This window comes from Pseudomonas sp. TNT2022 ID642 (assembly GCF_028656995.1).
Taxonomy (GTDB): Bacteria; Pseudomonadota; Gammaproteobacteria; order Pseudomonadales; family Pseudomonadaceae; genus Aquipseudomonas.
Genome location: NZ_JAMDGW010000043.1, coordinates 1 through 50,097 on the forward strand (window position 1 = coordinate 1; position 50,097 = coordinate 50,097).

Sequence of the window (50,097 nt, forward strand, 5' to 3'; positions counted from 1 at the left end):
CGCGAGGACGCCCTGAAAACTTGATGTTCCATTCGGATCAGGGTTGTCATTACAGCAGCAAAATGTTCCGTGAAACGCTGGCGGACATGCGCATAAAACAAAGTATGAGTCGACGAGGAAACTGCTGGGATAACGCCCCGATGGAGCGTTTCTTTGGCAGTTTGAAATCTGAATGGATACCCAAGGCTGGCTACCGAAACGAAGACGAGGCCAGTACCGATGTGTTGCGCTACCTGACCCATTATTACAATCGGATCAGGCTGCACAGTCACAATGGCTACCGAACTCCGGTGGAAATGGAAGCCCTGGCGGCATGAAAAAGGGTAAAACCCTATAACCGTGTCCAGTATCGTTTGACCAGATCAACGGGAGGGCTAGGGTGAGGGGCTTTTGATCTGTTTCAGAATCTGAGCTCGACTCGGTATGTCACGTCGGCGTACCTCGCCCATACACCCCGGTCAGTCCCCTCTCCCTCTGGGAGAGGGCTAGGGTGAGGGGCACTTGATCTGGCTTGTGATCTTGCTTTGGCTTCGGCTTTTGATTTTTTGCCCCTTCGGCAGGCCGAGCGGAGGTGTTCATCCGGGGGTAGGCGCGCAGCGCCGTGCGGCGCAGCCGCATTCATCGAGAGGAGGTGCAGCGAAGCAAACCGTAGGCGATGCCCCCGGATGGACACCGTAGCGAGGGAACACTGAGCCTCAGCGAAGTGCCGTACGCCGGGGCAAAGCCTTTTGGGTTACCTTTTCGGCGTTTGGAAAAGGTGACTCGCTGTAAGAGCGAAACCGCCAGTGGCAACACCCGCAGCAACGGATATGCCCCCAATCCCAATCCCAATCCCAAACAAAATCAAAATCAAAATCAAAAGATCGCAGCCTGCGGCAGCTCCTACACTGGGTATTACGGCTTGCCCTTCAAGCCCCAGACAACCCCCACCCAAGGAGTCTGTCCCATGCCCGATAGAAAATGCGATTGTCCCAACTGCAAATGCACCATCAAGGAAGGCGATCATGCCTACGCCGTCCACGGCAAACACTATTGCTGCGAAGCCTGCGCCCACCATCACAAGGATGACAAAGCGTGTTCCAGCAAAGGTTGCAACTGCGGGGATTCGAAATAACAGCACCCATAAAAAAGTGGAGCCTAATCAGGCTCCACTTCCAGTTTCAGGCTCTCATCATCCAGCCGCTCTGCATGCCTTACCGTACCTTGCAGCCTTCGCCCTTCAACCCTGACCACCACGGTTTTCGCCTGGTCGAGGTCTTCCGGCAGCGGTGCCGGCACTCGCAAGGCAAAGCAAAACGGATCATCCGCGACCGCCTCCAGCCCAACGCGACAGTCCACGCTTTTGGTGATACGCCCGAACAACGTATCCAGTCCGTAGTCCAGATGCGCCGGGCTGATGATGTTGCTCATGGTGCATTCCCCCGAATGATGCCGATCGCCAGGCAGAGCTTAGCTGGTCGGTCGCCACACGACGTTTTCCACGCCGAATTTTTCCGCCATCGGTTTGCTGGTCTTCTGCACCTTCTCACGGCCAAAACGCGGGATGCGGCCGACCCCGGCGTCGCAGCTCGCCCAGTGCCACGCCTCGGTGTTGTCCATTTTGTCCGAGCGGATAATGAACGACTTGGGCGTGCCGTGAAGGGTGTATTCGATGACATAGAGTTTTGCGTTGTTCATAAAGCCCGTATTCCTCCCTGTGGTAATAGAGGGATCGCGGCGCACCGGGAAAATTCACTCGGATTGTCGGACGGTATCTATCGTTGGCGACGCCGTTTCGCACTGGTTACCATGGCGCTTCCACCAAGCCCAATGAATGCTCGCCATGGCCCTTGCCGCACCGCCCGATCTCAGCGATACCGATGTGCCCGTGCAACCGCTGGCACGCACGTACCCGCGTGGGCTGTTTATCGAGCCGCACGAGCATGTCTGGGGGCAACTGCTGTATGCGATGAGCGGGGTGATGTGGGTCGAAACCCCGCACGAAGCGCTGGTGGTACCGCCGCAGCGTGCGGTGTGGTTGCCGCCGGGTGTGCCGCACGGGATTCGCGTGGTGTCGGATCTGCAGATGCGCAATATCTACCTGCGTCCGGCGCTGGCGGCGACGCTGGATCAGACGGTGCAGGTGATCGAGGTCGGTGGTTTGCTGCGCGAGTTGATCGTCGGGCTGGTGGAGCAGGGTGATAGCGGGGATCCGGCGTATTACGAGGCACTCGTCGGGTTGGCGTTGCTGGAGCTGAAACGCGCAAGGCGTTCGCAGTTGAAGATCCCGATGCCGGATGACTCCGACCGGCGCCTGATGAATTTGTGTCAGGCGGTAATGGCGGCGCCGTCGCTGGAGATTCCATTCGAGCAGCATGCAGAAAATGCCGGGGCCAGCGTGCGCACCTTGGCGCGGTTGTTCAAGGACAGCCTCGGCATGGGCTTCGCCGAGTGGCGGCGGCAGGTGCAACTGGCGACGGCGGTGGCGGAGTTGATTCAGGGGGGGGCGGTGAGTGTGATTGCCCGGGAGCTGGGGTATTCACCCAGTAGCTTCAGTGACATGTTCCGCCGCGAATTGGGTGTCGCCCCTTCGCAATTCACTCTGTAACGACGCTATATCCTGAACCTACACAGAACCTTGTGGGAGCTGGCTTGCCAGCGATAGCGGTGTGTCAGCCGATGAGGATGTCGGATGTACAGGCCTCATCGCTGGCAAGCCAGCTCCCACAGGGTTTTGTGGTGACTGTGGTTGGTTTGTCCGAAATTCAGAAGTCCTTGGCCGATGCCAACCTCGCCGACTCCCTAAACTTTGCCCATTCCTTTCCACGGGCGGAGTTCCTCCCCATGAATTACCTGATTTCGCTGGCCATTGGTCTGGGCGTCGGCCTGCTGTACGGCGCGCTGGATTTCCGTTCTCCGGCGCCACCGGCCATCGCGCTGGTCGGCTTGCTCGGCATGCTGGCCGGTGAGCAGCTGTGGCCGATGGGCCGGCAACTGGTGTCTGGCTGGTTGTCCTGAATTCCCTTTTCTCCTTCGGTGGATGTGTTCATGAAAGCTCTGCAATTCGATAAAACCGGCGACCTGTCTTCCCTGCGCTTCGTCGAGGTGCCGACCCCTGTTCCTGGCGCAAACGAAGTGCTGGTGCAGATCAAAGCGGCAGGTCTGAATCCGAGCGACGTGAAGAACGTGCTCGGGCGTTTTCCCTACACCACGCTGCCACGGATTCCCGGTCGGGATTTCGCCGGTGTCGTCGTCGAAGGCCCGCAGGCCTTGATCGGTCAGGAAGTGTGGGGCACCGGGCGTGAGCTGGGTTTTTTTGCCGATGGTTCTCACGCAGAGTTCGTCAAACTGCCGGCCAACGGCGTGGCGCATAAACCGTCGCACCTGAGTTTCACCCAGGCCGCCAGCCTCGGCGTCCCTTACACCACGGCTTGGGATGCTTTGGAACGTAGCCTCGTAACGGCCGAGACGCGTTTGCTGGTGATCGGCGGCGGAGCGGTGGCGACCGCTGCTTTGGCGCTGGCGAAGGTGCGTGGCGCGCAGTTGCTGGCGGCGGCGCGGCGCCCGCAGCAGGTGGCGGAACTGCAAGCGCAGGGTTATCAGACGATTCAACTGGATAAACCCGAAGAACTTGGTGCGCAGGTCAACGCGGTGTATCGCGGTGGTGCCGATGTGATTTTCGACACCACTGGTTTCTGGCTGCCGGCGTCGGTGGCGGCATTGGCCACGTTCGGACGGATCGCGATCATTGCCGCACCGGTGGACGGGCATGTGCAACTGCCGGCACTGGCGCTGTATCGCAAGGGCGGTTCGGTGGTCGGGATCAATTCGTTGTTGTATGGCGTTGAAGCGTGTGCAGCGATGCTCGAGCAGTTTGGTCGGTTCTTCGATGAAGGCTCGCTGCCTTTGCCGCAAGGGTTGGTCGAGGCGCCGTTGGCCGAGGGCCTCGCGCGCTACGCCGATGTGAATCAGGGCAGCGGTGACAAGATCATCCTTATCCCCTGATACACCTTAGATCTCCTTGACACCTAGCCAACTGTGGGAGCTGGCTTGCCAGCGATAGCGTCAGTTCAGGCAACTTCTTCTTTGCCTGTTCCGCCGCCATCGCTGGCAAGCCAGCTCCCACAGGGATTTTCGGTGTTCTTAAGAGGCGGGGACGCCGTTTTCCCAGGCTGACCAGTTTTTCAGGATGTCCTGCACCAACGGATTACCCGTGCGATAGAGGTTTTCCAGGGCCGGCACGAAGCCGCCCTGATCGGCGTATTTGAGCAGGTTGTCCACTTCACTGCCGCCCGGCTCAGGGCGGTCGAAGTCGGAGCCGGCGCGCACCACGGCAAGGCGTTGCACGTCGACCAGACCCTCGCGACTGGCACGCAGCAAGGCTTCATAGGTCGAGTTGTCTTCCTGTTGCGTCGTGCAATATTCGCCTTTGTTATCGGTCAACAATTGGGTCCAGACCTCGGCCCGTTCGCTCAGGCGCGTGCCGGAAAACCAGGTGTTGCCGGCCAGTGTGTCGCAGCGCGTCACCACCGGTGGTTGATTGGCCGGCGCCGACGGATATTTCAGGCGCCACGCGGCGGACTCCTTGCTCTCGCTCAGCTCGACCTTGTGGCTCAGGGCGAACGCCTTGGCCTGCAGTGTCGGGTTGAGTTCAAAGACTTCGGTCTTGTAGTCCAGCGGCGGTTTTTCGTTCGGACTCTTGGTGTTGATGCCCAGGTAGCCGGTCGGCCAAGTCGACGGCGCATCACGCGAATCGATCTCCCATTGCGTGCCGAACTCCACCAGATAGTGCGCCCATGCAGCGGTGCCAATGGTTCCGTGTTTCGGGCTGATCCCGGCAATGCCGGCGATCAGGAAGTAACTTTTGCGCAGGTCGAATTTCGGCGACAGCGCCAACGCCAATGTCGAGGCGGCGGCGTTGGTCTGGCCCATGCCGGTGGTCAACAGGCAGACCTGTTGTGCATTGCAGCGGATGCTCGGGTACTCGGCGGACAGGCCCGGCACGCGGATTTCCTGTTTCAGCTCCAGGCGGTCGATCCAATGCTGCGCCTCGGGAGCGAACATGGTGATCAGCATGACTTTCGGTTGTATCGGTGCCTCGGCCGCCCACGCGGTAGAGGAGAGCAGGGCCGCACCGGTCAGGGTCAAACGCATCATTGCTTGCATGGAAAACTCCTTGATTCAGAACTGATAACCGACGCCGGCGTAGTAACCCCAGCCGTTGGAACGGGCGCGAAAATTGCCGTCGCCAAAATTCAGCTCGCTGCCGTCCTCCCAGTTGCCGCCGTTGTGGAAGTAACGGCCGACCAGGGTGAAGCGCAAGTGAGTGAACGAGTAGAGCAGGACGTTGGTCGCCACCGTCGCATTGGCCGTGCGCGCAGGGTTGTCCTTGTGGATGTCCGAGCCGAAATCGAAGTTGGTGAAACCGATGTAGGTCAGCGAGGCGCCGTTGCTGAATTTGTCGATCGGCACGATGTACTTGAGCTGCGCGCGATAGCCGTCCCAGGAATATTCATTGCTGGCGCCGTAGTTTTCCCACTGATAGCGACCGTAGAGGTTGGCCGACAGGTTGACCCGCGAATGGGTGTCGATGTCGGTGCCGAAACCGCTGTACAGGGTGTTGGCACGGTTTTCTTTGCGGCTGCCGTGATCGTAGATCCAGTCGAACGCTACATACCATTCCTTGAACGGACCGATGGCCAGGCTGCGGCCGGCGAGGTAGTCGATGGAGATGCGCGGTTCGTGCTCCATGAACACCGGCGAGCCGTGATCCCACACGCCTTTATCGTGGCTGTTGCCGATGTTGAAGATCTTCGGGATGTCGACGTAGCCGTACAGTTCGAACGGGCCTTTGCGGCCGAAGTACTCGTATTCCAGATAGATGTCGTCGGCCGGTTGCGGGCCGAAGCTGATGTCCTTGCTGCCAATCAACATCAAGTCCTGGTTGTACCAGTCCGACAGATACTCACCTTTTTTCGGCGGGCTGGCTTCGGGGCTGAGCGCTTCGCCCTGGGCGGATTCTTCCTTGGCGGCCGGTTGCGCCACAGCGCTGTGGCTGAGAAGTCCGGTAACGCCGGTCAGTAGCAAGGAAACAGCAAACGTGCACGAGAAAGGTGCGCGAAAAGGGCATGCAATGGCCATTCAAAGTCCTTTTTTGCGGATCGAGGCCCGTGTTCCGTGGGCTTGTACGGTTTTGTTACGAAAACGTTGGGATTGACGTTACGCAAACGTTTGCACAAGGCGTACCAGTTTTCTCAATGCGCTGAAATTTCTAAGGTTTCACAGCATTTGCTGATGGGGCGGTCAGGTACGGTTTTGCGCGCTCGAAGTTCCCTGTGGGAGCGAGCCTGCTCGCGAAGGCTGGATGTCAGAAAAGCAGTTCTCAACTGACCCACCGCATTCGCGAGCAGGCTCGCTCCCACAGGTTTTGTATCGCCCTCAGACCAGTGCTTGCGGGCTGAAACGCCGATTCCAGACCCCTCTAGTATTAAAGTATTAACACCATTTAATCCGTGCCCCATTGCCGGGCGTCTACTAGCGTTGTCCCCAATCAACGGTTTTGTGATGACCGTCGCAGTCTTGATTCGCGTGTGGAATAAGCACGGCTCTGCGCGCCCTCAAGGAAGAAATTGGCCACGACAAGGAGTAGCCCGTGGAAGCAAGGTTTGGTGTCGCCCTCGTTTCGCGCTTTTCCCCTCTTTCCCTTGCTGTGCACTTGAGCGTTGCCGGGTTGTTGTTCGGCGGCGTCAGCGCACCTGCGTTGGCCACCTGCTCCACGGCGGGTTCAATCGTGACGTGTACAGGGGTGCCGCCACTGCCACTGGTTCCCAACGACTTCGCCAGTGCCTCTGACAACCTGACGGTCAACGTCAACAGCGGCGCGCAGATGAATGCGACCCTTGGCGGGCATGTCATGGACCTGACGGGGGTCAACATTACCCTGAACAACTCCGGCATCATGGATCCGGCAGTGCTCGGTCTGGTGTCGGTTTTGAGTGGCGGGGCATTCATCGGCAGCGGCGCTACCAGCACGGTCAGCGTGCTCAACAATGCTGGCGCGATCATGCGGGGCACCGGGATGGTGCTGGGGCTGAACCTGACGAGCATCGACGGCTTGGCCCTTTCGGTTAATAACGCAGCAGCGGGCACCACCAGCATCACCAACAACGGCACCATCACCTCATCCGGAATCTCGATCGGCACCACGTTGGCGGATACCCCGGTGATCGGCGTCTACGGTGGTTCGCAGGTCAACATGACCAACAGCAACACCGGCGTCATCAACGGTCGGATCGCGTTCGAGACCTCGGCGGCGGGCAACACCTTCACCAACGCCGGTGCGATTTCCGGCGGCGTGTCGATGGGCGCGGCGAGCACCAACACCTTCACGGCGGTGACCGGCTCCAGCGTCAACGTCGGTGACGGTGTACAGATCAGCGTCGGCCTCGGCGGTTTGATCGGCATCAACCTGACCTTCGCCCCGACCGGCACGGTCGATGGCGGCGCGGGCGGCACCAACAGCCTGATCCTGCAAAACCCGGCTGGCGTCGGCGGCGGTATCACCGGGACTGGCACGGCATCGAGCGCCACCTACGTCAACTTCAACAACCTGACCCTCAACAGCGGCACCTGGACCTTGCAGGGGCCATTGGTCAGCGGCGCGACCACGCTCAATGGCGGTATCGCCCAGTTCAACAACAACGCCACCTTCGGCAGCGGCGTAATCACCTCCAATGGCGGGATTCTGCAGGCCAGCAATGCCGGGTTGAACATCAGCAATCTGATCTCCCTCGGCGCCGGCGGCGTGACGGTGCAAGGCACTAACGCGACCACGCTGAGCGGGGTGATTTCCGGCAGCGGTGGCCTGACCAAACTCGACGCCAGCCAGTTGAACCTCAGCGCTGCCAACACCTATCTGGGCAACACCACGCTCAATGGCGGTACCGTGCAGGTGAGCAACAATCAGGCGTTCAGCACCGGCACCCTCAACGTCACCGGCGCGACAACCCTGAGCGCGCCGGGCACGATCAGTCTCGCCAACGCCATCAGCCTCGGCGGCACCCTGACCGCCGGCGGTACTGGCGCGCTGACCCTTGGCGGTTTGATCAGCGGCAGCAGCGGCCTGACCAAGACCGGCACTGGCAGCCTGACCGTCAGTGGCGCCAACAGCGGTTTCACCGGCACCACTACCCTGAGCGCCGGCAGCCTGCTGGTGACCAATAACGACTCGCTGGGCAGCGGTGCGTTGAACACCGCCGCCGGTACCAGTCTCGACAGCACCACCAACGTGACGCTGGCCAATAACATTGGCATGACCGGCGCGCTCAACGTGCTCGGCAGCAATGCGCTGACCCTCGGTGGCGTGTTGTCCGGCACCGGCGGCATCACCAAATCCGGCAGTGCCAGCCTGACGTTGACCGGCAACAACACCAACAGCGGCAACACGCTGCTCAATGGCGGCAGCCTGTTCGTTGGCAGCAACACCGCGCTGGGGACTGGCGCGTTGAGCGCGGCAGCGGGCACTACGCTGGATGCGACTGCCGCAGTGACATTGGCCAACGCCGTTGCGCTGGCGGGCGGGGTGACCATCGGCGGTACGCAGGCGCTGGGTTTGAGCGGCGTCATCAGCGGTGCCGGCAGCCTGATCAAGAATGGCACGGCGGATCTGACCCTCAGCGGCAACAACACCTTCGCCGGCGGCACTGCGCTCAATGCCGGCACGCTGATTGTCGGCTCCAACACGGCGCTGGGTACCGGTGCCTTGGCCACAGCGGCAGGTACCAAAATCGACGCCAGCACCACGGCCGCGTTGACCAATGCGGTGACCCTTGGCGGTGATCTGGAAGTGCGTGGCAGCGCTGACCTGACCCTCGGTGGTGTGATCAGCGGCAGTGGCGGGTTGACCAAGCGCGGTTTTGCCAACCTGACTCTCAACGGTGCCAACACTTATCTCGGCGGTACCACGCTGGCCGCCGGCACGCTCACTGTGGGCAACGCGGCCGCGTTGGGCAGCGGTGCATTGAACGTCATCGATGTCTCAGCGCTGGACAGCAACACCGCTGTCAACCTGAGCAACAACATCAACCTCAACAGCAGTGCCCTGACCCTCGGCGGCAGCAGCGGTCTGACCCTCTCCGGTGTCATCAACGGCGCCGGTCAACTGATCAAGAACGGCGCCGCCAACCTGACCCTCGATGGAGTGAACACGTTCGCTGGCGGGACCACGTTGAACGCCGGCAGCTTGACTGTCGGTAACGCCGCAGCGCTGGGCACTGGCGCACTGACTGTCGCCGGGGCCAGTACCCTCAACAGCAGCACGGCGGTTACCCTGAACAACGCAATCACCCTCAACGCCAACCTCACCGCCGGCGGCGCCAACGCGCTGACCCTTGGCGGGGTGATCAGTGGCGCCAATGGTTTAATCAAGACCGGCGCATCCAGCCTGACCCTCAACGGCAACAACACCTACTCCGGCACCACCGCCCTGAACGCCGGTTCGCTGGTGGTCGGCTCCAACACAGCACTCGGCACCGGCACACTCAACGCCTCGAACGGCACCACCCTCGATGCCAGTACCGCCGCGACGCTGGCCAACAACGTCAACCTCGCCGGCACCCTGACTGTGGGCGGGACCAATGCGCTGACCCTCGGCGGCGTGGTCGCCGGTATCGGTGGGCTGACCAAGAATGGCGCTGCCGACCTGACCCTCAACGGCGCCAACAGTTATTTTGGCAACACCCTGTTGAACACCGGCAAACTGACCGTCGGCAGCAACACCGCGTTGGGTTCCGGCACGTTGAACGCGGCGGCCAACACCACGCTGGACGCCAACACGGCCGTCAGCCTGAACAATGCCGTGGCGCTCGCCGGTGCCTTGAACATCGGCGGCACGGCGAATATGACCCTGACCGGTCTGGTCAGCGGCGCCGGCAGTCTGGTGAAAGACGGCGCGGCCAATCTGATTCTCAACGCCGCCAACAACTACCTCGGTGGCACCACGCTGAACGCTGGCACACTGACCGTCGGCAACAGTTCTGCATTGGGTTCCGGTGCGCTGACTGTCGCTGGCGCGGCAACGCTGGACAGCAATTCGCCGCTGGTCAGCCTCAACAACGCCGTCGCCCTCAATGCGGCGCTGACCGTTGGCGGTACGCAAAACCTCACCCTCGGCGGCGTCACCAGCGGCACTGGCCAGTTGATCAAAAACGGCGCAGCCAACCTGACCCTCAACGGCAGCAACAGCTTCAGCGGCGGCACCACGCTCAACGCCGGCACGCTCACCTTGGGCAATGCCAACAGTCTGGGCAGTGGCGCATTGATCGTCGGCGGTGCGGCGACGCTGGATAACAGTGCATCGTTCGGCATCGGCAACGCGATCACTTTGAACGCCGGGCTGACGGTTGCCGGCAACAACGATTTGAGCTTTAACGGCATCATCGACGGTGCCGGCAACCTGACCAAAAACGGTCTGTCGGATCTGACCCTCGCGGGCAGCAACACCTTTACCGGCGCGCTGAATATCGTTTCCGGCAGCGTCACCACCCTCAACAGCAACGCGCTGGGCAGCACCGCCGGCGTCAACATCAGCGCCGGCGCCGGGCTGAATCTGGGCAGCAACGCCAGCCTCGGTGCGCTGACCGGCAGCGGCAGTGTGCAACTGACCGGCAGCAACCTGCTGACCGTCGGCAGCGGCAACGTCACCAGCACCTTCGACGGCGATCTCAGCGGCAGCGGCGGCCTGGTCAAAGTCGGCACCGGCACCTTGAACCTCACTGGCATCAACGGCATTACCGGCAATACCGCGATCGATGGCGGTATCGTGAATCTCAGTGGTTCGCTGGGCAGTGCGCAAGTCAACGTCAATACCGGTGGCACGCTGACCGGTACCGGTTCGGCGCTCGGCGCGGTCAACATCAACAACGGTGGGCATCTGGCGTTGTCGTCGGGCAACACCTTGTCGGCGAGTGCTCTGACTCTTGGCGCCGGCAGCAACGTTGATGTAGCACTGGGCACACCGTCGACCGCGTCGCTGATGAATGTCGGTGGCAACCTCACCCTCGACGGCAATCTTAATGTCAGCGATGCCGGCGGTTTCGGCGTCGGCGTGTATCGCCTGTTCAACTACACCGGCGCCCTGACCAACCTCGGTCTGGACGTGGCCAGCGTGCCGGTCGGTTACGGCCTCGGCGATCTGCTGGTGCAAACCGGCGTGGCCAATCAGATCAACATTCAAGTCTCCGCGCCGAACAGCAACATCCGTTACTGGGACGGCAGCCAGACCATCGCCAACGGTGTGGTCGATGGCGGCAGCGGCACGTGGAACGCGGTCGGCACCAACTGGACCGACGCCAACGGTTTGGTCAATCAACCGTGGGCCGGCGACTTCGCGGTGTTCCAGGGCACCGCCGGCACGGTGACGGTGAACGGCACGCAAGCGTTCACCGGCATGCAATTTCTCACCGATGGCTACAACGTGGTCAACGGTGCGGCGGGGCAACTCACGGCGGTCAACGGCACCGGCGGCACCACTTCGTTGCGCGTCGATCCGGGCGTGACCGCGACCATCAATGCCAATATCGATGGCAGCGGGATTCTCAATAAACTCGACGCCGGCACCTTGGTGCTCGGCGGTGCCAACACCTATACCGGCGGCACACAACTGGACGGCGGCAAGATTATCGTCGGCAGCAACACCGCACTTGGCACTGGTACGTTGACGGCGAATGCCGGCACGCAGCTGGACAGCAACGCGGCGGTGACACTGGCCAACGCGGCGACGCTCAACGGCAACCTCACCGTGGTCGGCAGCAATGCACTGACCCTCAACGGCGTGATTGGCGGCACGGGTGGCCTGATCAAAACCGGCACGGCGAACCTGACCCTCGGCGGCAACAACGCCTTCCTCGGGCCGGTAGCACTGAATGCCGGCGGACTGATTCTGGCGTCGAACTCAGCCCTGGGTTCCGGCACGTTGAACGCGGCGGGCGGCACCACGCTGGATGCGAGCACTGCGGTTTCGCTGAACAACGCGGTGAATCTGGCCGGCAATCTCGGCATTGGCGGCACGGCGGATCTGACCCTGGCCGGTACGGTCAACGGCGCCGGCAGCCTGAGCAAAAACGGCGCCGCCAACCTGACTCTCAGCGGCAATAACAACTTCCTCGGTGGCACCACCCTCAACGCCGGCACGCTGACCGCCGGCAGCAACTCGGCGCTGGGTCTGGGCAATCTCACTGTAGCCGGCGCCTCGGCGCTGGACAGCAACAGTGCGCTGAGCCTGGGCAACAACGTCGTGCTCAACGCCAACCTGAGCAACACCGGCAGCAACAATCTGACCCTCGCGGGTGTGGTCAGCGGCGCGGGTGGCTTGATCAAGGACGGCGCGTCGAACCTGACACTCAACGGCATCAACACCTTCACCGGCGGTACCACGCTGAATGCCGGCACGCTGACCCTTGGTACAGGCGCGTCGCTGGGCAGTGGCGCGCTGACCGTGGCGGGTGCTTCGACCCTCGATAACTCCGCGCCGCTGGTGCTGGCCAACAACCTCAACGTCAATGCCAATCTGGCCTTGGCCGGTAACAATAATCTGACCATCGGCGGTGTCATCGCCGGTGCCGGCACGTTGAGCAAAAATGGTCTGGCCGACGTAACCCTGAGCGGCAACAACACCTTCAGCGGCACCTTCGATGTGGCGTCCGGCAGCCTGACCACACTGAACGGCGCAGCGCTGGGCAACAACGCTACGGTCAATCTCGCGGGTGGCGCGGCGCTTAATCTCGGTGCTTCGGGAAGCCTTGCCAGCCTGACTGGCAGCGGCACGGCGCTGATTGGCACTGGCAATACGTTGAGCCTGGGCGGCAACAACGTCAGCAGCACCTTCGCCGGCATCCTCAGCGGTGACGGCAGCCTGAGCAAACTCGGCAGCGGCACCCTGACCCTCAGCGGCATCAGCGACCTGACTGGTGATACCAACGTCAACGCCGGCACCTTGCAGGTCAACGGCTCACTGGCCAGTGGCAATGTGCTGGTCAACAGCGGCGGCACCCTCGGTGGCAGCGGCAGCCTGACCGGTGCCGTGACGGTGGCGGATGGCGGTCATCTGGCGGGCGTCACCGGCAGTACGCTGAGCGTCAGTTCGCTGCTGTTCAACGGCAATTCAAACTTCGACGTCGGCCTCGGCACACCGGTGTCCGGTGGCGGCAATGCGCTGGTCAATGTCGGCGGCAACCTGACCCTCGACGGCACGCTCAACGTCAGCGACATCGGTGGTTTTGGCAGCGGTGTCTATCGCCTGATCGACTACACCGGCGGCCTGACCGACAACGGCATGCTCTTCGGCACACTGCCGGGCAGCGTCACCCCGGGCGATCTGCAACTGCAAACCGCACTGGCCAATCAGATCAACCTGCTGGTCACCGCACCGGGCGTCACCGTGCAGTTCTGGGACGGCAACCAACTGGTGGCCAACGGTTCTGTAGAGGGTGGCAGCGGCACCTGGGGCACTGGCACCACCAACTGGACCGACGTCAACGGCACCACCAACCAGGCCTGGACCAACAGCTTCGCGGTGTTCCAGGGCGCGGCCGGCACGGTGACCGTCAACGGCGCGCAAACCATCACCGGTCTGCAGTTCGTCACCGACGGCTACAGCCTGGTGAGCGGCACGGCGGGCTCGCTGAATCTGGTCAATGGTTCGCTGGGCAATGCCACGGTGCGGGTTGACCCGAACGCCACGGCAACCATTGGCGTCGCACTCAACGGCAGCGGCACCCTGGGCAAATACGACAGCGGTACGCTGGTGCTCAACGCGGCCAACGGCTACACCGGCGGCACGGCGCTCAACGGCGGCAAGATCGTCGTCGGCAACAACGCGGCGCTCGGCACTGGCGTGTTGACTGCTGCTGACGGCACAGCGCTGGACAGCAACGCGGCCGTCAGTCTGAGCAACGATGTTGTGCTCAACGGTGGCTTGAATGTCGCAGGCTCTAACGCCTTGACCCTTGACGGCGTGGTCAGCGGCAGCGGCAGCCTGATCAAGGCCGGCGCATCGAGCCTGACCCTCAACGGCAGCAACACTTACAGCGGCGGCACTCAGCTCGCCGGCGGCACGCTGGTTCTTGGCAACAACAGTGCGATCAGCAGCGCTGCGCTTAACGTGACCGGTGACGGCACGCTCGACAGCACCTCGGCGCTGCAACTGGCCAATGCCGTCAACCTTGGCGCGCAACTGACCCTCGCCGGCAACCAGAACACCACGCTGATCGGTGCTGTGACTGGCACCGGCAGTCTTCTGAAAAATGGTAGCGGTGATCTCGTGCTCAGTGGTGCTAATACCTACAGCGGCGGCACCACGCTGAACGGCGGCACAACGCGCGGTGACACCAGCAGCTTGCAAGGTGCGATCGTCAACAACGCGACGCTGACCTTCGAGCAAAACGCCGATGGCAGCTACACCGGCAATCTCACCGGCGCCGGTACGCTGAACAAAACCGGCACGGGTGATCTGCTGCTGGCCGGCAACAATACCTTCACCGGCAACACCTCGGTGCAGGCGGGCAATCTGATCGTCAACGGCGTGCTCAACAGCGCCAATGTCGACGTTGCCAGCGGTGCCGGCATCGGCGGTGGCGGCCAGTTTGGTGGTGCCGTGCAACTGGCCAGCGGTGCGACGCTGCTGGGTGGCGGTACGGCAACGCCGTTGTCAGTCGGTTCGCTGGCACTGTCGTCGGGGACCAATCTGGACTTCAGCCTCGGCTCGGCGGCCAGTTCGACCACCGTGGTCAACGTCGCCGGCAACCTGACCCTCGACGGTACGCTGAACATCAGCAATGCCGGCGGTTTCGGCACCGGCGTTTATCAACTGTTCAGCTACGGCGGCAGTCTGACCGACAACGGTCTGGTATATGGCAGCCTGCCGGTGTCGGCGGCCAATCTGACCCTGCAAACGGCTATCGCCAATCAGATCAACCTGCTGGTGCAAGGCACGCCGGGTGAGGTGCAGTTCTGGAACGGCGGCACCACCAATCCGGACGGCAGCATCGGTGGCGGCAGTGGTGTATGGGGTCCAGGCACCAACTGGACCGATCCGAGCGGTACTCAGGCCTTGGCTGCAAATGGTCAGTTCGCCGTGTTTGGCGGCCAGGCGGGTACGGTTACCGTGCAGGGCAATCAGAACTTCACCGGCCTGCAATTCCTCTCCGGCGGCTACAGCCTGGTTCCGGGGGCTGGCGGTACGCTGACTCCGGTCAACGGCACGGACGGCAGCCTTGCACCGGTGCGCGTCAACGCCGGCGCGAGTGCGGAAATCTCCGCGCCGCTGGTGGGCACTGGCGGGATCGAGAAACTCGACTCCGGCACGCTGGTGCTCAGTGGCGCCAACACCTACAGCGGTGGCACCACGGTCAGCGGCGGTACGCTGGTCGGTAACACCACCAGCCTGCAGGGCAACATCCTTAACAACGCATCGTTGCTCTTCTTGCAGAACTTCAATGGTCAGTTCAATGGATCGCTGCGCGGACTTGGCGCGATGCTCAAACGCGGCACCGGCACCTTGCTGTTGACCGGTGATAATCCGTTCAGCGGCACGGTTGCGGTCGATCAAGGTGTGCTGCAAGTCGGCAGCCTTGCGGCGCGCGCTTCGTTGGGTGGGCAAGTCACCGTGGCCAATGGAGCCGGCCTCAGCGGTAACGGCAGCGTCGGTTCGGTGGTCAACCATGGCGTTGTCACCTCGGGCTCCGAAGCGGGCACCCTGAGCGTGGCCGGTAACCTGACCAACGCATCTGACGGTGTGCTGGCCCTGACGGTCAGCTCGCCAACCGCGACACCACTGGCAATCGGTGGCACCGCAACGCTGGGCGGCGCTTTGCAAGTGAACTCGCTGGCACCGTTCACCGGCAACACCACGTACTCGCTGATCACCGCAGGCGGCGGCGTGAATGGCACCTTCAGCGCTGCGGACCTGCCGCAATACGCATTCCTCAACACGGCACTGGTGTATGACGCCAACGCAGTGAACCTGGTGGTCAGCCGCAATGGCAACTCGTTCGCCGATGTCGCCGCCACTGGCAACCAGTTCAGAACCGCCACCGCGCTGTCGAACAACGGCCCGGCCGGTGCGGCGTTGCAGAACGAGATCGTCAACCTCAGCGTCGCCGGTGCGCGTAATGCCTTCGACAGTCTGTCCGGTGAGATCCACGCCAGCACCGCCAGCGCCATCCTCGAGGATTCGCGCTATGTGCGTGACGCGGTCAACGATCGCATGCGCCAACCGTCATGCAGCGCGGCGGATGATCCACGCCGCGCGCTGGCGCCAAGTGGCAACCAACTGAGCAGCAACGGTTGCCACGGCGAAATGGTTGGCTGGGCGCGGGCGCTCGGCGCGTGGGGTGAGACGGATGGCGACAGCAACGCGGCGAAACTCGACCGCAACCTCAGCGGCTTCATGCTCGGCACCGACAAGCAACTCGATGACCAGTGGCGCGTGGGCATGGCCGCCGGTTACACCCGCAGCGACCTCGATGCGCATGACCGTCGCTCGGATGCCACCGTCGAAAGCTACCACCTGGCGGCGTACCTCAACTCGCAGTTCGATGCTCTGGCGGTGCGCCTCGGCGCGGCTTACAGCTGGCACGACATCGAGACCAAACGCAACGTCAGCGTCGGCAGCTACAACGATCGCTTGAAGGCCAATTACGATGCGCGCAGCGCGCAGGTGTTCGGTGAAGTCGGTTACACGATTGAAGCCGGCGGCATTGCCCTGGAGCCATTCGCCGGTCTGGCCTACGTCAACTACGACACCGACAAGGCCAAGGAGAAAGGCGGAGTAGGGCGCCTGGAGGCGGATGCCGATCAAGACATCACCTTCTCGACTCTCGGTGTACGTGCCGGCAAAGTCATCACCCTGGCCAACGGCGGGCAATTCACCCCGCGCGCGGCCATCGGCTGGCGCCATGCCTTTGGTGATACCAAGCCTGACGCCGACCTGACCTTCATCGACGGCGGCGCCTCGTTCAGCACACAGGGCGTGCCGATCGCCAAGGACAGCGCCATCGTTGAAGCGGGTGTCGACTTCCAGATCAGCCCGACCGGCAAACTCGGCGTCGGCTACTCGGGCCAACTGTCGAACGACAGCAACGACCATGCAATGACCATCAGCTTCAGCCTTGGCTTCTGATTTAGGGTCGAAGCACTTTTAGCCGCCCGTAAGGGCGGTTTTTTTTGCCTTGTCTCAAGCTGCTCGTTCCCACGCTCTGCGTGGTAACGCCTCTAGGGACGCTCCGCGTTCCGGCTCCGTGAAGGGACGCGGAGCGTCCCGGGCTGCATTCCCACGCGGAGCGTGGGAACGATCGGATAGACCCGGCGTGCTCTGCTAGAATCGCCCCCATCAACAGCCTGAGACTCCCCCATGAGCGAGCCGATTCGTCTGACCCAATACAGCCACGGCGCCGGTTGCGGCTGCAAGATTTCCCCGCAGGTGCTGGAAGTGATTCTGGCCGGCAGCGGTGCGCAGAACCTTGATCCGAAACTGTGGGTCGGCAATGCCTCGCGTGATGACGCGGCGGTGTACGAGATCGATGCCGAGCGCGGCGTGGTCTCGACCACGGACTTTTTCATGCCGATCGTCGATGATCCGTTCGACTTCGGCCGGATTGCCGCGACCAATGCGATCAGCGACATCTATGCGATGGGCGGCGATCCGTTAATGGCCATCGCCATTCTCGGCTGGCCGGTCAATGTGCTGGCGCCGGAAGTGGCGCGCGAAGTGATTCGCGGCGGCCGTGCCGTTTGCGACGCTGCGGGCATTCCTCTGGCGGGCGGGCATTCGATCGATGCGCCGGAGCCGATCTTCGGCCTCGCCGTCACCGGTCTGGTGGAAAAGCGCCACATGAAGCGCAACGACACCGCCACCGCCGGTTGCCTGCTGTACCTGACCAAACCGTTGGGTATCGGCATCCTCACCACCGCCGAGAAGAAGGGCAAGTTGCGCGCCGCCGACGTTGGTGTGGCCCGCGACTGGATGTGCACCTTGAACAAACCCGGCAGCCGTTTCGGCAAACTCGCCGGCGTTACCGCCATGACCGACGTCACCGGTTTTGGTCTGCTCGGGCATCTGGTGGAAATGGCCGATGGCAGCAAGCTCACTGCACGCATTGCCTATGACCGCGTACCGCGTCTGGACAGCGTCGAGTACTACCTCGATCAGGGCTGCGTGCCCGGCGGTACGCTGCGCAACTTCGACAGCTACGCGAGCAAGGTCGGTCGCGTGCAGGAGCTGCATAAACGCGTGCTCTGCGACCCGCAAACCAGCGGTGGTCTGCTGATCGCCGTCACGCCTGAAGGCAATGAAGAGTTCCTTGCCGTCGCCGCCGAACTGGGCCTGAACCTGGCGCCAATCGGCGAGCTGGTTGAGCGACAGACGAACGCAGTCGAGGTGATTTGATGCTCCGCGACTGCACTGACTACCGTGATATTTTCCTCAACGACCGGCCGCTGATGGATGCCCGCGCGCCGGTCGAGTTTCACAAGGGCGCGTTCCCCGGTGTGATCAACCTGCCGCTGATGAACGACGTCGAACGGCAGAAGATCGGCACCTGCTACAAACAGCACGGTCAGCAGGCCGCCATCGAATTGGGTCATCAATTGGTGTCTGGCGCGGTGAAGGCCGAGCGCATCCAGGCCTGGGCCGAATTTGCCCGCGCCCATCCTGACGGTTATCTCTATTGTTTTCGCGGCGGCCTGCGTTCGCAGATCACTCAGCAATGGCTGCGTGACGAGGCCGGCATCGACTATCCGCGCGTCGGCGGTGGTTACAAGGCGATGCGCAACTTCCTCATCGACACCCTTGAGCAGGCCATCGCGCAATGTGATTTCGTCTTGCTGGGTGGCATGACCGGCACCGGCAAGACAGAAGTGCTGGTGCAACTGCAAAACGGCCTGGACCTTGAAGGGCACGCCAATCATCGCGGCTCCAGCTTCGGCAAACGCGCCACCGGGCAGCCGTCGAACATCGATTTTGAAAACCGCCTGGCCATCGACATTCTCAAGAAACGTGACGCGGGTTTCGCGCAGTTTGTACTGGAAGACGAGAGCCGGGTGGTCGGCAGTTGTGCCTTGCCGCTGCCGTTGTATCAGGGCATGCAGCAGTACCCGATGGTCTGGCTGGAAGACCGTTTTGAGGATCGCGTGGAGCGGATCCTGCGGGACTATGTGGTGGACCTGTCGGCGGAGTTCTCCGCGGTGCATGGCGAGGAGGGCTTTACGCTGTTCTCTGAACGCCTGTTGGAAAGTCTGAACAACGTGCAGAAACGTCTGGGTGGCGAGCGCCATCGACGCATGCTGATTTTGATGGAAGACGCGTTGGCGGAGCAGGGACGAAGCGGCGCGGTGGACTTGCATCGTGGCTGGATCGAAGGGTTACTGCGTGAGTATTACGACCCGATGTATGTGTTTCAGCGCGAGAAGAAGGGCGGGCGGATCGAGTTCGCCGGGGAGCGTGGAGCGGTGCTGGAATATCTGCGTGAGCGGGTGAATCAGAAGGATTGATAGTGCTTTTGCTGGCCTCATCGCTGGCAAGCCAGCTCCCACAGTTATTGCGGATGTACATGGATTTTGTGTACACCCTAGAACCCTGTGGGAGCTGGCTTGCCAGCGATGGGGCCGGTTCAGACAGAAGATGACTCAGGTCGGGCAGGTTTCCTTGCCATGATCCAGACCCTGCTTGTAACTGTGGCTCTGCAGACTGGCCTTGCCGTCGTGCCAGGTCAGCGTCAGTACATACAGCGAGTCAAAGTCGTTGCCCGCCCAGTCATCGGTGATGTTCTGCTTCTCGCCGACCGCTTTGCCCGCTACCTTGTTGATCAGCTCCGGCAGATAGCCGTGGGACCAGGCGGTGTAGATCGTCGAGTTGTGATACTTGTCTTCCAGCAGTTCGCGGGCCAGATCGCTGGTGTCGTTGGCCGAGAACTCGATGTTCACCGGCAGGCCGAGCTTGATCGCGGCGGGGCTGATGGTCATCAGCGGACGGATGTAGCTGTAGGAGTTGTCCAGCTCACCTTCCTCGACATTGCGCGTCGGATTGGCGGCGAACACGTAATCGGCCTTGCCGAATTTTTCCGGCAGCAGCGTCGACAGGTCGATAGCGCGGTTCAGGCCCTGGCAGTTGAGCTGGCCGAGACCACCCTCGGGCTTCTCCGCGTGGCGCAGGAACACCAGCGTCTGGGTACCGTCCACCGGTTGCGCGCGGCTTTCGCTCGACTCAAGCGACAGGAACAGCGCACTGACGGCCAGCAGGGAAGGCAGGGCCACATACGCGCGGTGTTTGAAACGTTTGGCGAATCGCATAAGGATCGTCATGGAATAAAAGGTTCTTCAGCAAATTCGGTTAAGGCTGACAAACCTTTACACCGCGGGCTCCCAGCACCGGGTGTTTTCCCTGTCATGAACGGCTTCCTTTGCAATAAAGGCATAGCTCAGAGTCCCCTGAGGCCGATTTGGTTCGATCCATCCGAGTGCGTGGCACTTTAGCGGCAAACTTCCACGGCTTGGGCACAGGTTAGCGACAGGATGTTACGGTTCGAAGCGGCTGTGGACGACCTTTTGATCCATCTCCACAAGAACGCATAAAACGACCACACAGGTGCAATACATATGTACCGCACCTGGCGATTTGTAATCGACTGCAATGGCGCATGTGCGATAAGCGATTGTCGCGAGGTCTGCCCGGCTTTTAGTTTGGCAACGTTCTTGAATAAGGATTTTCATGGTCATCGTTCGTAAAACCGCCACCTCCCCGTCGCCCGGCCTCGGACCGGTAGACGCAAGCGCGGGCCGTAAAAGAGGCTGCGGCGTGCTCCCCGGCGACGGGCCAGCGAGGAAGGCTTCTCACCTTGAAGACAATCAAGTGCAGGAGCCTGCTGCCCAGCAACCGGAACTATCACTTGCCCGTATCAGGCTTTCTCCCTTGAAGTCTGCCGAGGTTTTGCCGATTCGTTCCGTGGTCCAGTCACTTGAAGACTATCGCTTGAGAGCACCCGCCAGCTTGCCTGCGGCCAATGCACAGGGCTTGAGGGTCATCAAGGATCGCCTGTACGCAGATATCGCCCCGGGCGAGATCGTTCTGGTCCGGCAAACCGCGACAACCGGCGAGTATCGGGCGACATTGGCGTCTGAGTTGACCGCTTCGGGGCCGGCGCTGGTCTACGAACCGCAAAACCGGATATGGAAGCTTCAAGGCGCTCAATCGTCCCCTGACAATGGCGACGTCATTGATATCGATATTGATGAGCTGATTCGCGGTTTCAGTAATGATTCACCCCAAAAACACCGGGCTCATGATGGTAACGACGACTCGATCGAGCGCGATACGTTAATGGATGTCAATCTGGTTGCGCGTGGGTTGACTCAGTTTTCGCCCAGGCAGGCCGAACTCATTCGCTCGGAGTTGCGAGTGGTCGAAACCGTGTTCTCTGACGCCTGCGACGTCATCGGCATGAAGCTGTCAGACGCCGATAAGGTCTACGAAAACTTTTTTGGCGCTGACCACCGAATCATTGCCGCGCAATTCGCTGATTCAGTCTCGCGCGGCCTGGCGCTTTCCAGGGAGTATCAAGGGGTCTGGGGCGGGGATAAATTCATCGGAGTCGATGTCGACAACCAGAGCTCGGCATGGATGTACAAAAAGGATTTTCATGGTCGGTTCTTCATCAATCGCAAGTTCATGAAGCGCGGTATGTTGAGTGTGTCGCTGGGCCATGAAATGTTGCACACCAACAGAGTCGATCGATTCAAGGCCATCGGGCCGAACGCTGCCGATTTTTTCTATCTGCACGATAATCTGCAGACTTTGCTGGTTTCGGACTCGCGGATGGCCTACGACGTCTCGGAGCGTAGCGTTTCCGACGCGATCATGCGCGGTGGGTTGACGGTCGATTACATGAAAGCCACCAGTGACTATCACGACAGCTTCCTGTTCGGTGTCAGCGATTATCTGGGAAGGGTCGACGATGTAGAGCTTGATGAGGCGGTTGATCTGTTCAATGCCAATTCGCAACTGCGCGCGCACATGGCCGCGAACAATGCCGACAGCATTTTTTTTGCGGCCAAGAGCCTGCAAACGTGGTATCGCAGCAAAATCGAATACGAGCGGCTTGATAGCCTTATCGATGGCTGATGCGGGCAGGCATCGGCCAAAACATCACAGCCTGCGGCGGCTCTGAATTATGATCTGCCTTTAAATTGTGACTGGATGCTTCCCATGACCGATCTGTCCGCGTTCCCGATCACCCAGAAATGGCCGGCGCAGTACCCTGACTGGATTCAGCTCTATTCCTTGCCGACGCCCAATGGCGTCAAAGTCTCGATCATGCTCGAAGAAATCGGCCTGCCGTACGAGCCGCACAAGGTCGCTTTCGACAGCAATGACCAGCTGTCCGCCGAGTTCCTGTCGCTGAACCCGAACAACAAGATCCCGGCGATCCTCGACCCACACGGTCCCGATGATCAGCCGCTGCCACTGTTCGAGTCGGGTGCGATCCTGATTTACCTGGCCGACAAAAGCGGCCAGTTGCTGGCCCAGGAAGGCGCACTGCGCTACGAAACCATCCAGTGGCTGATGTTCCAGATGGGCGGCATCGGCCCGATGTTCGGCCAGCTCGGGTTCTTCAACAAATTCGCCGGCAAGGATTACGAGGACAAACGTCCGCGTGATCGTTACGTCGATGAAAGCAAACGTCTGCTCAAGGTGCTCGACGGCCGGCTCGAGGGCCGAGACTGGATCATGGGTGAACGCTACACCATCGCCGATATCGCCACGTTCCCGTGGGTGCGTAACTTGATTGGCTTCTATGAGGCTGGTGATCTGGTGGGCATTCAGAGCTTCCCGAATGTCACCCGTGTGCTGGAGCGTTTCCTCGCGCGTCCGGCCGTGGTTCGAGGCCTGACCATTCCTTCCTGACACCACACATCCCCCTGTGGGAGCTGCCGAAGGCTGCGATCTTTTGATGTTGATTTTTAAAAGCAAGATCAAAAGATCGCAGCCTTCGGCAGCTCCTACAGGAGATTTGGGTACTCTCTGGGATTATTACACCCCCGGTAATGCACTCTTGATTGATCCAGGTTTGTACCCCAACCCCCGCAAGGCATAAGCTTCGCCCCCTACGACTTTCGTCTCATCTGCCGTTTTCAGGAAAGGCCCCATGTCCAGTCAGTTCCCCGAAGCACGTCCCCGCCGTCTGCGCCGCAATGCGAGCCTGCGCAGCCTGTTCCAGGAAACCGAGTTCAGCCTGAATGATCTGGTGCTGCCGATTTTCGTCGAAGAAGAAATCGACGACTTCGTGCCGATCAACAGCATGCCCGGTGTGATGCGTATTCCTGAGCGCAAACTGGCCAGCGAAATCGAGCGCTATGCCCGCGCCGGCATCAAGTCGGTGATGACCTTCGGCGTATCCCATCATCTGGACAGCAACGGCAGCGACACCTGGCGCGAAGACGGTCTGGTCTCGCGCATGTCGCGCATTGCCAAAGATGCCGTGCCGGAAATGATCGTGATGTCTGACACCTGCTTCTGCGAATACACCGATCACGGCCATTGCGGCGTGATGCATAACCATGAAGTCGACAACGACCAGACCCTGATCAACCTCGGCAAACAAGCCGTGGCAGCGGCCCGCGCCGGTGCGGACGTGATTGCGCCGTCGGCAGCGATGGACGGTCAGGTGCGGGCGATTCGCCAGGCCCTGGATGCGGCCGGGTTCACCCAGATTCCGATCATGGCCTACTCGACCAAATTTGCCTCGGCGCTTTACGGCCCGTTCCGCGAGGCCGGTGGCAGCGCCTTGAAGGGCGACCGCAAAAGCTATCAGATGAACCCGATGAACCGCCGCGAAGCCCTGCGCGAGTCGCTGCTCGACGAGCAGGAAGGCGCCGATGCGCTGATGGTCAAACCGGCGGGGGCGTACCTCGACATCATCCGCGATATTCGCGAAGCCTCGAACCTGCCGCTGGCGGCGTATCAGGTCAGCGGTGAGTACGCGATGATCAAGTTCGGCGCACAGGCAGGGGCGATTGATGAGGATCGCGTGGTGCGTGAAAGCCTGGGTGCGATCAAGCGTGCAGGCGCGGATTTGATCTTCACTTACTTTGCGATGGATCTGGCGTTGGCCGGGATCTAAAGACCATCGCACAACCCTGTGGGAGCTGGCTTGCCAGCGATAGCGGTGCATCAGTCAACATTGATTTTGACTGTGCTGACGCCATCGCTGGCAAGCCAGCTCCCACAGGTTCTTGTGGTGTTCTTGGGTCAGGGGCAGTTGAAGTAGGGCCGGATGCCGTGATCGCGGAAGTAGCGTTCAATCACCTTCGGATCCGCGCTGTTTTCGGCAATCGCCACATAGGTATCCGGGCGCAGCAGATAAAAGCCGTTACGCCCCAATCCCGCCGTTTCAAACGCCGGGCGCCAGTCGAACACGTGCAGCGGCAAATGATGTTCCTGGCACCAGGCGATCATTTCGTCACTGGTGTCGCCGTACACATGCACCTGCCAGCACGGTTGCCGTAGCGGTTCATAGTTATCTCCCTCACCATCATGCGCCCACGGCAAGCGGTCGCCGCCGTGGACGTGGCCGGCTGCGCCCTGGCTCAACGGCATGCCGCGATAGTTGAGGGTAACTTGCGACACCGTGCGAAAGAGGAACTCGCGACTGGCCTCGAACGAGGCCATTTTCGGGATCAGAAACGGCGCCACGCGCATGCGCAGCAAATCCGCCATACGCCCCTCGGCGGTGACGAAACTGAAGACCTTGTCGGTGGTCGACACCAGTCGACGAGCGAAGGCCTTGCGTTCGGTTTCGTAGCTGTCGAGCAGGCTTGGTTCGGCGGCGCCACTGAGCACAGCGGCAAGTTTCCACGCCAGATTGATCGCGTCGCCGATGCCGGTGTTCATGCCCTGACCACCCGCCGGGCTGTGCACATGGGCGGCATCGCCAAGCAGAAACGCGCGGCCACTGCGAAAGTGCTCAGCCACGCGGTGATGCACGCGGTAGGTCGAGAACCAATGGACATCTTCGATATGCACTTTCAGGTGTTCGATGGCACGGCTGCTGACATCGGAAAATTCCAGGGTTTCGGCGCGATCCGCACGTTCGTCACGCACGGTGCCGATCAGCCTTGCGCGGCCTTCGCCGGCCAGTGGAAACACGGCGAGGAAGTCCGCTTCATCCAGATCCAGATGCAACTCGCCGTTCATCGCAGGGCCGCTGGCCTTGACATCGGCGACGTAGAAAATCTGCTGATAGGTGCCGCCGGGGAAACCGGTGTCGAGGGTTTTGCGCACCACTGAACGGGCGCCATCACACCCCGCCAGATAACAGGCCTGGCAGATTTCCTGCTCACCATCGGGCTGGCGCAAATGCGCGGTGAGGCCGTCGCCGGTTTCCTCGAAGCTTTCCAGTGTCGTATCGCGCTCGACAGTGACGCCGTAGTCTTCGAGGCGTTCGATCAACAGCCGTTCGTGCTCGTCCTGGGGGAAGATTTCGACGAACGCGTAGGGTGTCAGGCCTTCGCCGATGCGATTGAGCGGCAACTGCGCGACCGGTTTGCCGTTGACCCAGAAATTCGCCGCCGCCACCCGATGGCCGTTGCGCACGATAGTGTCGGCGAGGTCCAGTTGCCGGTACAACTCGAGGGTGCGCGCCTGCACTGCCAGCGCTCGCGAAGTGGTGCCGGGTGCGGAGGTTTTATCGATGATGCGCACGCGTACGCCGAGTTTGCTCAGCCACAGGGCCAGCACCAGACCGGTCGGGCCGGCGCCGATGATCAGAACGTCGCTGCGGTTCATGGGCCTGTCCTCCGTTTGCTGTGCAGCAAGTATGGATCAGAAGGAGAGGGTGGCCAGTTGATCGGCCAGACGGAAGAAGGCCCCGCAGCGGTGAGGCTGTGGGGCCTTTTTTGGGTGTTCGGCGGGAAGGTATTGGCGGTAGTGAAATCTACCCCCTCACCCCAGCCCTCTCCCCCAGGGGGCGAGGGGGAAAGGGAGCCGATTTGTGTGCCTTTCAAAACCTGAGTTCGACTCGATGGCCCACGTCGGCGTAACTCGAAAGAACACCACATCAGTCCCCTCTCCTTTGAAAGGCGAGGGGGAAAGGGGGCCGATTCGTGTGCCTTTCAAAACCTGAGTTCGACTCGATGTTTCAGGTCGGCGTAACTTGCAAGAACACCACGGTAAGTCCCCTCTCCCTCCGGGAGAGGGCTAGGGTGAGGGGCTTTTCAGCTTTAGAAATCAATAGTCCCGGACAACTTCGCCACCCGCGGCTCACCCTGAGTCAGATAACCACCCTGAGCCGATTCCCAGTACTTCTTGTTCGCCAGATTCTCCACGCCCAGACGCACGGTCACGTCTTTCTCCGAGACCTTGAACGCATAACGCGCGCCGGCATCGAAGCGGTTCCAGGTCGGCAGGCTGAGGTTGTTCGCCGCATCCGCGTATTGACCACCGGTACGCAGCATCCGCGCATTCAGCGCTACACCTTGCAGACCCGGCACGTCCCAATCCGCGCCAGCGTTGAACTGGAAGGTCGGCACGCCGATCGCACGGTTGCCGTCGTTGGCGCCGTTGAGGGTGTTCTTCAGTTCAGTGTCCATCAGGGTCAGGCCGCTGATCAGGCGCAGGCCCTGGATCGGCTCGCCGAAGACGTTCATTTCCACGCCTTTGTTGACCTGCTCGCCTTCACGCACGTAGGTGCAGGTAGTCGCACTGTCGATTTCGCAGTAACCATCGCTCGGCTGTTCGATGCGATAGACACCCAGGCTCGCGCCGTAAGTGCCCATGTCGACTTTCACCCCGACTTCGGTCTGCTTGGAACGCGCGGGTGCATAGACTTCGTTGCCGTTGGTCACACGGAAGCCGCCGGTGCTGGTCGGCGAGGTCGGGCCCTGGGCCAGGCCTTCGATGTGGTTGGCGTAGAACGAAACGTGTTCCCACGGTTTGAACACCACGCCGTACACCGGAGTGGTGATCGATTCGTCGTAGCTCGACTTGCGATCGCCGCTGCCCCAACTGGCGTAGTTGTAACCTTGCACCACCAGTTGCTGACGGCGCAGGCCGGCAGTGACCAGCAGGCGATCGTCGAAGAACCCGAGGGTGTCGGAAATCGCAATGCTGCGGTTGAAGGTCTTGCCGACGATACCCGGATCATTCAAGTCGCCGCCGGCAAAATTGCCCACTGGCGACGGCGTTTGTACCGGGTGGTAGATGTTGTTGGCGTACTGGGTCAGGTCGAAATCATAGGCGCTGCGCTGTTCGGCCCAGATTCCGGTCAGGCCGAAGTTGAGCTTGTGGCTGACCGGACCGGTGTTGAATTTGCCATTGAGGCCAGCCATCACACTGGTGTTGTCTTCGTCATGGGGAATGAACGAGCCGGTGGTGAACGAAGCGCCGCTGTTGCCGACCAGCGTGGTCGAGTTGTAACGCCCGACTTCGCGGGTGTGCTTGGCGCCGCCGGCCGCATAAGCGGTCCAGTTGTCGTTCAGGTCGTACTCGGCGCGGAGCATGCCGAAGGTGTCTTCGATGTCGGTGTAGCCCCACTTCGGCGCATAGTTGGTATCGGCCGACGGCGCGTCCGGAATGTGCGTGGCGGTGCCGAGGTTGACCGAGTTGCGGCCACCGTTGACGCGTTCTTTCTGGTAGGCGAAGTCACCGGAAATGCGCAGGGCATCGCCGCGATAGTCGAGGCCGATGGCGAACAGTTTCGAGCGCTGGTTCTCGTGATCGATACCGGTGTCGCCTTCGCGCTGGGACAGGTTGATCCGGGCACCGAAGCGGTTGTCTTCACCGAAACGCTGGCCGATGTCGAAGTGATGACCGATACGGCCTTCGCTGTTGATGTCGGTGGTGTAACGACGTAGCGGCACATCGCCGGCGCGCTTCGGTTGCAGGTTGACGCCACCGCCGATGCCGGAACCGGTCGGGGTCACGCCGTTGATAAAGGCGTTCGGGCCTTTGAACACTTCCACGCGCTCCAGCGCGTCGGTGGAAATGATCTGCCGGGGCAACACGCCATACAGGCCGTTGTAGGAAATGTCGTCGCCGTTCAGCGGCAGGCCGCGAATCATGAAGACCTGCGCCTGGTTGGAGAAACCCGAGGCCTGACGTACCGACGAATCGTTGAGCAGCACGTCGGCGACGTTTTCGGCCTGCTGATCCTGAATCAATTGTTCGGTGTAGGACGCGGCGCTGAACGGCACGTCCATCATGTCCTGATTGCCGAGCACGCCGAGTTGACCACCACGGGCTACTTGTCCGCCGGAGTAGACCGGAGGCAGGGCGTTCGGTGTCGGGGCCTGGGCATTGACGTTGACGTCGTCCAGCACCAGCGATTTGGAATCGCCTTCAGCGGCGTGAGCGGTGACAGTCAGGGAGCACAGCAGGGCGAGAAGCGTCGGGCGGAACGGGACGGCGAGTCGAGCTGAAGCGGGCATGTAGATACCTGGAGGCGCACGGCCGGTGAGAAAAATAAGGGCGGCGCGAGAACTCCTTGCGCAAATGCGACTCCAGGTGCAAATGATAGGTTTTCTCAGTAACGTTTTGCAATCAGTTTGTCATCACCTCTTCAAAACCCACATTCCTGTGTAGGAGCTGCCGCAGGCTGCGATCTTTTGATCTCGTTTTTAAAATCAAAGTCAAAAGATCGCAGCCTGCGGCAGCTCCTACACGGATTGTGTATGGTGGTTCGGGCTTAACGGACTGGATAAAGCTTCATGCACAACTTTCAATTACCGATCACCCTCGCCGCATTGCTGGTGCTCGCCGGTTGCGCGGGGCAGCGCAGTCAGGAACCGGTGCCGCGTGCGCCTGCCGAAGTGAAGGCCGAGATTGTGCGGCTGATGCCGGCCAAGACGGCCGATCGGCAAGGCTGGGCCACCGACATCTACGCCGCATTTGCCGCGCAGAACATCAGCCCGACCACGCAGAATCTGTGTTCGGTGCTGGCCGTGGCCGAGCAGGAATCCACCTTCCAGGCTGACCCAACCGTGCCCGGCCTGGGCAAAATCGCCCGCGATGAAATCGATCGCCGTGCGGCCAAAGTGCACATCCCCAGCCTGTTGGTCAGCGGCGCGCTGCAAGTGCGCTCAACCAACGGCAAGACCTACAGCGAGCGCTTGAACGCAGCGCGCAGTGAAAAAGAACTCAGTGGCATTTTCGACGACTTCATTGGCAGGGTGCCGATGGGTCGCACGCTGTTCGGCGGCTTTAACCCGGTGCACACCGGCGGTCCGATGCAGGTCAGCATCGAGTTTGCCGAACAGCACGCCAAGGATTATCCGTACGCGGTGGACGGCACGATCCGCCGTGAAGTGTTCAGTCGACGTGGCGGCATGTATTTCGGTATCGCGCATTTGCTCGGCTATCCGGTGGGCTACCGCGAGCCGCTGTATCGGTTTGCCGATTTCAACGCCGGTTGGTACGCCAGTCGCAATGCCGCATTTCAAAACGCGGTCAGCCGCGCTTCGGGCATCCCGCTGGCGCTCGATGGCGACCTGATCCGCTACGATTCGATCATGCCCGGTGGCACCGAACTGGCAGTGCGCACCCTCGGCAAGTCGCTGGGCATGCGCAACCCGACTATTCGCGACCAACTGGAGAAGGGCAAAACCCTGGAGTTTGAAGAGACCAAGCTCTATCAACGGGTATTCGAACTGGCGGAGCAAGCGGAGGGGAAAAAACTGCCGCGCGCGGTGCTGCCAGGGATCGTGCTGCAAAGTCCGAAAATCACTCGCAAGCTCACTACAGCGTGGTTCGCCAAACGGGTGGATGAGCGCTACAAGCGTTGCATGGCCAAGGCCGGATAAAACACACAGACATAAAAAACCCGGCTGACGTGAGCCGGGTTTCTCTGGGTTGTTGCGGTGTTCCACTTCATTCAAGCGTTGCGAAGTTCGTTCAAACGATCTGCGCCACCTTCGGCGACAGTGTTGCCTTGCAGACGATCAGAACCATCAGCGGCGACAGTGTTGCCTTGCAGACGATCAGAGCCATCAGTGGCTTCCAGACGATCAGAGCCATCAGCGGCGACAGTGTTGCCTTGCAGACGATCAGAACCATCAGCGGCGACAGTGTTGCCTTGCAGACGATCAGAACCATCCGCCGCAACAGCGTTCTGGTACAGACGATCCGAGCCGTCGGCGGCGATCATTGTGTGGGCCGGGGTCGCGGCGAAAGCGTTAACTGCGAAAACCGAGAAAGCGATGCCGAGAAGAGTCTGGCGTTTCATGATGGTGTGCTCCGGGGTGTTGTTGGTTGGTATGGAGCTGATGTTACGCCGGAGATTTTTTATGAGAACTTCATTGCCGTGATGGTGAACATCGACGCCGATGATGGTTGCCGGAACCCGCAGATCAGAGCCTTATAGCACCTTCACAGCGCGCCCGATCGCCTGAATCGGCCCGGTCGGTTTGCCGATTGGCGAGCCATTGGCGCCTTCCAGCGTCAGTTCGAACAACTGGTTCGGTTGCAGTGGTGGCAACTTGTCCAACGGCACCGATAAAGCCTGTCCTGGCTTGACCAGACCCAGCGACACCGGCCCCTGCCAGCCGTCAGCCTTGGTCCAGAATTCCAGTGCCTTGTCGGCCGGCACTTCGACCACACCGAGCGGAATCAACTGAATCTCTTGTGAGTTGCTCGCCTGAATCACCCAGCCCGGCGCCTTGTCCTGCGGCGCGACCAGCACCACCAGAAAGCTTGGTTTTGGCGTGGTCTGGGTCAGCAGGATCGAGCCCAGTATCAACGTCGCGGCCAGTCCGGCCGCACTCAGCCCGCGCCAGAGAGGCAGTAGATTCCACCATGAGGTTGATGACGCTTTTGGCGTGAATCGTTCAAGGCTGCGTTCGATCCTCGGCCACAACTGCGCCGAAGGTTGTTGTGAGGGCGCAAGGTCAGTCAACTCCAGCAGACGCCGCTCCCAGGCATCCACCGCTGCGCGCAGTTGGGGATCATTCGGCAAACGACGTTGCACCTCGCTACGCTGTTCGAACGACAGCGTGCCGAGCACATATTCGCCGGCCAGTTCATCGCGTTCCTGTGCCGATTCGCTCGTCATCCCATGCACTCCCGCAAGGCGTTGAGGCTGCGCTTGATCCACGCTTTGACCGTGCCCAGCGGCGTGTCGAGGCGCGCGGCAATTTGTGCGTGGCTGTAGCCGTCGACATAGGCATGCAGGATGCAGTGGCGGCGTTGCGGCTCCAGTTGTTCCAGGCAACGGTGGATGCGCGCCGAATGAGCGTGGGCGTCGAAGCCGTCATTGTCTACAGCCACTTCGTGAGCTTCGTCGAAAGGCGTTTCCCGGCCGTGATCGCGCAGCATATTCAGCGCCAGATGCCGGGTCACGCTGAACATCCAGCCACGCGCCGAACCGCGCGCCGGATCAAACCCCGCCGCGCCGTTCCAGATCTTGATGAAGGCCTCATGAACGATGTCCTCCGCCAGCGCGGTGTCGCGCACCAGCCGCTTGGCCACGCCAAGGAGACGCGGGCCTTCCTGCACATACAAATCGCGCAGGGCCGACCGCTCGCCACGGGCACAGGCAGCGAGACGGGCTTCGTAATCGAAAACGGATTCGGCTAAAGGCATGTCGTGCAATCTAGCTCATTTTCCGCATTACAACGCAGAACCCTGTGGGAGCGGGCTTGCCCGCGATGGCGGTGTATCAGTGACATAAATGTTGACTGACGCGACGCCATCGCTGGCAAGCCAGCTCCCACAGGGATTTATGCTGAGCCTGACAGATCAGTTCGCCGCCCAGAAAATGTAATCAGCCTGGTACTTCACCACTTCCTGCTTGCCCTTGTTCGCCGCCGTGCATTCGCTGCCCGGTGCCACGCCACCCTTGAGCGCGACGCGCTGGATGTAACTGACGCCGCTCATCGCGCCTTTTCCTTCGGCAGGGTTGGCCTTGACCAGTTGATAGGGCAGGTTGCCCGGGCTCGACGGCGCTACGGCCAATTGCGTGCCGGTGACTTTCGAACCGTCCTTGGCCTGCCAGGTGGCCGGCGGGCCGAAGTAGGTGCCGACCTGCTTGCCGCTGCGATCATTGAGCACCGCTTTCGGGCCGACGAAGGTCCACTCGGTCTGCCCTGGAGTATTGGCTTTGTCACGGCATTCGTAAGTGATCTCGCCGACGCCGGTGGTTTCCATCGCGATCTTGTGGCCTTCCGGGACTTTGATCGCGTCGGGATAGCTGCTTTGGGCGAAGGTCGTCGAGGACAGGGCGAGCAAACCGGTGAGGCCAATCAGTTGAGTGATGTTCATCAGTGTTATCTCCGAAAAGGGTAGACCGCTGGCAGCCGAAGAGGGCTGTTACAGGGACTACCCGTGACGGAGGCGTTTGGATGCAGTGCCTGAAAAATATTTTATGGATCACTTCTATACCTGTGGGAGCTGGCTTGCCAGCGATAGCGGTGGGTCAGCGAAGGGGATGTCGACTGACCCGGCGCCATCGCTGGCAAGCCAGCTCCCACAGGGTTTTGTGTCGGGCTTGAGGCCGGAGGCTTTCAGCAGTTCCTGGGTGTAGGGGTGTTGCGGCGCGGCGAAAATCTCGCGCGACGAACCCTGCTCGACCACCTTGCCATCCTTGATCACCATCAAGTCATGCGCCAACGCATGCACCACCGCCAGATCATGGCTGATGAACAAATAGGTCAGTCCATGCCTGATCTGCAATTGCCGCAACAACTCCACCACCTGTTTCTGCACCGTACGATCCAGCGCCGAAGTCGGTTCATCGAGCAGAATCAGCGCCGGTTCCAGCACCAGTGCGCGGGCGATGGAAATACGCTGGCGCTGGCCACCGGAAAATTCGTGGGGATAACGATGCCGGCTCTGCGGATCCAGACCGACTTCCTCCAGCACACGAATTACTGCCGCTTCCCGCTCAGCCTCGGTGCCGATACCGTGAGTCAGCAAGCCTTCGGCAATGATCTGCTGCACCGACATCCGTGGGCTGAGGCTGCCGAACGGGTCCTGGAACACCACTTGAATCTGCCGCCGCAACGGCCGCATCAAACGTTGATTGAGCAAGCTCAGTTGCTTGTTACCGAAACGGATATTGCCCTCGGACTCGACCAACCGCAGGATCGCCTGACCCAGCGTCGATTTACCCGAACCCGACTCACCGACAATCCCCAACGTCTTGCCCCGTTGCAGGGTGAAACTCACGCCGTCCACCGCTTTGATGTAATCCTGCTGGCGACTGAACAATGCTTTGGGCAACGGGAACCACACCTTCAAATCATCGACTTCGAGCAGGTTGTGTTCGAATTCACTCGGCACTGGCGCACCGCTCGGCTCAGCCTCGATCAACAAGCGACTGTAAGGATGCTGCGGCGCACCAAACAACGCTTCGCAATCAGCCTGTTCAACGATCTCACCGTGACGCATCACGCACACGCGCTGAGCGATGCGCCGCACCAGATTGAGGTCATGGCTGATCAGCAACAGTGACATGCCCAGCCGCTGCTGCAACTCGATCAGCAGCTCGAGAATCTTCCGCTGCACCGTGACATCCAGCGCCGTGGTCGGCTCATCGGCGATCAACAGTTCCGGCTCGTTGGCCAGCGCCATGGCGATCATCACCCGTTGCCGTTGACCACCGGAAAGTTGATGCGGATAGGCTTTCAAACGCTGCAATGGCTGGCGAATACCGACCAGTTCCAGCAGCTCCAGCGTCCGTTCACGTGCCGCGCGGCCCTTCAGACCTTTGTGAATCTCCAGCACTTCACTGACTTGCTTTTCCACCGTGTGCAACGGATTGAGCGAGGTCATCGGCTCCTGGAAAATCATCGCAATGCGGTTGCCGCGCAAGCCGCGCATCTGCTGCTCGCTGGCGTGCAATAAGTCCACGCCGTTGTAGCGGATCGCGCCGCTGCTGCTGACGTTCTTGCCCGGCAGCAATCGCAGGATCGAATGCGCCGTCACCGACTTGCCCGAGCCGGATTCACCGACCAGTGCCAGACATTCGCCACGGCGAATATCCAGGTTCAGACCGTGCACCACTTCCTGCCCGGCGAAGGCTACGCGCAGGTCGCGAATTTCAATCAGGTTGTCGTTCATGTCAGCTCCGGGGATCAAACGCATCACGGCAAGCCTCACCAATAAAAACCAACAAGGACAGAATCAGTGCCAACGCGAAAAACGCCGTCAGCCCCAGCCACGGTGCTTGTAGATTGCGCTTGGCCTGACCGATCAACTCGCCCAGCGACGCGGTGCCGGCCGGCATGCCGAAGCCAAGAAAATCCAGCGCAGTCAGCGTCGCAATCGCACCAGTCAGAATGAATGGCAGATAGGTGAGGGTGGAGGTCATCGCGTTGGGCAGGATGTGCCGACACATCAGCTCGTTGTCGGTCAGGCCCAGCGCTCGCGCGGCTTTGACGTATTCCAGATTGCGCCCACGGAGGAACTCGGCGCGCACCACATCAACCAGCGCCAGCCAGGAAAACAGCGCCATGATCCCCAGCAGCCACCAGAAACTCGGCGAGACGAACCCGGACAAAATGATCAGCAGGTACAGCACCGGCAGCCCCGACCAGATCTCCAGCACCCGTTGCCCGAGCAAGTCGACCCAACCGCCGTAATAACCCTGCAACGCCCCGGCAACGATGCCGATCAACGCACTGATGCCGGTGAGGATCAGCGCAAACAGAATCGAAATCCGCGTGCCGAAAATCACCCGCGCCAACACATCGCGCGCCTGGTCGTCAGTGCCCAGCCAATTGCTCGATGACGGCGGACTCGGCGCCGGTTCACTGAGGTCGTAATTGACCGTGTCGTAGCTGAACGGGATCGGCGGAAACAACATCCAGCCGCCCTGATCCTCAATCAGCTTGTGAACATAGCTGCTGGCGTAATCCGGTTGAAACGGCAGCTCGCCGCCGAAATCGGTTTCCAGGTAATCGCTGAGGATCGGAAAGTAGAAAGCGTCGTGATAACGGATCACCAGCGGCTTGTCGTTGGCGATCAGCTCACCGCCCAGACAAATCAGGCACAGACCGATAAACAGCCACAGCGACCAGCGTCCGCGCCGGTTGGCCTTGAACTGCGCAACGCGACGTTGACCAAGAGGAGAAAGAGTGAACATCAGGCAGTCCTCGCCGAAAAGTCGATGCGCGGGTCGAGCAGGGTGTAGCAGAGGTCGCCGATCAGCTTGATCAACAGGCCGAACAGGGTGAACAGAAAAAGTGCGCCGAACACCACCGGGTAATCCCGCGACACCGCCGCTTCGTAGCTCATGCGCCCGAGGCCGTCGAGGTTGAAGATGGTTTCGATGAGCAAGGAACCGGCGAAAAACACCTCGATCAGCGCCGACGGCACACCGGCAACGACCAAGAGCATGGCGTTGCGAAACACATGGCCGTAGAGCACGCGGCGCTCGGTCAGACCCTTGGCCCGCGCGGTGATCACATACTGGCGGCTGATCTCGTTGAGGAAGCTGTTTTTGGTCAGGATCGTCAACGTCGCAAAGCCGCCGATCACCAACGCCGTCACCGGCAACACCAAGTGCCAGAGGTAGTCGCCGACCTTGCCCAGCGTGCTGAGGCTGTCGAAGTTGTCCGAGACCAGCCCCTGCACCGGAAACCAGTTGACGTAGCTGCCACCGGCAAACACCACGATCAACAGAATCGCGAAGAGGAACGCTGGCATCGCATAGCCGATGATGATCGCCGTGCTGCTCCAGACATCAAACGCGCTGCCGTTCTTGATCGCTTTGCGAATGCCCAGCGGGATCGAAATCAGGTAGGTGATCAACGTCGCCCACAAGCCCAGCGACAGCGATACCGGCAACTTCTGCACAATCAGATCGGTGACCTTGGCGCCGCGAAAAAAGCTGCTGCCCAGATCCAGCTGCGCGTAGTTTTTCAACATCAGCCACAGGCGTTCGTGCATCGGTTTATCGAAGCCGTAATGGTGTTTGATTTCCTCGATCAGTGCCGGGTCGAGGCCACGGCTGCTGCGCCCGGCACCGCCAATCGCGGCAACCTCGCCACCGCCGCCCATGCTGTGCCCGCCGAAGCCCTGCAAGCGGGCGATGGCTTGCTCCACCGGCCCACCTGGCGCGGCCTGCACAATCAGAAAATTCACCACCAGAATGCACAGCAACGTGGGGATGATCAGCAGCAAACGTCGACTCAGATAACGCAGCATGTCACTGGCCCCCCGCAAGCTGAGTGTGCATCTGTTGCGTGGTCAGCGCCTTGGCCGACACCTCCCACCAGGTGTTGAGGCCTTCGTCGTATGCCGGTTGCACGGGTGGCATGCCGAAGCGGTTCTGATACACCGTCGGCGTGCCTTTGGAGTAGTAGTTGGGAATCATGTAATAACCCCATTGCAGCACCCGATCGAGGGCGCGGGCGTAATGCACCATGGCCTCGCGGCTGTTGGCCTGGACCAGTCCGTCGATCAATTGATCGACCGCCGGGTTGGCCAGCACCATCGAGTTCGAACTGCCGACTTGCGTGGCGCTTTGCGAGGCGTAGAGGCTGTACAACTCACGGCCCGGGGAGACGATCGGATCGCCGCTGCGCGGGAAACTGGTGACGATCATGTCGTAGTCGCGGGCGTTGAGGCGGTTGACGTATTGCGCCGAATCGATCCGCCGCAGATTGAGGGTGATGCCGATCTGCGCGAGGGTGCGTTTGAACGGCAAGAGCATGCGATCGAAGCCGCCCTGACCGTCGAGAAAGGTGAACTCCAGCGGTTCGCCAGCAGCGTTGAGCAGGCGATTGTGTTGCGGCGTCCAGCCAGCCTCGGCGAGCAGCTTCAGCGCCTGCAGTTGTTTGTCGCGGATGTAGCCGCTGCCATCGGTTTTCGGCGCCTGATAAACCTCGGTGAAGACCTCGTCGGGGATCTGCCCGCGCAGCGGTTCGAGGATCTTCAATTCTTCGGCATCAGGTAGCGCGGTGGCGGCCATTTCGCTCTTCGGCCAGAAGCTGTTCTGGCGCACGTAGAAACCGCGCATCATCTGTTTGTTGGTCCACTCGAAATCCCACAGCAGGCTGATCGCCTGACGCACGCGGCGATCCTTGAAGAACGGGTTCTGCAGGTTGAACACGAAGCCTTGCGCCGCCGTCGGTTTCTCCGGGGCGAGGATCGACTGCTGCAAGCGACCGTCGCGCAACGCCGGGCTGTCGTAGCCGACCACATAACCAGACGAGGAGAACTCGCGGTTGTAGTCGAATGCGCCGGCCTGCAGCAGTTGGCGGGCGACGTCGGTGTCGCCGTAGAAATTCACCGTGAGGGTGTCGAAGTTGTACATGCCGCGACTGACCGGCAGGTCTTTGCCCCACCAGTCCGGATCACGTTGGAAACTGATGCTGCGCCCGGCGTCGACCTTGCTCACCCGATACGGGCCGCTGCCAAGTGGCGGCTCGAAACCACCGCCATTGGCGAAGTCGCGGGTTTTCCACCAGTGCTCGGGGACCACACGCATGGTCGCCAGATCCAGTGCGAGGGTGCGGTTGAGGTTGTTCTTGAAGGTGAAGCGCACCTGCCGTGGGCCTTCGATCAGCACGTCCTGCACGTCGGCGTACTGCTGCCGATAACTGAGGCTGCCCTTGGTCATCAGCAGGTTGTAGGTATAGCGCACGTCTTCGGCGGTGATCGGCGTGCCGTCGGCGAAGCGTGCTTTTGGATTGAGGGTGAAACGTACCCACATACCTTCGGGATCGCGCTCGATCTGTTGCGCGACCAATGCGTAAACGGTGTACGGCTCGTCGAGCGAGCGGAACGCCAATGGCGAATACACCCAGTCGTTGACCTGGACCACGGAAATGCCCTGATCGGCATACGGGCTGATGTAGTTGTACTGGCCGATCTCCATCGACGCGCGACTGAGCGAACCGCCCTTCGGCGCCTTGGGATCGACGAAATCAAAGTGCTGGAAGTTCGCCGGATACTTCGGCGCCTCGCCGTACACCGTCAGCGCATAGCTGCCAGCGGCCAGCGCCGAAGTGCCGGTGCACAGCAGCGCACTGCTTAACAGCAGGCCCGCCATGTTGCGCATGAGTCTCATGAAGTCACTCCCCAAAATCCCTGAATGGTCACGGAACCCTTGTGGGAGCTGGCTTGCCAGCGATGGCGTCGTGTCAGTCGACATCTACTTCACTGACACACCGCCATCGCTGGCAAGCCAGCTCCCACAGGGTTTTATGGTGCTCGTTCTTTAGAAGTGGTAAGTCATGCGCGCAAACAAGGTGCGGCCCAGCGGGTCGGTGTAGCGCGGGTCATAGCCGCTCTGGAAGTTGTAGGCCTGGTTGGAGAACGGCGGGTTGCGGTCGAACACGTTCTTCATCCCGGCATCGACATCCAGCACCTTGTTGAAGGTGTAGCCGGCCGACAGGTCCCACACCGAATACGACGCCACGCGCGCGTGGGTGTCGCGGTCGTAGTCGTTGTAACCCGTGGTGAAGCGGTTGGTCAGTGCCGCCCGCGCCGCGCCGAAGGTCCAGCTGCCGGTGAGGTTATGCTTCCAGCGGGCGATCACGCCGTCACCCTGGAAGTCGCCGACCTTGTCGGTGAACGGGCCTTTGATGGTGCTCTGGAAGTCGTACTCGTCGACGTAAGTACCTTGCAGCCCCAGACCGAACTGACCGTACGGCGTGTTCGGGAAGCGATAATCCAGCGACACATCGACACCGTTGGTTTCGACGATGCCAAGGTTGGCGTTGCCGGTGACGATGTAGTTGAGCGTGCCGTCGGCGTTGCGCACGAAGCGATCCGGGTAGGAGCCCGCCTGATCAAACACGGTGGATTCCGGGAACGGCTGGATCTGGTTGGAGATGTGAATCCACCAGAAATCCAGACCTACCGAGAGGTTGTTGATCGGCTGATAGACGAAGCCGAGGGTCACGTTACGCGCCTTCTCCGGGGCCAGATCTTCGTTGCCGCCAATCTGGTTAAGGAACTGCTGACCGCAATCGCGACCGCCGTTGCCGCCCGGTTGCACCACGCCGCCAGTACACAGTACCGGGTCGTTGTAGTAGCCTTGGGTGAAGGTGATGCTGCGCGGCGAATACAGCTCGTACAGCGACGGCGCACGGAAACCTTCACTGTAGGCGCCGCGCACCACCAGCTCTTTCAACGGCTGATAACGGAACGAGTATTTCGGGTTAGTGGTGCTGCCGAAGTCGCTGTACTTGTCGTGACGCACGGCAGCGGACAGTTCGAGGCTGTCGAGCACCGGCACGTTGATTTCCGCATAGGCGGCTTTGACGCTGCGATCGCCCTCAACGCTGCCGGCCGGGTCGATGCCGAGGCTCTGGATGTCGCCGGCGAACGACTCGAAATCCTGGTGGAATTTCTCTTTGCGGTACTCGCCACCCAGCGCCAGACCGGATGGGCCAGCGCCGAACCAGTCGCCGATTTCGCGGCTGATACGACCATCGAAACCGGCTACACGGCCCACAGCAGTGGAGTAGGCGCCGTGGTACGCCGCGTTATCGATGTACTGCTGACCGGCGGCCGACTGCGGGCCGAACGGGTTGAGCAAACCGCTGGCCAGACCGTCGATCATTGCCTGATCGCTGACATAACCGCTGGTGACGCTGGAGACGATTTTGTTCTGGTTGTACGAGGCGCCGACGTTGTAATCCCAGCCGCCGACCAGACCATCGAAGCTGAGCAAAAAGCGCTGGCTGGTGTTTTGGTCTTTCGATTCACGTGGGCCGGCAGCGGTTTCGCGCCAGTTCACATCGACCGGTTGCGTCGGGTCGAGGGCGAAATCGGTGGGCGCCGGGGTGATGCCATTGCCGGGGTAGTAGGGCGACGAACCGTCGAGGCTCAGACCGGTCAACGGCGCAGGGCCGACCGCCGTAGCGTTGTTGTTGCGCGACCAGAAGTATTCGAGGTTGACGTTGTGATCGTCGCCAAGCTTGCCGGTGGTCTTGCCGAAGAACGAGGTCTTCTCGGTCTGCGGCACCAGGTCGATGTATTCACGGGTGCTGAAGCGGCACAAGCCATCGCGGGCGATCAGGTTGGGGCCGTTGCAATTGCTGTTGGCCAACGGGTTAGTGGCGTTGCCGTTCTGACTGTAGTTGCCGGGGAACGCGGTGCCCGAGGTCTGATCGAGACCGCGACCGGGGGCGTAGTCAGTAGCAAAAGAGCGGTCGTTGGCGTCGAGGTTCTGCTGCTTGTTGTAGTTGAACACGCCGAGGACGTTGAAGCGGTCTTCTTCCAGGTCGCCGTAGCCCCAACTGGCGCTCATGTCTTTGGTCGCGCCGCCACCGCTGTGGGTCGGGGTTTCGCCGCCGAGGGTCAATTGGCCGTCGGTCAGGGATTTCTTGGTGATGAAGTTGATCACGCCGCCGATGGCGTCGGTGCCGTACAGGGCCGAGGCGCCGTCGCGCAGCACTTCCACACGTTCGATGGCGGCAAACGGGATCATGTTCAGATCCACCGCACCGCCGGCCGAGTTGGTCCCGGACAAGGCGTTGTTGGCCAGGCGTCGACCGTTGAGCAGCACCAGCGTCTTGTTCGCGCCGATGCCGCGCATGTCGGCGAACGAGGCACCGCCAGTGGCTGCGCCCACGGAGCCTGCGCTGTTGTTGATCGACTGGCTGCCGGTGATGCGCTGCACCAGTTCGGCGGTGGTAGTCACGCCCTGTTTGCGCAGTTCATCGGCCTTGAGAATGGTGATCGGCACCGCCGTTTCCGCATCGACCCGGCGAATCGCCGAGCCCGTCACTTCGACCCGTTGCAGTTGCGTGGTCGGCGCAACCACCGCCGCAGCCGCCGGGACGCCAGCGTTGTCGTCCTCGGCCGCCTGCACAGTCCCGGCGCCCATCCCCATGGCCACCAGATACAACGGAACAAAACGGTGGCGAGAAATCGTTGCCACCAAGGGTTTGAGCGTGAAGCGTGGAGTGTTCATCAGCATGGTTATTTCCGACTTTTTAGACGTTATCGAATTGGCCTTGTGAGCCCCTCATTGCTCCGCTATCGGTGATACCGCGTGCGGAAAACCACTTTCTTCAAGCAAGCCGATCCCCTCCGAAGACGCTTGGCGTTTTTTCGGTCGGCTGATTGCGACAGGATTCAGCGGGCGGTGGCGGGCGCGTCTTTCAAGGCGCGCCCGCCACCGCACTCAGTGGGTGGTCATCACCGAAATCTTGGTAATGCCCGAGCGTTCGATCGACGCCATGGCCTTGGCCACCTGGCCGTAATTGACGGCGGAATCGGCCTGCAACTGCACGCGGACTTCGGCGTCCTTGGCCTTGACCTCCTTGAGGCTGGCTTCCAGCGATTCCGGTGCCAGCTCGGTCTTGGCCAGATAGAACTTGCCGTCCTGATCGACGCTGACCACCACCGGGTCTTTCTTTTCGGCGGGAGCAACGGCGTCGGTTTTCGGCAGGTTGACTTTGATTGCGTTGGTCATCAGCGGCGCGGTGACGATGAATACCACCAGCAGCACGAGCATCACGTCGACCAGTGGCGTGACGTTCATTTCGCTGAGCACTTCATCGCTGTCTTGAGTAGAAAAAGACATCAGCTGGCCTCCCGCACGGCGGCTGTGGTTTTGCTGGCGATGGCCTGACGGCTGATGGAAAACGCACTGCGCGAGGCGAGGGCGTCGAAGTCGTGGGCGAAGTCATCCATGTCTGCCGAAGCGAGTTTCAATCGACGCAGGAAGAAGTTGTAAATCAGCACCGCCGGCACCGCGACGGCGATACCGACACCGGTGGCGATCAGCGCGTGACCGATCGGCCCGGCGACCGCTTCAAGGCTGGCCGAGCCGGTTTCGCCGATGCTTTTCAGCGCTTCCATGATTCCCCACACGGTGCCGAACAGGCCAATGAACGGCGCGGTGCTGCCGATACTGGCGAGGATCGCCTGACCGTTTTCCAGCGAGCGGCGTTCCTTCTGGATCTGCTGGCGCAGGTTGCGTTCCAGGCGATCCGAGCGGTTGATGGTGTGCGCCAATTGCTGCGTGGTGCGTGGCGAGTCTTCCACCAGTAGTGCTTCGAAACCGCTGCTGGCGATGCGCGCCAGCGAGCCCGGGTACTGGCTGGCGTGTTCGGCGGCGGTAAGCAGATCCGGCGCGCCCCAGAAGGCCTTGGTGAATTGTTTGTTCTGCGCTTTCTGCCGCAGGTACTGCGCCGACTTGACCAGCAGAATCGCCCAACTGACCACGGAAAACAGCACCAGGCCCCAGAGGACACCGGGGACAATCATCGAAGACAAATCGTTCATGGTTACACCTCGCTTGCGTTATTCGGTTGTGCGTTGATTGAGCGTTCGGTTATTGCGGCAATTTGAAATCGATGGTCTGGGTGGCGAAGCCGTCGATCGGCGTGTCACCGCGTTTGGCCGGGATGAATTTCCAGTTCTTCACGGCGGCAACAGCCGCGTCATCCAGTTGCGGCTTGCCGCTGGATTTGGTCACCGTCACCGAGCCTGCACGACCGTTGGCCAGTACCTGAATGCGCAGCACCACGCTGCCTTCCCAGTTGCGCCGCAGGGCCAGCGACGGGTATTCCGGCGGCGGGTTGCCGAGGCTGGCGAGGCCCGAGATCGCTGCTGATTCCTTGACCGGACCCGGCGCAGCGGCAGGGGCCGGCGGTGCACTAGGTGTCGCCGGTGCAGCAGGAGCGGCCGGTTGTGCCGGGGCGGGTGGGGCTTTCGGCGGCTCGACCTTTTTCACCGGTTTCGGCTTCTCGACCGGTTTCGGTTTTTCGATCGGCTTGGGTTTCTCCACCGGTTTCGGCGGTGGCTTGACCGCGTCCTCGTCTTCCACCGGTTGTTCAGGTTCCGGCGGCGGTGGCGGAGGAGGCGGGGGTGGCGGTTCCGGGGTGGGTGGTGCCGGTGGCGTCGGGCTGGTCAGCTCGACGGTCATTTCCGGAATCTGCGGCGGCGTTGGCAATGGCTCTGTTTTGGAATGCTGGAGAAACCACCAGGCGCCGCCATGTATCAGTGCTGACACAGCCACCAGCAACACCATTTGCTGTTTATTCAGACTGCCGGGTTGCGAGGTATTGGCTTTAAACGCCGGCCTGCCCGGTGGCGGCGGGACTGGCGCTTCCCGCAACGGCCCCGGCAGGGTTCTGTGCTTTACCGCATCGTTCATTAAAGCTCCCTCGGGTTGATGAAGGGCAATAAGGTGCCGTCCGAACATCCAGGGGATATTCGAGTGGGTGGGTGCAACTTTCTTCAAGGTGTGCAGAAGCCGATAGTTCAACTATCCGGTTAACAAGGCTTGTGCAAACTTACTGGCTTAGCGTCATCGACTTCGAGTGTTCATTGGCCATTCCCTGGTTGTTCTTCTATTACCTAAGACAACGGTCGGTGTCTCATGCTTGTTACACATAGCAACCGCTGTGCCACATGTTGCTGAAATGTAGAGTGCGTATTTCATGAGTGTTACCCATGTCGCATTTATATAAGTTTTACCCTTGTCGTGGTTTTTTCATGGCGCGCAGATTGCCGTTACTCCGGTTGAGGGAGCTTTTTCACAGGCGAGTCAGGCTGTGCGCCATATCACGCGGGTTGGCGGGATAGAGCGGCTGCGTGGCTTGCGGCCAGGGCACTTGCTGGTGCGCGGCGGACTGAATTGGTGCGGGTCAATGTTTTAGCGGTTCACGGGGCATGTTCCTTGTTGTTGTTTAGATAGAATCACTGTTTTAAGTATTGAGTAGTTCAAACCCGTGGAGCAGTTTTGGTGCACTTGCAATGGTGCTTAAAGTTATTGTTCGACAATCCTGCTGTCATTCAATACACACTGCGTTTGTGCAATAACTGTTCGAGTGTTATTTAAAAAATAAATAGCACGCTGCCGTCGGCCAATAACTCATTGGCGAACGCAGTGCGCTGTCGAGGTTTTAGGTAATAAAGTAAGTGTGAAGGCAGCCGGGACTGTTCGGATGAACTCGGCGGCGAACGGATAAATGCAAAGAGGCTGTGATGCGGCAAAGCGTTTGAAGATTCACGCGGTGAACTCCTTGTTGCCAGCTCGGATACGCGAACTTTTGGTTCGGTATCGCACCTTACAAGAACGCGGATAGCGTTCGATGATTGCTCTTGGTGCGGGATGGGCACCGCCAGCGCTGTTTTGCGAGGTTTGAATTCGCAAGTCGCGAGTGCATGGGAAAACCGTGCCAAAACCGATACACAGGCAGATTTTTTCTACACCCACGCTACAGCCATCTACCCTGTGGCAATGGTCTTTTCGGGGGGATTGGATATGTACCAGCTCTACGGGCACAGAAATTCAGGCGCAGCCGCCATCGAAGCGGCGCTGGAGCTGTGCCAGATCGCTTACCGTTTCATTGATATCGAAGCCAGCACCGAAGCCGCCGAGGCACTGGCCCAGCTCAATCCACTCAAGCAGATACCGACCTTGCAACTGCCCGACGGCAGCGCCATCACCGAGAGCGCGGCGATCCTGATTCATCTGGGCCTGACGTTTCCCAAGTCCGGGCTGCTGCCAGCCAAGGCGAATGATCGCGACCAGGCCATTCGCGGTCTGGTCTACATCGTCAGCAATTGCTACGCAGCGATCGGCGTCATCGATTATCCGGAGCGCTGGCTGCTGATGCCCGACGAAGCCTCGCGGCAGAATCTGGTGGCCGGCGCGCGCGAGCGTTTGCACTGGAGTTGGGAGGTGTTTGCCGACCAGTTTTCCGCCGAGCTGTATCTGGATGACGAAACGCCGGGGGCGCTGGATGTGCTGGCGGCGGTGGTGACGCGCTGGGCGGGCAGCCGCGAGCATTTGCGCCAGACGCGGCCGGGGTTTTATGCGTGGTTGCAGCGAATTGACCGGCATCCGGTGCTGGCGCCGGTGTTCGCCCGGCATTGGCCGTCCTGACCTACGATGATCGTTCCCACGCTCCGCGTGGTAATGCAGCCCGGGACGCTCCGCGTCCCAAAGTGTGACGCAGAGCGTCACAAGAGGCGTTCCCACGCGGAGCGTGGGAACGATCTCGGTAAAGGAGGGTTATTCCCCGCGAATGTACTGCTCCAACTGCTTGATCAGCTCCGCCTGTTCGGCAATCGCTTCCTTGACCAGGTCACCGATCGACAGCAAGCCGATCAGCTTGCCGTTCTCTACCACCGGCAAGTGGCGCAGGCGTTTGTCCGACATGATCCCCAGGCAGGTGTCGACGGTTTGATGGGTGTCCACGGTGATCACGTTCGCCACCATGATGTCGCGCACCGGCGTGCCCACGGATGAACGGCCATGCAGCACCAGTTTGCGTGCGTAGTCGCGTTCGCTGATGATGCCGACCACTTTTTCGTCTTCGACCACCAGCAAGGCGCCGACGTTTTTCTCGGCCATCTTCATCAGCGCTTCGAGCACCATGTGATCAGGTTTGATCTGGTGCACTTCCTGATTTTTCTGATCTTTGAGCTTGAGCAGTTGGGCGACGGTCTTCATGGTGGTTACTCAGGTGTTGTCGTTGTTATCCAAGCATCGTAGACGCAAGCGCGCAGGGCAAGGTGGCAAAGCGGCAGATAACACGCAAAAAACGTCATTTGCCGGTTTTTTCCGTGGCTGACGGCGATTTATCGCCAAGGTCATCCCACGCAATGCCGCGTAGAATGCCCCTCTGTTTCAATTCCTGAGGTTGCAGTGGTGGATTTACCGCAGGGCTTCGTCCTGACCCGGCATTGGCGCGATACAGCGGCCGGCACCGAAGTCGAGTTCTGGCTGGCGACTGACGCCGGGCCGCGCCGTGTGCGCCTGCCGCATCAACCGTCGGTGGCGTTTATTCCTGCCGAGCAGCGCGAAGCGGCCGAACGCCTGCTGCACGACGAAAAGAACGTCGAACTGCGCCCCTTGGCCTTGCAGGATTTCGAACATCGCCCGGTGCTGGGTCTGTATTGCCAGCAACACGGCCAATTGATGCGCCTGGAAACCGCGCTCAACCGCAACAGTGTCGACGTCTACGAAGCCGACGTGCGTCCGCCGGAACGTTATCTGATGGAGCGTTTCATCACCGCACCGGTGCGGTTCAGCGGCACGCCCGATGCCGATGGCGTATTGCTCAACGCCCAGCTCAAACCTGACCCCGATTACCGACCGAAGCTGCGCCTGGTCTCGCTCGACATCGAAACCACCGAAACCGGCGAGTTGTATTCCATCGCCCTCGAAGGTTGTGGCGAGCGTCAGGTATACATGCTCGGCGCGCCGAACGGCGATGACAGTATCGTCGACTTCGACCTTGAATACTGCGACTCGCGCACGGTCATTCTGAAGAAACTCAACGACTGGTTCGCCCGTCACGACCCCGACGCGATCATCGGCTGGAACGTCGTGCAGTTCGATCTGCGCATCCTCCACGAACACGCGCGGCGCCTCGGCGTGCCGCTGAAGATCGGCCGGGGCGGCGAAGAGATGCAATGGCGCGAACACGGCAGCCGCAATCACTACTTCGCCTCGGCGGCGGGGCGGCTGATCATCGACGGCATCGAGTCCCTGCGTTCGGCAACCTGGAGTTTCCCTTCGTTCAGTCTGGAAAACGTCGCCCAGACGTTGCTCGGCGAAGGCAAGTCGATCGACAACCCGTACCAGCGCATGGACGAGATCAACCGCATGTTCGCCGAGGACAAACCGGCGCTGGCCAAGTACAACCTCAAAGACTGCGAACTGGTCACTCGGATCTTCGCCAAGACCGAGTTGCTGACCTTTCTGCTCGAGCGCGCCAGTGTCACCGGACTGCCGGCGGACAGAAGCGGCGGCTCGGTCGCCGCGTTCACGCATTTGTATATGCCGTTGATGCATCGCCAGGGTTTTGTCGCGCCGAACCTCGGCACCAATCCGCCGCAGGCCAGCCCCGGCGGATTTGTCATGGACTCGCAACCGGGCCTGTATGAGTCGGTGCTGGTGCTCGATTACAAGAGTCTGTATCCGTCGATCATCCGCACCTTTCTGATCGACCCGGTCGGGCTGATTGAAGGCCTGCAACACCCGGACGATGCGGATTCGGTGCCGGGCTTCCGTGGCGCGCGTTTCTCGCGCACCCGGCATTGCTTGCCGTCGATTGTCTCGCGCGTTGCCGAGGGCCGCGAGACCGCCAAGCGTGAACACAACGCACCGCTGTCGCAAGCGTTGAAGATCATCATGAACGCCTTCTACGGCGTGCTTGGCTCCAGCGGTTGCCGCTTCTTCGATACGCGGTTGGCCTCATCGATCACCCTGCGCGGTCACGAGATCATGTTGCGCACGCGCAAGCTGATCGAAGAACAGGGCCACGCGGTGATCTACGGTGACACCGACTCGACGTTTGTCTGGCTGCGTCGCCCGCACGGGCAGGAAGAAGCGGCGAGCATCGGTCATGCGCTGGTCAAGCACATCAACGATTGGTGGCGCGCGCATGTGCGTGATGAATATGGCCTGGAAAGCGCCCTCGAACTGCAATTCGAAATTCACTACAAACGCTTCCTGATGCCGACCATTCGCGGCGCGGAGGAGGGCAGCAAAAAGCGTTATGCCGGCCTCGTCACCCGTGCCGACGGCAGCGATGAAATGGTCTACAAAGGCCTGGAAACCGTGCGCACCGACTGGTCGCTGCTGGCCCGGCAATTCCAGCAGGAACTCTACGAGCGGATCTTCCAGCGCAAGCCCTATCAGGATTACGTGCGCGACTACGTGCGTAAAACCCTAGCGGGCGAATTCGATGATCGACTGGTGTACCGCAAACGCCTGCGCCGCACCCTCGACGATTACGAACGCAACGTCCCGCCGCATGTGCGCGCGGCGCGGTTGGCCGACGACTACAACGCACAACACGGGCGGCCACGGCAATACCAGAATGGCGGCTGGATCAGCTACGTCATCACCCTGGCAGGTCCCGAGCCGCTGGAAGTGCGCCGCGCCGCCATCGACTACGACCACTACGTCACCCGGCAGCTGCAACCGGTGGCGGATGCGATTCTGCCGTTTGTCGACGACGATTTCTCAACCCTGATCGGCGGGCAACTGGGCCTGTTTTGAGTCGAGCAACTGCAGCGTCCATTCATCGAGGATGCCGTGGAAGTAGCGTTCCAGTGCCTGATTGAACACGCTGTCTTCAGCGCAAAACTGCGCGAACAGGGTCATCGAGGAATGAAATTTCAGGTCATCGGGATGGCCGAAAATCTCCGCGATCGAACGCTGTTGCACCTTCAGCACTAACTGCGTGCAGGTGCGCAGGCGGGCGCCGAGCAACTCATGGGCCAGATAAGCCCGGGCTTCCTCGGCCGAACCGATGGCGTAGCGCCGGGACATTTCACTGCCGCCCAGTCCGGCGAATTGCGGAAAGACAAACCACATCCAGTGGCTGCGCTTGCGGCCCTCATCGAGTTCGCGTTGCACGCGCTCGAACACCGAATCCTGGGCCTGGACAAAACGTTGCAGGTTGAACGGGTCGTACTGATCAGTGCTTCTCATCGCGAAGCCCTCGCCAGCCGCTGGCTCAAACCATGGCCAGCCGCTGCTTGCGTTGTGGCGCTTGAAACGCTTGGTCCAGCGCCGCCAGATCCCCGGCCTCCAGTTGCAGTTGCGCGGCTTGTGCATTGAGTTGCACGTGTTCCGGTCGCACAGCCTTGGGAATCGCAATCACACCATCCTGACGCAGAATCCACGCCAGCGAAACCTGCGCGGGGGTTACACCGTGACGAGCGGCAATTTCATTCAGCACCGGTTCAGCCAGCATCGCGCCGCCCTGGCCGATCGGGCAGTAAGCCATCAGCGGCATGCGCTGATGTTGGCACCACGGCAGCAAATCGAATTCGATGCCGCGCTCCTCCAGGTTGTAGAGCACCTGATTAGTCGCGCAGACGGAACTGGAGAGTTCTTCGAGATCGTCGACATCGAAATTCGACACACCCCAACGGCCGATCTTGCCGTCCTCGCGCAGACGTTCGAAGGCTTCGACGGTTTCTTCCAGCGGATACTGGCCGCGCCAGTGCAGCAGATAGAGGTCGATGTAGTCGGTGTCGAGCCGACGCAGACTGCGCTCGCAAGCCTGCGGGATACCTTTGCAGCTGGCGTTGTGCGGGTAGACCTTGCTCACCAGAAACACCTGATCGCGCAGGCCGGCGATGGCCTCGCCAACCAAGCTTTCGGCACCGCCCTCGGCGTACATTTCCGCCGTGTCGATCAGGGTCATGCCCAGCTCGATCCCCGTGCGCAGCGCCGCCACTTCACGCTTGTGCGCCGAGCGGTCTTCGCCCATGCGCCAGGTGCCTTGGCCAATGATCGGAACCTGGACGCCGGCCAGTTCGAGGGTACGCATGCAAACCTCCTTGCTGAATGTGTCGATACCTTTTAGTGGGCAGCAGGATAGCTCAGGGGTTCAAAAAGCAAAGAGATCGCGGCCTTCGGCAGCGCTTTCCTTATGGGTAGCGGTTTCCCATGTAGGAGCTGCCGAAGGCTGCGATCTTTTGATCTGGCGCTCTTCTTTATCCATCCACGTACAAGTGCGCAAGAAGTTGCGCAGTGCCTCGCCTGTTTTGACCCGGATAAGTCTCTACAGGCCGCGTAGCTCGTGGCCTCCAGCCAAGTGCGCAACTTCTTGCACACCACTGCGCAAGAAGTTGCGCACTTTCCCTTGTTTTTCATTGGCTTAGTCACAGGAAAAAATCAGTCGATGAGCTCGGGGCCTTGATTTGTATGGGTTGCGTAAAAGCTGGCACGAAGTTTGATGGCGCATGGCCATCCTTTCAGGCAATGGTGCCTGTGAGGTATGTCTTTTCAAGCAAGGAGAGCACCCCATGGCAACACCAGCGTACATGTCGGTTACCGGCGAAAAACAAGGCCTGATCACTGCAGGCGCTTTCACCGCTGACTCCGTAGGCAACACCTACCAGGAAGGCCACGAAGACCAGGTTATGGTTCAGGCTTTCAGCCACGACGTAATCATCCCGCGTGACCCGCAATCCGGTCAGCCAACCGGTCAGCGCGTTCACAAGCCAGTTGTGATCACCAAGGTCTACGACAAAGCTTCGCCTCTGCTGCAAGCCGCTCTGACCTCCGGCGAGCGCATGAGCGAAATCGTTATCCAGTGGTTCCGTACTTCTGCTCAAGGCACCCAAGAGCACTACTACACCACCAAACTGGAAGACGCGATCATCGTCGCCATCAACAACAAAATGCACAACTG

Annotated in this window: 37 protein-coding genes; 15 read left to right on the forward strand and 22 right to left on the reverse strand. The window is 60.7% G+C overall.

Features of this window, described 5'->3' with window-relative positions; all coding sequences use genetic code 11:
- The coding region (locus M5G26_RS28555) for an integrase core domain-containing protein (protein WP_273917100.1) at window positions 1–317 on the forward strand (317 nt) is incomplete at its 5' end.
- 629 nt (window positions 318–946) lie between these two features.
- Entirely contained in the window at window positions 947–1,114 is a 168-nt protein-coding gene (locus M5G26_RS28560) for a metallothionein (RefSeq protein ID WP_134174924.1), read from the forward strand.
- A 23-nt stretch (window positions 1,115–1,137) separates the two neighbouring features.
- Here M5G26_RS28560 and M5G26_RS28565 read toward each other — a convergent pair whose 3' ends face one another.
- Together M5G26_RS28565 and M5G26_RS28570 are read right to left on the reverse strand one after the other, a co-directional pair.
- The gene (locus M5G26_RS28565) at window positions 1,138–1,410 is read right to left on the reverse strand and encodes a hypothetical protein (protein ID WP_016982824.1); all 273 of its coding nucleotides are present in this window, start codon (window positions 1,408–1,410) and stop codon (window positions 1,138–1,140) included.
- A 39-nt stretch (window positions 1,411–1,449) separates the two neighbouring features.
- A complete protein-coding gene (locus M5G26_RS28570) occupies window positions 1,450–1,677 on the reverse strand; it encodes a DUF6555 family protein (RefSeq protein ID WP_007919026.1) in 228 nt (75 codons plus the stop codon).
- 136 nt (window positions 1,678–1,813) lie between these two features.
- Between M5G26_RS28570 and M5G26_RS28575 the strand changes: the two genes are divergently transcribed.
- The 3 genes from M5G26_RS28575 (at window position 1,814) to M5G26_RS28585 (ending at window position 3,984) form a co-directional block, all read left to right on the forward strand.
- On the forward strand, window positions 1,814–2,587 hold the full coding sequence (locus M5G26_RS28575) for an AraC family transcriptional regulator (RefSeq protein ID WP_273917101.1): 774 nt from the start codon (window positions 1,814–1,816) through the stop codon (window positions 2,585–2,587).
- Between the two features lie 236 nt (window positions 2,588–2,823).
- Window positions 2,824–2,997, forward strand: coding sequence for a DUF1427 family protein (locus tag M5G26_RS28580; RefSeq protein WP_080750762.1), 174 nt, complete (start codon window positions 2,824–2,826; stop codon window positions 2,995–2,997).
- 30 nt (window positions 2,998–3,027) lie between these two features.
- The gene (locus M5G26_RS28585) at window positions 3,028–3,984 is read left to right on the forward strand and encodes a quinone oxidoreductase family protein (protein ID WP_273917102.1); all 957 of its coding nucleotides are present in this window, start codon (window positions 3,028–3,030) and stop codon (window positions 3,982–3,984) included.
- Between the two features lie 138 nt (window positions 3,985–4,122).
- On the opposite strand, the gene M5G26_RS28590 is transcribed toward M5G26_RS28585, so the two are convergent.
- Window positions 4,123–5,145, reverse strand: a complete 1,023-nt coding sequence (locus tag M5G26_RS28590; protein ID WP_273917103.1) for a purine-nucleoside phosphorylase — start codon at window positions 5,143–5,145, stop codon at window positions 4,123–4,125.
- A gap of 15 nt (window positions 5,146–5,160) precedes the next feature.
- Window positions 5,161–6,120 (reverse strand): nucleoside-specific channel-forming protein Tsx, encoded by a 960-nt coding sequence (locus M5G26_RS28595; protein ID WP_273917104.1) that lies wholly within the window; start codon window positions 6,118–6,120, stop codon window positions 5,161–5,163.
- A 511-nt stretch (window positions 6,121–6,631) separates the two neighbouring features.
- On the opposite strand from M5G26_RS28595, the gene M5G26_RS28600 reads away from it, so the two are divergent.
- The 3 genes from M5G26_RS28600 (at window position 6,632) to mnmH (ending at window position 19,524) form a co-directional block, all read left to right on the forward strand.
- Window positions 6,632–17,155, forward strand: coding sequence for an autotransporter-associated beta strand repeat-containing protein (locus M5G26_RS28600; protein WP_273917106.1), 10,524 nt, complete (start codon window positions 6,632–6,634; stop codon window positions 17,153–17,155).
- A gap of 231 nt (window positions 17,156–17,386) precedes the next feature.
- The gene (selD, locus tag M5G26_RS28605; protein WP_150795782.1) at window positions 17,387–18,421 is read left to right on the forward strand and encodes a selenide, water dikinase SelD; all 1,035 of its coding nucleotides are present in this window, start codon (window positions 17,387–17,389) and stop codon (window positions 18,419–18,421) included.
- Entirely contained in the window at window positions 18,421–19,524 is a 1,104-nt protein-coding gene (mnmH, locus tag M5G26_RS28610; protein ID WP_273917107.1) for a tRNA 2-selenouridine(34) synthase MnmH, read from the forward strand. Before selD ends, mnmH begins: the two co-directional genes overlap by 1 nt.
- A gap of 135 nt (window positions 19,525–19,659) precedes the next feature.
- Here the strand turns inward: mnmH and M5G26_RS28615 are convergent, their stop codons facing one another.
- Entirely contained in the window at window positions 19,660–20,334 is a 675-nt protein-coding gene (locus M5G26_RS28615) for a histidine phosphatase family protein (protein ID WP_273917108.1), read from the reverse strand.
- 406 nt (window positions 20,335–20,740) lie between these two features.
- On the opposite strand from M5G26_RS28615, the gene M5G26_RS28620 reads away from it, so the two are divergent.
- The 3 genes from M5G26_RS28620 (at window position 20,741) to hemB (ending at window position 24,149) form a co-directional block, all read left to right on the forward strand.
- Window positions 20,741–22,150 (forward strand): hypothetical protein, encoded by a 1,410-nt coding sequence (locus tag M5G26_RS28620; protein ID WP_273917109.1) that lies wholly within the window; start codon window positions 20,741–20,743, stop codon window positions 22,148–22,150.
- A gap of 84 nt (window positions 22,151–22,234) precedes the next feature.
- The gene (locus M5G26_RS28625) at window positions 22,235–22,933 is read left to right on the forward strand and encodes a glutathione binding-like protein (protein WP_134174906.1); all 699 of its coding nucleotides are present in this window, start codon (window positions 22,235–22,237) and stop codon (window positions 22,931–22,933) included.
- Window positions 22,934–23,174: 241 nt separating this feature from the next.
- Window positions 23,175–24,149, forward strand: coding sequence for a porphobilinogen synthase (hemB, locus tag M5G26_RS28630; protein WP_038363454.1), 975 nt, complete (start codon window positions 23,175–23,177; stop codon window positions 24,147–24,149).
- 128 nt (window positions 24,150–24,277) lie between these two features.
- Here the strand turns inward: hemB and M5G26_RS28635 are convergent, their stop codons facing one another.
- Together M5G26_RS28635 and M5G26_RS28640 are read right to left on the reverse strand one after the other, a co-directional pair.
- A complete protein-coding gene (locus M5G26_RS28635; RefSeq protein WP_273917110.1) occupies window positions 24,278–25,813 on the reverse strand; it encodes an FAD-dependent oxidoreductase in 1,536 nt (511 codons plus the stop codon).
- A gap of 434 nt (window positions 25,814–26,247) precedes the next feature.
- Window positions 26,248–28,452, reverse strand: a complete 2,205-nt coding sequence (locus tag M5G26_RS28640) for a TonB-dependent receptor (RefSeq protein WP_273917111.1) — start codon at window positions 28,450–28,452, stop codon at window positions 26,248–26,250.
- Between the two features lie 279 nt (window positions 28,453–28,731).
- On the opposite strand from M5G26_RS28640, the gene M5G26_RS28645 reads away from it, so the two are divergent.
- Entirely contained in the window at window positions 28,732–29,823 is a 1,092-nt protein-coding gene (locus M5G26_RS28645) for a DUF1615 domain-containing protein (RefSeq protein ID WP_273917112.1), read from the forward strand.
- 71 nt (window positions 29,824–29,894) lie between these two features.
- On the opposite strand, the gene M5G26_RS28650 is transcribed toward M5G26_RS28645, so the two are convergent.
- The 12 genes from M5G26_RS28650 to M5G26_RS28705 form a co-directional block, all read right to left on the reverse strand.
- Complete coding sequence (locus M5G26_RS28650; RefSeq protein WP_273917113.1) at window positions 29,895–30,245, reverse strand: hypothetical protein; 351 nt, start codon at window positions 30,243–30,245, stop codon at window positions 29,895–29,897.
- A 132-nt stretch (window positions 30,246–30,377) separates the two neighbouring features.
- Window positions 30,378–31,070, reverse strand: coding sequence for an anti-sigma factor (locus M5G26_RS28655; protein WP_273917114.1), 693 nt, complete (start codon window positions 31,068–31,070; stop codon window positions 30,378–30,380).
- Window positions 31,067–31,600 carry a sigma-70 family RNA polymerase sigma factor gene (locus M5G26_RS28660; RefSeq protein ID WP_273917115.1) on the reverse strand — a complete coding sequence of 178 codons (534 nt, stop codon included), beginning with the start codon at window positions 31,598–31,600 and terminating at the stop codon, window positions 31,067–31,069. The genes M5G26_RS28655 and M5G26_RS28660 overlap by 4 nt, the downstream gene beginning before the upstream one ends.
- A gap of 156 nt (window positions 31,601–31,756) precedes the next feature.
- A complete protein-coding gene (locus M5G26_RS28665; protein ID WP_134174891.1) occupies window positions 31,757–32,278 on the reverse strand; it encodes a DUF3455 domain-containing protein in 522 nt (173 codons plus the stop codon).
- Between the two features lie 114 nt (window positions 32,279–32,392).
- A complete protein-coding gene (locus M5G26_RS28670) occupies window positions 32,393–34,078 on the reverse strand; it encodes an ABC transporter ATP-binding protein (protein WP_273917118.1) in 1,686 nt (561 codons plus the stop codon).
- Between the two features lies 1 nt (window position 34,079).
- Complete coding sequence (locus M5G26_RS28675) at window positions 34,080–35,102, reverse strand: ABC transporter permease (RefSeq protein WP_077573741.1); 1,023 nt, start codon at window positions 35,100–35,102, stop codon at window positions 34,080–34,082.
- Window positions 35,102–36,166: a microcin C ABC transporter permease YejB gene (locus M5G26_RS28680; protein ID WP_016983984.1), complete on the reverse strand. Its 1,065-nt coding sequence runs from the start codon at window positions 36,164–36,166 to the stop codon at window positions 35,102–35,104. The genes M5G26_RS28675 and M5G26_RS28680 overlap by 1 nt, the downstream gene beginning before the upstream one ends.
- 1 nt (window position 36,167) lies before the next feature.
- Entirely contained in the window at window positions 36,168–38,033 is a 1,866-nt protein-coding gene (locus tag M5G26_RS28685) for an extracellular solute-binding protein (RefSeq protein WP_273917119.1), read from the reverse strand.
- Between the two features lie 150 nt (window positions 38,034–38,183).
- A complete protein-coding gene (locus M5G26_RS28690) occupies window positions 38,184–40,895 on the reverse strand; it encodes a TonB-dependent receptor (RefSeq protein WP_273917120.1) in 2,712 nt (903 codons plus the stop codon).
- A gap of 207 nt (window positions 40,896–41,102) precedes the next feature.
- On the reverse strand, window positions 41,103–41,504 hold the full coding sequence (locus M5G26_RS28695) for an ExbD/TolR family protein (RefSeq protein WP_007918272.1): 402 nt from the start codon (window positions 41,502–41,504) through the stop codon (window positions 41,103–41,105).
- Window positions 41,504–42,190, reverse strand: a complete 687-nt coding sequence (locus M5G26_RS28700) for a MotA/TolQ/ExbB proton channel family protein (protein ID WP_371857975.1) — start codon at window positions 42,188–42,190, stop codon at window positions 41,504–41,506. The genes M5G26_RS28695 and M5G26_RS28700 overlap by 1 nt, the downstream gene beginning before the upstream one ends.
- 67 nt (window positions 42,191–42,257) lie before the next feature.
- Window positions 42,258–43,082 carry an energy transducer TonB gene (locus M5G26_RS28705; protein ID WP_273917121.1) on the reverse strand — a complete coding sequence of 275 codons (825 nt, stop codon included), beginning with the start codon at window positions 43,080–43,082 and terminating at the stop codon, window positions 42,258–42,260.
- Between the two features lie 1,113 nt (window positions 43,083–44,195).
- On the opposite strand from M5G26_RS28705, the gene M5G26_RS28710 reads away from it, so the two are divergent.
- Window positions 44,196–44,819 carry a glutathione S-transferase gene (locus M5G26_RS28710; RefSeq protein WP_108227249.1) on the forward strand — a complete coding sequence of 208 codons (624 nt, stop codon included), beginning with the start codon at window positions 44,196–44,198 and terminating at the stop codon, window positions 44,817–44,819.
- A 129-nt stretch (window positions 44,820–44,948) separates the two neighbouring features.
- Here the strand turns inward: M5G26_RS28710 and M5G26_RS28715 are convergent, their stop codons facing one another.
- The gene (locus M5G26_RS28715) at window positions 44,949–45,389 is read right to left on the reverse strand and encodes a CBS domain-containing protein (RefSeq protein ID WP_007918278.1); all 441 of its coding nucleotides are present in this window, start codon (window positions 45,387–45,389) and stop codon (window positions 44,949–44,951) included.
- A 198-nt stretch (window positions 45,390–45,587) separates the two neighbouring features.
- On the opposite strand from M5G26_RS28715, the gene M5G26_RS28720 reads away from it, so the two are divergent.
- The gene (locus M5G26_RS28720) at window positions 45,588–47,948 is read left to right on the forward strand and encodes a DNA polymerase II (protein WP_273917122.1); all 2,361 of its coding nucleotides are present in this window, start codon (window positions 45,588–45,590) and stop codon (window positions 47,946–47,948) included.
- Here M5G26_RS28720 and M5G26_RS28725 read toward each other — a convergent pair.
- Entirely contained in the window at window positions 47,913–48,383 is a 471-nt protein-coding gene (locus tag M5G26_RS28725) for a DUF1810 domain-containing protein (RefSeq protein WP_273917123.1), read from the reverse strand. The two genes, M5G26_RS28720 and M5G26_RS28725, sit on opposite strands and share 36 nt — an antisense overlap.
- Before the next feature lie 25 nt (window positions 48,384–48,408).
- Complete coding sequence (locus M5G26_RS28730) at window positions 48,409–49,230, reverse strand: aldo/keto reductase (RefSeq protein WP_273917124.1); 822 nt, start codon at window positions 49,228–49,230, stop codon at window positions 48,409–48,411.
- A 478-nt stretch (window positions 49,231–49,708) separates the two neighbouring features.
- On the opposite strand from M5G26_RS28730, the gene M5G26_RS28735 reads away from it, so the two are divergent.
- A partial coding sequence (locus M5G26_RS28735) for an Hcp family type VI secretion system effector (RefSeq protein WP_273917125.1) occupies window positions 49,709–50,097 on the forward strand: 389 nt, incomplete at its 3' end.

Bases quoted from the DNA above. Each gene is read 5' to 3' on its own strand.
- M5G26_RS28620 (WP_273917109.1), top strand. From the start codon at position 20,741: ATGGTCATCGTTCGTAAAACCGCCACCTCCCCGTCGCCCGGCCTCGGA.
- M5G26_RS28665 (WP_134174891.1), bottom strand. From the start codon at position 32,278: ATGAACATCACTCAACTGATTGGCCTCACCGGTTTGCTCGCCCTGTCC.
- M5G26_RS28585 (WP_273917102.1), top strand. From the start codon at position 3,028: ATGAAAGCTCTGCAATTCGATAAAACCGGCGACCTGTCTTCCCTGCGC.
- M5G26_RS28570 (WP_007919026.1), bottom strand. From the start codon at position 1,677: ATGAACAACGCAAAACTCTATGTCATCGAATACACCCTTCACGGCACG.
- M5G26_RS28690 (WP_273917120.1), bottom strand. From the start codon at position 40,895: ATGCTGATGAACACTCCACGCTTCACGCTCAAACCCTTGGTGGCAACG.
- hemB (WP_038363454.1), top strand. From the start codon at position 23,175: ATGTCCAGTCAGTTCCCCGAAGCACGTCCCCGCCGTCTGCGCCGCAAT.
- M5G26_RS28710 (WP_108227249.1), top strand. From the start codon at position 44,196: ATGTACCAGCTCTACGGGCACAGAAATTCAGGCGCAGCCGCCATCGAA.
- M5G26_RS28695 (WP_007918272.1), bottom strand. From the start codon at position 41,504: ATGTCTTTTTCTACTCAAGACAGCGATGAAGTGCTCAGCGAAATGAAC.
- M5G26_RS28595 (WP_273917104.1), bottom strand. From the start codon at position 6,120: ATGGCCATTGCATGCCCTTTTCGCGCACCTTTCTCGTGCACGTTTGCT.
- M5G26_RS28580 (WP_080750762.1), top strand. From the start codon at position 2,824: ATGAATTACCTGATTTCGCTGGCCATTGGTCTGGGCGTCGGCCTGCTG.
- M5G26_RS28670 (WP_273917118.1), bottom strand. From the start codon at position 34,078: ATGAACGACAACCTGATTGAAATTCGCGACCTGCGCGTAGCCTTCGCC.
- M5G26_RS28700 (WP_371857975.1), bottom strand. From the start codon at position 42,190: ATGATTGTCCCCGGTGTCCTCTGGGGCCTGGTGCTGTTTTCCGTGGTC.
- M5G26_RS28675 (WP_077573741.1), bottom strand. From the start codon at position 35,102: ATGTTCACTCTTTCTCCTCTTGGTCAACGTCGCGTTGCGCAGTTCAAG.
- M5G26_RS28565 (WP_016982824.1), bottom strand. From the start codon at position 1,410: ATGAGCAACATCATCAGCCCGGCGCATCTGGACTACGGACTGGATACG.
- M5G26_RS28560 (WP_134174924.1), top strand. From the start codon at position 947: ATGCCCGATAGAAAATGCGATTGTCCCAACTGCAAATGCACCATCAAG.
- M5G26_RS28635 (WP_273917110.1), bottom strand. From the start codon at position 25,813: ATGAACCGCAGCGACGTTCTGATCATCGGCGCCGGCCCGACCGGTCTG.
- M5G26_RS28645 (WP_273917112.1), top strand. From the start codon at position 28,732: ATGCACAACTTTCAATTACCGATCACCCTCGCCGCATTGCTGGTGCTC.
- selD (WP_150795782.1), top strand. From the start codon at position 17,387: ATGAGCGAGCCGATTCGTCTGACCCAATACAGCCACGGCGCCGGTTGC.
- M5G26_RS28640 (WP_273917111.1), bottom strand. From the start codon at position 28,452: ATGCCCGCTTCAGCTCGACTCGCCGTCCCGTTCCGCCCGACGCTTCTC.
- mnmH (WP_273917107.1), top strand. From the start codon at position 18,421: ATGCTCCGCGACTGCACTGACTACCGTGATATTTTCCTCAACGACCGG.
- M5G26_RS28625 (WP_134174906.1), top strand. From the start codon at position 22,235: ATGACCGATCTGTCCGCGTTCCCGATCACCCAGAAATGGCCGGCGCAG.
- M5G26_RS28650 (WP_273917113.1), bottom strand. From the start codon at position 30,245: ATGAAACGCCAGACTCTTCTCGGCATCGCTTTCTCGGTTTTCGCAGTT.
- M5G26_RS28680 (WP_016983984.1), bottom strand. From the start codon at position 36,166: ATGCTGCGTTATCTGAGTCGACGTTTGCTGCTGATCATCCCCACGTTG.
- M5G26_RS28715 (WP_007918278.1), bottom strand. From the start codon at position 45,389: ATGAAGACCGTCGCCCAACTGCTCAAGCTCAAAGATCAGAAAAATCAG.
- M5G26_RS28685 (WP_273917119.1), bottom strand. From the start codon at position 38,033: ATGAGACTCATGCGCAACATGGCGGGCCTGCTGTTAAGCAGTGCGCTG.
- M5G26_RS28590 (WP_273917103.1), bottom strand. From the start codon at position 5,145: ATGCAAGCAATGATGCGTTTGACCCTGACCGGTGCGGCCCTGCTCTCC.
- M5G26_RS28705 (WP_273917121.1), bottom strand. From the start codon at position 43,082: ATGAACGATGCGGTAAAGCACAGAACCCTGCCGGGGCCGTTGCGGGAA.
- M5G26_RS28725 (WP_273917123.1), bottom strand. From the start codon at position 48,383: ATGAGAAGCACTGATCAGTACGACCCGTTCAACCTGCAACGTTTTGTC.
- M5G26_RS28575 (WP_273917101.1), top strand. From the start codon at position 1,814: ATGCTCGCCATGGCCCTTGCCGCACCGCCCGATCTCAGCGATACCGAT.
- M5G26_RS28660 (WP_273917115.1), bottom strand. From the start codon at position 31,600: ATGCCTTTAGCCGAATCCGTTTTCGATTACGAAGCCCGTCTCGCTGCC.
- M5G26_RS28655 (WP_273917114.1), bottom strand. From the start codon at position 31,070: ATGACGAGCGAATCGGCACAGGAACGCGATGAACTGGCCGGCGAATAT.
- M5G26_RS28615 (WP_273917108.1), bottom strand. From the start codon at position 20,334: ATGACGATCCTTATGCGATTCGCCAAACGTTTCAAACACCGCGCGTAT.
- M5G26_RS28730 (WP_273917124.1), bottom strand. From the start codon at position 49,230: ATGCGTACCCTCGAACTGGCCGGCGTCCAGGTTCCGATCATTGGCCAA.